Here is a 57317-nt window from a genome sequence, read left to right as displayed (position 1 = left end):
CGAACAGAACGCTTGTCAGCGCCAGGATGCTTCCGACGGACAGATCGATTTCGCGCGCAATGATCAAAAGTACCATTGGCAAGACGATAAGGGCGCGTTCGGAAATGCCGGCAATCGCTTGCGAAATATTGAATTCGGACGCGAAATTGTCGACACCTGCTACGGCATAGACAACGACGATCGCCGTCAGTACTGCGAGGAAATTATCCCAGTTTGCAAAGCGGCTGATGAAGTCAGGTCCCTGCGTGCGGTTCTCGCTCATTGCCCAACCCCCTGATGTTTCCCGGTTGCCCGGCGTGCCACATAGGCGTCGATGCCGATGGCAATCAGGATGACAAGACCGTAGACACCCTGAAGCCAAAGCGGGTCGACACGCACCAGCGTCAATCCATTGTTGATGACCAGAAGCATCAAGGCTCCTGCAGCCACGCCTAGGACCGTGCCCGAGCCGCCGCGAACGGCAACCCCGCCAACGACAACGGCGGCAATGACCGTCAGCTCAAATCCATATGCGACGCGCGCATCGACGGTGGCATAGCGTGATGCCCAGAGCGCGCCATCGAAACCGGCAAGCAGACCTGACATGCAAAAGGCAAGCAGCACACGGGATCGCGCCGGAATGCCGATCAGTTTCGCACCATCCGGATTGGATCCGATCGCGTAGAACTCACGCCCGATCGAGGTCGATCTCAGGAAATAGCCGACTGCGCCAAGGGTCAGGACTGCGATGATGAGAACAGCCGGAATGCCGAGGATTTCGGTTGCCGTCATGTCGAGCCATGACTGAGGCACCTGGTCTGCACTGACCTGCGTGCCGGCTGCCCATAGACTGTTAATACCCCTGAAGATGGACATCGTCCCAAGGGTGACGACGATTGCAGGAACCCGTCCGTAGGTGACGATCAGCCCGTTCAACAGCCCTGCCGCCAGGCCAATCGCGCATGCCAGCAAGACGCCGCCAAAAACACCGATCTCTGGATGGGCATGAAGCGTCGAGGCCGCGCCATAGGCAGCCAGACCGATGATCGCCGCAACCGAAAGGTCAATGCTGCGGGTCACGATCACAAGCATCTGCGCCAGTGCCACGATCATCAGCAGTCCGGCATCCATGGCAAGTGCGGACAGATTGGCTCCGCTCAGCATTCGCACGTTCAGGATCGACACCGGTATGACAACGGCTGCAATAGCCGCCAGAAGGCCAAGCTCGCGGCGCGCAAGCATACTCTTTGCGGACGCAGTCTCGCGATGGTCCGGCTGTGAGGTGCCGTCCTGAGACGCACGCGCTACGATGCCGCCATCGACCTTGCTGACGACAGCGTCGGTCGCGGCTGCGATAATTTTTTCCTGGCTCGCGTCCTGCCTGGAAAACTCGGCCGTGATGCTACCTTCCCTGAGGACCACGATCCTGTCCGACATTCCAAGAAGTTCGGGCAGTTCCGACGATATCAAAATGATCGCCATGCCCTGGCTGGCAAGATCTGCCATCATGGCATGGACGTCTGCCTTCGTCTGGACGTCGATACCCTGGGTCGGCTCGTCGAGAATGAGCAGGCGCGGCTTGGTCGCCAGCCATTTGGACAGAACCACCTTTTGCTGATTTCCGCCAGACAGGGCGCTGACCGGTTGATCGTAGGAGCTGAACCTGAGGCGCAGGCGCGAAAGAAATGGCTCGGCGATCCCGATCTCCTTGCGCCGGGATATCAGGCGTGTTGAGGTGGTTTCGTCCAGAACCGTCAGCGTCGCATTGGTCAGGATCGGGAAATCCATGACCAGGCTTTGACCGATCCGGTCCTCGGAGACATAGGCAATCCCGCTTTCCATCGCATCCTTAGGCGAGGAAAACTGCCTCGGACGTCCGTCGATTTCGATTGATCCTGCGCTCGGCTGGTCGATACCGAAGAGAACACGGGCGATTTCGGTCCGGCCGCTGCCGACAAGGCCGCCAAGACCCAGGATTTCGCCTGCCCGGACATCGAACGTCGCGCCACGAAATGCGCCATCCCTGGCAAGATCCTTGATGCTGAGGACCACGGCGCCCGGCGCCGTTTCGTGGTGAGGGTAAAGACCATCGAGCGACCGGCCGACCATCATCTGTACGGCCCGCTCGCGCGACAAGTCCGATGCCGGTTCTGTACCAACATGCTTGCCGTCGCGCAAAACGGCGATCCTGTCGGCGATCCGGTAGATCTCGTCCATGCGATGGCCAACAAACATCATGGCGACGCCGCGCGCTCGCAAGCTGTCGACCACGGAAAACAGCCGCTCGACTTCCCTTTGCGACAGCGCTGCCGTCGGCTCGTCCATGATCAGGACGGACGCGTCCAGAGATAGCGCTCTGGCAATTTCGACCAGTTGCTGTTCCGATGTCCTGAGGCCGGACAGCGGAGCCGTCACATCGACGGCGAGACCAACGATTGCCAGCAACCGGCGGGCGCCTGCCTCAATCTGCCGGCGATCGAGCCTCAAGCGAAGTCCGGTCTGCCCGATGAACAGGTTTTCAGCGATGCTGAGATCAGGAAACAATCCGGGATGCTGGTGCATCACCGCGATGCCGGCTTTCTGCGCCTCCAGCGGCGAAGAGAATGCCTGGGGCTCTCCCCGCATCAGAACGCGGCCATGGTCAGGATGATGGACGCCAGCCAGAAGTTTGACGCAAGTGCTTTTGCCTGCACCGTTCTCGCCCAGAAGCGCCAGCACTTCGCCGGCGCGCAGCTCGATCGAAACGTTGGAGACGGCTGCCGTTCCCCCGAAAACCTTGGTTACGTTTTCGAGCGATGCGACAACCGTCCCAGCGGCTTGGGAAGCAATCATGTTTGCCACGTCAAGCATCGCCGCCGGCCAGACCGTTTAGACCATGGAATGGATAGCGATCATGCATCTCGTGGCGTCTCCTCTCAGCCGTTAGAAGAAATCCCAACTCCCACTGGGATTAATTAAAGCAATTTACTATAATTGTAATTCGAACACGTCAAGGGGCAATCTGTCGGAGGTCACCCGTGCGGGCTAGCGGCCGAGACCTTGTGCAAATCAAGGGTGGCGGATAGGGCTTCTTAGATAAAGCAGACTGCATTTTTTGAAACATCGATACTGGTGGGGAACATGGCGGGCAAAGGCAGCAACTCGGTACAGTTACGGCACTACAACGAGCGTGTTGTTCTGGACGCGGTGCGCCGCTTCGGCCAGGCTTCCAAGGCAGAAATTGCCCGCTTTGCCCATCTGACACCCCCTGCTGTCGCGGGCATCGTCGATGCGCTGGTTCTTGGTGGCTATCTCGTGGAGAACGGGCGGCGCTACGGCGGCAAAGGGCAGCCATCTGCCATGTATGCTCTGGCAAGCGATGGTGCCTATTCAATCGGCTTTCACATCGGCAGGCGGTCGATGGATGCCATCCTGATCGATTTTGCCGGCACAAGCGTAGCCTACGAGACACATGATTACGACCACCCGGATCCGGACACGGTCAAGCGGCTGGCAGCCAATGCGGTCAACAGGTTCAGGAAGCAACTGGGGTCAGAGCTCGGCGCCAGGCTGACGGGTATCGGCGTCTCGGCGCCATATTTCATTGGCGGCTGGGATGAAGAACTTGGCTTTCCCGGCGATGTTCAGCTGGCCTGGCGCCAGTTCGACCTGAAGGCGTATTTCGTCGAGAACTACGCCCTCCCCGTGATGATCGAGAACGATGCGTCGGCGGGGGCGGTCGCCGAACTCGTCTTCGGGCTCGGAAAGCAGTTTACCGACTTCCTGCATATCTCGCTTAGCACCTTCGTCGGAGCCGGGCTCGTTCTTGACGGTACGCTGCAGACCGGGCCGAACGGCAACACTGCTGCTTTTGGGCCATTTCCGGTAACCCATTCAAACCTGAGCTCCATTCCAAAGCCCGCTGGCAGGTTTGAGGTGCTCCTCCACCGCGCTTCGATCTACACGCTGATCCATCACCTGAAGACCAATGGCATCGACATAAGCCGCGTCCGTGACCTGGACCCGATGCCGGCGCACGCCCGAAGGTTCGTCGAAGAATGGCAGGACGATTGTGCCGACGCGCTTGCCCAGGCCATCATCGGCAGTATCGCCGTCGTCGATGTTGAAGCCATTGTGATTGACGGACTGCTCCCCTCACCTCTCCTTCTCGACACGGTCAGCCGAGTGCGGGCCTGTTTCACCCAGATGCTTCCCCCCGGGCTTATTGCGCCGAAGATTACAGCCGGCAATCTCGGCGCACGTGGCTCGGCGCTCGGCGCCAGCATCATGCCAATCTATGCCCAATTCGGGCCGGATACCGGGGTGCTGATGAAGAAGGGGCTCGACAAGAAACCGCTGATGATCGGCTCGCCGTCATGATGGTCGAAACGGCTTGGCTTGAAGACTGCGCCGCGCAGGTGATCCGTCTTCGAGCCGAGAAGACCTGACGAGGTTTGGCGTCGGTGCCTGCGCCCAACGACCTCTTCCATGGCGCCGTCGCGAAGACGCCTGCTCCCAGCTTTTTCCTTTGCACCACATGTGAGACAGTCAGTTACTTCCTGCCGCCTTTCGGATAGCTGATGGGCACGTTCTCAAACCCATGGGACTTGAATGCGCAAGGCACTGACAGTCACGGTACTCGCCTCCGCCATCTTATACGCAGGCATGGTGATTGCCGTCGTTGCGTTTTCCGATCAGTTCTGGCTACTCGATCTGCTGACATTTGCGTGGCAATATGTCGTGGTGGCAGGACTGGTGCTTCTCGTTGCCGCGTCTTTAACGAAAGCAAAGCTCGCGGTTGCGATAGCTCTTTCGGCTCTGATGATATCGATCTACCCCTATGCTGCTGTCCCGGTCGCCCAAACGGCCGCTCGATGCAGTTTTCGCGTTTTGACGGCCAACCTCTTCATCGAAAACACAAACGGTCCGGATCAGTTCCTCGAGTTCATAAGAAACGAACAACCGGACCTTCTGGTGCTGCAGGAGACGCTGGACACTTGGCAGGACCCAATTCGCAATCTTGGCCTTTTTCCATATGAAACGACCCGGGACCTGATGACCTATGACCGGGTCAAGGTGTTTTCGAGGTTTCCGATCCTTCGTGAGAGCATGGTATCGGACCCCGCGATTGACGAGCAGTTCCACAAGCACCCCGTGCGCCTCGAGCTCGGCGGCTGGAACCGACCTCTCGTCCTTTATGCGATCCATCCGGACACACCGCGATCTCTTCAGCAATGGCGTGAGCGGAATCTCCATCTGAAAACATTGGCAAGCAGCGTTAGATCAGACTTTCCTGCTTCCGACGTCGTCGTCGCAGGCGACTGGAATACACCACGCGCCTCTGGTCTCTACAGGGATGTCCTGAAAAAGGCGGGCCTTGGCGGCGCGGGCGACGGTCATCCCTGGATAACAAGCCGCTTCAGTCTGAAACTTTATCCTTATTTGTACCTCGGTTCGACAATTGACCATGTCGCGGTTTCCGCCGCGTTAGCCGTTAGTGATCGACGGACGGGTCCGATGTATGGATCAAACCATCTTCCGGTCATTGTCGATATTGGACGTTCGGCGCCGGATGGCGCGCAGAATCCGCGTCCCGACGGGGCGACAGATCGATCATCGGCCTGCGCATCGGCGCATTAAGGAAAACGGCGCTAATAGAAGCCCGGGTGAGGATTTTCTGCAATTCAACTGCCCTGCCATCATCGCCAGCCGCGCAAGCCGGCACATGAACCAGGGAGCAACATCTCTGACGCATTTTTTCGCGCCGGCCATCGCACACCTTGCCCAGCTCAAGTATCCGCGTTTGATTTGCAGGATCAGCGGAGCGACTGCCGGGATTGTGCTCATAAAATAGCGCCAGTGGAGATGGCGCAAAGGTGATGCTCGGGGGTGAGCACTACGGAACTGAGCAACGAAGAGGTTGTTGCTCTGCTCAACCATAGAGATATGTTGCCTTGATCTAAGCCCAAGCCCGAAAGCGCATATTTCTGCAAGCCATGCGGCCCGCTTTCCACGCCGTCGGTCGCCATCAGCGTCTCCACCAGCGAAGGACTTGGCGCGAGGTCCTTCCACCAGCTGGTTTTGTCTTGGAAGCGGCGCTCAACGCGGCGTAGCCACGGTCGCAATCGTGCTGCAGGTCCGGAACTCATCTGGAGACCCGTCGTTATGATCGAAAGGAGATCTTTGATGACCGAGAAAACCAAGACATTAGCCGGAATGCCTGACAATGCGACAGCGAGCGAGCAGCCGAGGATTGAGCCGCTTGTCGGAACCATCGAAGTGTCCGAAACCAAAACGGATACTGAGGCACCACGCCCGCGCGGAGAAATCGACGCGCCTGTAGAGCACACTAACGAAACCTTCCCTGACGATCACCCGAGCCTTGAAGCACTGCGGGAGGCGTCACGCCAACATACCGACGCCTTTGTCGTCGCAACCGACCTTGAGGATGCTGATCAGCGCGAAGCTTCGCCGGGGACAAGCGAGCAACCCTAGTTGGCGGTCAGTTACCGGCCGCATAAAAGCCCGCAGCTGCGCTTCAATGAAAGGCAGTTGGGAAGGTCCGGTCTGACGAGGAGATCGGACCTCCGCCTGTCTTAGAATACAACGCTCCACCACCCCGTCCAGCTTCGCGTGTAGTTGAGGCTCAGGCGTTACCCACCCTTACGACGGATGCAGATCCTGCGTTTGGCGGTTTATGTAGGAGTTATTGTAGGTCACGCGTTCACCCGCTATCTCCCAGGATCTTTGTTGTGACGCTCCTCGCCGCCATGAACCCGCTCTGACGTGATATCCTGGATCCGCGGGTCCAGCTGCAAAATCGCCAGGCGGTAAGCGGTATGCCAATCGCGTTCCGGAAAAACTGTTATTCGGTCGCTCATGTCCTGCAATAACGGAAGAGGACAAGAAACGCGGAGATGCTCGCTTGAGCGGATTTCAGAAATCCCGCCGGTCCATTCGATCGTCACACCTGTTCGTTCAAGTCTTCAGCTTCCACATCATCGCTGTCCGTGTCTTCCGGCAGTCTAGATACGGCTGTTTGAGCCTTCTCGGGCGAAGCCGAGAAAAAAGCGAGCAGGCGATGCCCGCGTTTGGTCATCACGAAATCCGAAGACCTGGGCCGAAGTGGAACGTCGATCCGCGGAACTTTTTCGCCTTCACTTTCCAGAAAGTGGAGAATGGAGACACCGAACAGTGTAGCAATGTTTCAGTGTCGTGGCTGCGGTCCGTGGACCCCTTGTCGTACTTCTGGAACGTGTCGTTAAGATCTAAGAGTCTCACTTGGCTGCCTAAGTGACCTCTTAAGAAAGTCGAACGTTTCAGACTATATGTATAGCGCGACGTCGCTTGACCCAAAGGGTCATTGCACAGAAAGCAAGCCCGCCTATCCCCGCTCCCGCCTCAGGCCCGGGTACTGCCTGCACGCTCTTTGTGAGGTTGTAGGTGCCACTACCATTGAGACTGATCGTTCCATTCGCGAAAGAACCGGCCCATGAATCGGCGTGGAAAGTATAGTTGTACTGAGCGAGATAGTTCGTAGCGCCGTCGATCACCTGAGAGACTGTACCAGTCCAATTTAGCTCCAGCCACGCGTTAGCCCCGAAGTTGTTTGCGGTCAGCCCGTCAACGATAAAATCCGAGAGTGACCCCTTTGTAGTTGTGGTGCTGTTCGCAACATACCATGGCGACCTGCTGAAATTCAGGTTCGACGTGAACATAGACCTGTTGGAGAACGGGCCCCACTCATCAGCGACCTGACTATAGCCGAACATATGAGGGTCGTTCGCAGCTGCAAAGGCAATCGAAAAACTCGACATTGCCTTGGAAATGGCCGCTGGGAGATAAACCGATTGCGCCCAGGTCTTGTAATCATTGAGCGTGCCGGCGTTTGATGTGCAGGATAGGTCCGTCGAACCCACGCCTCCGCTGCAGCCGGCTTCGGCCGTACCGCCAAAGCTCAGAGCAACGATAATTCCAGCGATCGATAGACCAAGCTTACGCATGAACGGCTCCCCGGCAGGCTTTTGATTTCTGGTGGCAAAAACGCCGAACGTAACCTTTTGTCAATCATGAGCTGTTCCTAAAGTTAACGTCAGCCCTGCCATTTTTGGGAGGCTAGAGCACTATTAGAAGCGAAAACGCTCGGCTCAATGAAAACTTCACATTCGCGAGAAAGTCAGGGACGTCTTTTTTGTCGAAAGCGGCCAACGCTATCTCACAGGAATGGTTGTAATGAATCCGGATCGGGCAGCGGTTCCCAATTACTTCTCCCGACATCGCTGCACCACGCGCTATTGCAAACGGTTGAAGTTATAACGCCGGCAAATCGGGATGTTGGCGGACAAATGGCAGGGCGGCTCCGGAGCCGGTGCCGTCCGTATCCCCCGCATGAGCCTTGCCGCGAGGTAGCGAAATTCTTATGCGAGGCGTCGAGTGCAGCGTTGCAGTCGGGCGCTGGTGTTTGCCGCTGCCAAGCATATCGGGCAATTCAACGACGCTCCGGTGGGGTCGCCACCGGGATTGCGGCGAACGATCGAGAGGAATTTTTAACTGGCCCTTAGGCACGTCTCTTCAGCCATTGCTCAGGGTCGTCGTGTACACGGGATCTATCAAAGGAGGCCCGCCATGAAAAACCTACCCGTAGATTCCCGCATCATTCAGAACGTCTATTTCAGTAAGGAGGACGGGCAGCTTTGGATTAGGTTCAAGAACGGCGAGGAGCGCCGATTTACCGGTGTTCCGGAAGACGCAGCGCAAGCCATGTGCAGTGCCAATTCTCCCGGGCAGCACTATATCGAGTTCATTCGGACGCAGTTTAAGCGTGTTGCGGCCTGATTCTCGACCGCCACATAATGACAATCGATCCATAGTGTGCTTATCATTGTGCCGGTAGCACCGCACAGACTACCGGCTTCCCCATTTGAGGTAGTCAGACCCACCCAGACCAAATCTGGGTGGGTCTTCTTTTATCCAGACGGTGATCTTTACCTTGTCTCGCGTATGCGATTGACTCTTTGTTAAGACTAAAGCTAATGGGCCATGTGCGGTTATTACTCTCACTTATGGGGAATACAATGAAACTTAAGGCCTTCGCGCTTGCTGCGGCTTTCTCCGTTGCAGTGCTGAACGTTGCAAACGCTGCTCTCCCGGCAGCTGTTTCGCACAACGATACAAACGTCACGAAAAGCCAGGCGTCTTCGCTTCTGAGCGCCTGGGTGGCTCAGTGGACGACGGTGTTCCAGTCGAACTTCGGCGACGATTGGAGCTCAGATACCCAGAACTCGGCCATCAAGGGCACGACCATCCGCTTTATCAGCGGCCTGTTCCAGTCCGATAACACGCCGTATTCGCAGTCGTTCTCCTGGAACAGCTCTACCGGTATCGCGTCCTACAGCACGCCCGCTGCTGTTCCTGGTCCTGAAGCCGGCGCCGGCATCGGTGCACTGGCCCTTGGTGGTGCGGCAATCTACATGACCCGCCGTCGCAAGCAGGAAAATCTGGCTGCTTAAGTCCAGTCACATTGCAAGACTTAAAGGCTCCCTCTCGGGGGCCTTTTTCATGGCCGGCCATAGCCTCGCACCATCTATCCCAGATAGGGATGGAAGAATACATTCAGCTATTAATATTAATGTTTGAAACACAACACATTCATGTAAAAACCGAAATTTTTGATCTTTTTGGAGTAGTTGTATGGTTGACTATTTGTTAATCCTGCATCTAATTGCCATTGTGCGGTGCAATAAAGCAACTGCAACGACGGAGATTCGTATGAAGATCAAAACTCTGGCGCTCGCGGCGGCATTATCCGTTGCAGCGTTTAACATGGCCCAGGCGGCGGCTCCCACTAACGTCACGACCTACAGCACTCCTTCCACATGGACCCAGGCATTCCAGGCCTATTCGGCATGGACAAACCAGTGGACCAACTTTTTCACGGCAGCAGGCACGACTTTCGACTGGGAGCCGGAAGGTTTCTTCTCGAAGAGCCTCAATGTCATTTCGGCCCAGTTTAACGTTGCCGGATACGACTCGCTGCAGTTCACCTATCTCGGGACCAAGGCTTCCTACAGCCTCCCTACCCCGGTTCCGGGTCCTGAGGCTGGCGCCGGCGCTGCCGCAGCCGTCCTCGGTGGTGTAGCACTTTGGATGGCGGCTCGCCGCCGCGATAGCATCAAGGCTGCTTGATCACGCTCGTTGGGGGGATGAACATCCCCCCAACACCAGCACTCAGTCAGCGCGGCCGACTACCTTGCGTGTGGCCAGTTCGCATTCCAAGCATAACTCGTTACATTGATTGGGCGATCACGCGATAGCGAACACATGTCAGCCCGATGAACTCTTCAGATAGCACCCGCGAGCGACCAGGCCCAAAACCGAGATGGCCATTCTGGGTGATGCTTTGCGTTGCAGTCTCGGTTGTCGCCGGCACGACGTTGCTATCCAACGACATGAGACACTTGCGGTCATTGGCACCGTGGATGTTTCCGAAATCGATAGCCTTAGTCCAATCTGTGCCAGGCCGGATCTTGCCACAGCAGGGCAAGAAAAACGGCGATACAATTCTGAATATCCGCTTGATTGCCGCTGCAAATCTTGGCCCGGCCAATTTATTCCTGCGACAGCTGGCGCGCTCAGGTCCCGACCTGTGCAGCTCAATGAGTTCGCCGGATTTTCTGTTGAGCCCGTGGCAGAGGTCCGCAGTCAGCGAACTTGTTTATGAATGCTATAACGAGCCACGGTCCATTTCTCCGAGAGACGACTCGATATTTCTCCTGGTTCGCGGAGATCGGTTTGGAACACTGGACTCTGTTCGCCTAAAGTACGTCCCGGCCAATGCGGACTCGGCCGCGCCGATGAGCGTGCGCGCGCAGAATATTGTTGAGGCGGTCATAACCGCGTCAGGATGGACCGATTTCAAAGAAGAACTTCCGGCAGTTTTTGCCCTCAGGCCCGTCGAGCGCGAGGCTTTCGGAGGCGCTCTCAAATTCGGCAAGGAACTTAGCGGCGCTCGCTACAATCTTAGCCTAACGCTCGGCACCTCAAGTGAGCGATCCGTCACGAGGCAATTTTTCGACCGCCAGAACTGGCTGCCGCTGAACGATCAAGACGGCCGCCAAAAACAGGTGGATGCTTCAATGGAGCAACGCGGTAAACACTCCAACCCAAAAGATCGCTGAGACCTCTGTTGCGACGAAAAGACTAAATGCTCTGTCAGTCATTTCTTTCCTCCCAGCCGACCTCCATCGGCTGAAAGAAGTATATCGACATATTCGATAATGTAAAATCCTACCTCTGGTCACGGCCAGGCGATCCATTCCAAAATGATAAACATGAGACCGGCTCACAACCAGTCGTCGAAAATATCTGTGTGGAGCCTAATCATTGTGCAACTATTGCTGCGATGCAACAACGTTCCCAAAAATAGTCGACTGAAATTAACCTTGCATTAACTTAGCGAGTGACGGCAAGCGTAGTGTGAAGTAAGTAATCGCCAGCGGTAGGAAAAACGAGTTAGTTCAACATGCTGACAGCTGCGTCGACGAATAGTGTTAACAATATATTTGAAGATAACGCCATCAACGATAGGCATGATCAACTGTCCGTAATACATGCGCCTCTGTCCGGTGACAGCACATCTGGAAAATCGAAAGCGCCGCAACTTATGATGAAGCGCGGCCTCGATGTACTTGTCTCTGCGTGTGCTCTCCTCATTCTTGCGCCGGTCTTGATGCTGGTTGCAGCCCTGATCAGCATTGAGAGCCCTGGATCACCGTTTTTTTCTCAACTTAGATGGGGTAAAGACGGCAAAAAAATCCGGGTGTTCAAGTTCCGCTCGATGCGATCGGACGCGTGTGATCCAAGCGGCGTGCAGCAGACGGTCAAGAACGATCCGCGCATAACGCGATTCGGTTCGTTCTTGCGCAAGACTAATCTCGACGAGCTGCCCCAGCTGTTTAACGTGCTGCGCGGCGACATGTCTCTCGTCGGGCCTCGTTGCCACGCGATCGGTATGCTGGCCGGTGGTGTTCTATACGAAGAGCTAGTTCCCGAGTATCATGATCGCCATGTCATGCGACCAGGGTTAACTGGACTTGCACAGATGCGTGGCTTGCGCGGCCCGACCGACAGGCCGTCGAAAGCTCGGGCCCGGGTCTATTCCGATCTCTATTATGTAAATAACTTTTCGTTCATGTTCGACCTCAAGATCATCGCGGGAACGATCAGGTCAGAAATGACACGAGGTCAGGGCTTCTAACGCGCTGGCGTTTCGACGCTGGCAGTTGCCATCGGGTCGACATTTGGGAGTGCGGTGTTGAATAGCGTCATGCCGCCATAGATGATCGCACCCCACATCAGCAGTGATACGTTAATGGCGACTACAAGTGCCTTGAATTTTACGCTCATCACACGTCCCCTTCACGGAGACTATTAGAGCGAGCGACCTAATTGTCGGTGAAGATGGGTGGTTAACGGTTGCTACCATCAAGCGTGCACCTACCGAGCAAGAACGCCCAAAATGAGACCTGATGCTTCAACCGGGCTGTCGGCGTAGACGTCACCGAGCTTATCGCCGTCTGACAGATGTTCCGGCAGATTGAGTTCTTGGAGAAATATCGGTGTACCACTTTGAACGGCATAAAGTCTGATTTCACGCTTGCGGTCGGTCAGTCCGGGGGCCGTGTTGTCGCCATTGTCCAGGAATGGCTTGGTGTGCCTGTTGGCTCGAATCGTGATGACATTTCCGTTGGCTTCAGCATTCAGCACTGGAAAGGGCCGCGCCAGCGGCTCACCGACGAGTAGGCCCTCTGTCGGCATTTCAACACTCTTCCAGTAGGCTTCGAGTAGTGTATCGCCGTGGAGATAGTTGCCTAGCAGCGCCAAAGGGTTCGGAAACTTGGCTGCAAAATTGCAAGGTTCGCGAACCGTCCCATATGACGCCGTGGCGCCTTGGCGAATGAGTTCGGAGATGACTGTCTGCGATTTCTTTTCGTTGAGCGCTCCGCCAAATGACGTCAGGTGATCGGCGTAGGCACCGGGAAGAAACGTCAGGGCGGCAAGGTTTTCGAGTACAGGCAAGCCGATCTGAAACCCCATCAGTCCGTCGTGAGGTTCTATTCGATCGGCGCTGTCGACCCGAACATTGATCTCGTCGCGCCAGCTTGCCGCGGCCGCATCCATTGATGCTTCACGTGGTTGCGATCGGGCAGCGTCGGGGGTCTTTACGAGAAGGATCGTAGCATTAGGATCGGTGGCATCCGCCGCCTTGCCACGCCTTGCCAATGCAAGGTTGTCTGCAGGGGTAGTTCCTGCTGCCAGCATCATTGCCGGCTTGCTGGCAAGGACTGATCCAGGCCCCAAGCCGGCGTCGCTATTCATAGGCGTTGGGTTACACGCCGCTTTAGGTTCTTGGATGACAGTGCCTTGGGCGAGTGCCGACGTTATCGATTGATCTGAACCAACGCGGTAGGGGCGATCAAATGCCAGCGCAAAACCTGCGAGATCGCGGTAGGCGGGGTTTGATCTCAGCGCGCTGAATTCGCGCTCAAAAATGAAGCGCGTCACGTAGTCGGCACGTGGCAGCTTCAACTCGATGATGTTACGGGACGGTATGCCACGCAAGGCGGCGTAGCTTTTTGCAAGCTCCAGCGACTTCTCGTCATTGGCAATCGTCAGGACGCCGAGCGTTGCCGGCACGAAAACGGCTTGCTCTTCGCTCGAGAGTGGAACGACGTTGAGGCGCCCAGCCTTTGCCGCACAAGGAGTCGAGACGACGAGAGCCGCTACACCTAGCGAAAAGATAAACGCACGAGATTTCTGACCGTAGACACACTTGAAACCAACGATCATGTCCAGTCGCGCGATGGTCATCAATCTATCAATCCAGATCCAAATTGGCCGGTGCATAAAGGTCGAGTATTCCAACCTTCATGCACTCACGCAAGTGTGTCTGGAGGACGATCAAAACCGGGCGGAAACGCGGACCCAGTTGTTTGGATTGTCGTTCGACTGGACGCTAATCCAACGATAGTCGGTCCGATCCCAGGCAACGATCCCGTTGCGCAGATTGTCGAGGACGTAGTCGCCGTGATCAGTTCGCACGGTGAGGATCAGGTGCCCTTCGTTGCGGCGCGTCTTGACGACCGAAAGCGAAAGCGCCGAAGGCGAAATGCCGCGTTCGATGAGTTCATTGCGCTTCTGAACGGCATAGTCGTTGCAGTTGCCCGATGTCGTTGTCAGCGACCATTCGGCTGTGCCTTTCTGGGCGTCCGGGGCGATTCTGTCGTTGACCTTCCGGTTGACGTTGTCCAGGAGCGTCCAGGTATCCTGGTCGAGGTGAACGCGTCCGCCGCCGTCTGCGCGGTTGCATTGATTGGCATAGGTCATGCAAAAAATCACGTAGCCGATAGGCGTAGGTTGTGGCCGGGATTCGACAATTCGTGCCGCCTGCGGCAGCCGGTCGATAAACGACGGCGCGTTCGGATATGGTACAGCGTTCGCTGTCGTAGACGCCATCGCCGTTACCAAGCCAAGCGCCGCTGCAATGCGAGAGACCTTAAGCATTTCAATTCGCCCCTGTTTTTCTGTCCTGACGTCACCCTATTCGCGGCCCGTTGAGATCAGATAAAATAGATAGATCGAATTTTATCGATGTCGCTTTTTGAGAATCGCAGTTCAAATTCGTGACAACGTTACTTGCAAAACGGACCGGCCACCCACTTGGATCGCCTGCAATCCAGGTTTGATTTCGGTTGTACTCCTCACAAGTTTCATTGTTTTGTTATCTCATACTGGTTGAAGATTGCCCGTCGTTAAGGTAAACAGTAGGTAAAGACTGTACATTATTTCTTCTTACTTCATAAGTGTTTCGTCTCAAAACGTCGCAATGGCGCGACTAATCCCGATGGAGAAGATAATGAGGGTAATGATGCTCGGCCTTCGCGCGGCCTATGGGGCGCAAGGTGGCATTGAGACTCATGTCCGCGATATCGCTGCTGGATTGGCACAACACTATGGTGATTCCGGCGAGATTGAAGTGGTCGAGCGCGGCCGGTTCGTTCCGCGCGGGCGTGTACTGCCGGCCGAGCTCAAGCCGCTGCGGCTTCGCCAGATCTGGTGCCCTGATTCGAGCAAGCTGGAGGCGATTGTTCACACCTCGCTTGCAACCGGCTATGCGATCTTTCGCCGGCCTGACATCACGCATTACCATGGCATTGGCCCCTCCCTTCTTGCACCAGTTGCGAAGCTTTTCGGCTTGCGTGTCGTCGTCACCCATCACGGCGAAGATTACGCTCGCGACAAATGGGGTTCGTTTGCAAAAATGACGCTCAGGGTCGGAGAGTGGTGTGCTGCCCGTTTTTCCGACGCACGTATCGTTATTGCGCCAGGCCTGGACCGGAAGCTGCTTGGCAAATTCCAGAAGGACTTCCACTACATCCCCAATGCGACGCCAAAGCTTCTCAGTGTCGGTCCGGGTTCCAATCTCCTAAAACACGCACTTACGCCGCAAAAATACTTGATTCACATCGGCCGCATCGTGCCCGAGAAGTGCCAGATGGATATTCTGGAAGCGTTCTCGTCGATCGATACGGATTGCAAACTGGTATTTGTTGGCGACAGCGACCATGACAGCGCCTATGGCCGGGAATTTAAGGCGAAAGCAGCCAAGGACGGCCGCGTCGTGCTGACTGGAAGCGTTGATCGGGCCGCCGTTTCCGAGCTCCTTAGCAATGCCGCGGGGTTCCTGCTTCCTTCGACGCATGAAGGTTTGCCGATTGCCTTGCTGGAGGCAATGTCGCTGAACCTTCCGGTGGCGATATCGGACATTCCTTCGTTAAAAGCTCTTGGCCTGCCGGCGGAATGCTATGTTAGCCCACGAGATATCGGAGCGATCCGCGAAGGTATCGAGCGAATGGTCAGCGCGACCGAAAAGCCTCGCCCAGATTGGAGCCACTATCTGGAGTCCTATAAGATCGATACGGTGATCGAGCGTACGATTGGAGTGTATCATCAGGCGCTCAACGGCAGGCGCGCACGAAAGATCCGCAAGTGAAGGTTATTGTTTTTCCGCAGCTTTACGGCGTTCACGGCATTGCGCGCTACCTGCAGTCTTTTTTGAAGAATTCGACCTCGGATGAGATTCTCGTGCTCGCGGGAGACCAGGATCTGTTCGACTTGAAGGTTCCTGCCAATGTTACGATGGTCAATCTCCCGATGCCGTCGGGGCGGTTTGGGCTTGTTCGCTGGAGCCTGCATGCCCGTTCGTTCTTGAAGCGGCTTGCGAAGACCAAGCGGATCTCGTCCATCAATCTTCATATTCCGCCGCTGATCCCCGGGCTGCTGCTTCCGCGGGTCGCACCAATTGTTGTGACCGCGCATACCACCTATCTCGGCATGGCTGGAAAATTCTACAGTGAGACGCAGTACAAGAGCCAGTGGAGCTCATTGTCTGTATTTGTGAAGATGCTTTTCGAGCGCGTCATATTCGCCAAGTCATCATCGATCATAACGCTGACCGAACAAGGCCGGCAGGAACTTGCCCGCTACGGTTATAGCAAGCCGGTCCACATCTACCCGAACGGCGTGGCACTTTCGGAGTTCACGCCGGCGAACGTCGAAAAGGATATCGACGTCTTGTTCGTCGGAAGGGTCGAGCGCCGCAAAGGCAGCCGTTCGATGGTGGACGTTTGCAAGGCACTCATTCTCGCGAGGCCGGGTATCAAGATCGGCATTGTCGGCTACGGCGATGACTTCGACTATGTTTCGAGCGAACTCGGCCCTCTCTCGAACAACGTGCTTCTGGCCGGAAAACAGCCGTTCGAAAAGGTTTTGAACTACTACCGGCGATCGAAGATATATGCGTCAACCTCGCACTACGAGGGCCTTCCCGGAACCTGCCTGGAAGCGATGGCCGTGGGCGTGCCGGCGATAGTCTGGAAATATCTCTTCTACGAGAAGCTCGTCGAACCGGAAAAGAATGGGCTTGTCGTCGAAGTCAACCAGATCGACAAATTCCGGGACGCCGTTCTTTCGTTGCTGGAAGACAGGGAACGACTGTCCGCATTCGGTGAACGCGCTCGGGAGCACATCGCTGAAAAGTACAACTGGGCCGCCCTCGCCCCGGAAATAGAAACCGTACTTTAGCGTAGGTGGTAACGCGTAGTTTATTAAGCTCGTTTTACGATGGCTTGAGTTTGACGACGGCCAGCCTTAACAGCAAGTATCCGCAACGATTTCGTCTGGAGAGTATTGTGACAGCCAGAACTGCCCTCGGAAACCAAGAAGCTTTTCTTGGTGTTTCCATTAGCAAGACTTTGGTCTTGCGGCTATTCCTGTTTACGGTGTTTGCAAACGGCTTCTTTGCGGACGCGATGCTGTTCGTGCAGAGCAACGGTTTCTTCTTTTCGCTCCTATCGCTCTTCGGTATAAGCCTGATCAAGGTCTATGCATGCTGGATGGTGATGAGCAAGGTAGACCAGGCAAAATTGGAGCTTGAGGGCTGGCTGGACTATGCAGCGGTCGCCGGTCTTTGCGTATTGCTGGTCGCGCCGATTTCGGGACTGACATGGGCCGGGCTTTCGGCGGTCGTCGCATATTTCATAGTCCGCCCTGGCCGCTTGAACGACGAAGGCCGGGCCATCGGCCTCGTTCTCGTCGGGCTCTCCTTCTCCACATTCTGGGGGAAGTTTATCGCGCGAATTTTCATGGAGCAGATCCTGTTCTTCGACGCCAAGCTGGTCTCGTTGTTTTCGGGCACGGGGTCGGAAGGAAACCTTGTCAACTCCCTCGACGGAAGCGTCACTCTTGTGGTCACGGAGGGGTGCTCCTCCTTTTCTAACATCTCCCTTGCCTTTCTCGCTTGGCTGGTTGCGCGACTTGCCTGGGGAACGAAGGGCTTCGGGCGCTCCGTCATGTTCGTCTCGCTGAACATCGCGATCGTTCTTGTCGTCAACAGCGTTCGCATCGCGTGCATCGCATGGTGGCCGCAGCATTATACGCTCATTCACGGTCCGATCGGCGCCAACATTGTGAATGTCATCCTGACGGTGTCGATTCTTTCAGTCGTGAACTATGGCGCAAGGCGATAAAATTCGAATGAGACTGGTTATTTGCGTCGCTGCTCTGTTCGCCATTTCAATCCTAGTGAAACTCATTCTGCTAACTGGGGTGGACTACGTGTCCTACACTGGCGCTGCCCTCGCCCAGCAGAAAGAAGCTCTTCAAGCAAAAGGATTCGACTCTTACCTGATTGGACAAAACGACGTGCTGATTGCCCAAAACGCCGAGTGCAATCTCTATCTCTATATGTCGCGCCCAGAGGGCGGCGACGAGACGATCCGGGACAAGCAGTTCGGTGCGTTCGGCAAGCTTGTCTTCTGGTTTGACGGAGCGCTCTACCAAAGCCGGCCAACGGTAGAACCTCTATTCAAGCGTAACGTGTCGCGCCTTATGAGCGTCTTCGGCCGACCGTTCGAACTCCATCCGGTATTCGGGATCTTTGCGGGCGATCGTTGCACGCAGGCTCAGTTGGACGGTCTCGGTCTACGAGACCTCTGACGCGCTGGGGTTAGCGCATCCGATCAAATTCGATCGATCAATAGAGGTGGTGAATGGCAGGTGAAACTGTTCTGGTGGTCGGCGGCGCTGGCTATATCGGCTCGCATACGTGCCTGGATCTGGCCAACAAGGGCTACAAGCCCGTTGTCTTCGACAATTTCTCGAACGGGCATCGGGAATTCGTCAAATGGGGGCCGGCCGAGGAGGGCGATATTCGCGACCGGGCCCGGCTGGACGAGGTGCTTGCCAAGCACAAACCTTCCGCGATCCTGCATTTTGCGGCACTGATCGAGGTGGGTGAATCGGTCAAAGATCCAGTCGCCTTCTATGAAAATAATGTAATCGGTACGCTGACGCTGCTGTCGGCCGCGCAGGCGGCAGGCATCAATGCCTTCGTGTTTTCCTCGACCTGCGCGACCTATGGCCTGCCACAGAGCGTGCCGCTGGATGAGATGCACCGGCAGGCGCCAATCAATCCCTACGGGCGCACCAAATATATCGTCGAGCAGGCTCTGGCGGACTATGACCAGTACAAGAGCCTGCGCTCCGTCATTCTGCGCTATTTCAATGCTGCGGGTGCTGATTTCGACGGCCGGATCGGCGAATGGCACGATCCGGAAACCCATGCGATCCCGTTGGCGATCGATGCGGCACTCGGCCGCCGCCAGGGGTTCAAGGTGTTCGGCAGCGACTACGAGACCCGCGACGGGACCTGCGTGCGCGACTATATCCACGTTCTCGACCTTGCCGATGCCCATGTGCGGGCGGTCGAATATCTGCTGCGCGGCGGCGATTCCGTGGCGCTCAATCTCGGAACCGGGACCGGCACGACGGTGAAGGAGCTGCTTGGGGCGATCGAGGATGTCTCGAAACGGCCTTTCCCGGTTGAATATATCGGCCGCCGCGAGGGCGATTCGCACACGCTGGTCGCCAATAACGACAAGGCGCGGGATGTGCTCGGATGGGTGCCGCAATATGATCTGTCCGAGATCATCCAGTCAGCCTGGCGCTGGCATTCCCGAACCAATCAGCACTGAGGGCACAAGGCGAACGTCGGGTTCGAGGCAAACTGAACAAACCCGGGCTGCTCATGGAAATGAGCAGCCCGGGTTTTTGTCTATTCAGCAATTGGCCGCTACTCCGAGGCAGCCCTCGAGAATTTTTCAACGTTGGAGCCGGGCCCGCTAAAGTATTTTTCCTGGTATTTGGCGTACTGGGCACTCGGCTGGTGACCGCCGTATCTGTTGAGCTTCTTCACGTCGACGCAATTCAAGATGACGCCCAGCGTCTTGGCAGCCACTTGACGCTGGTTAGACACGAATTCTCGCAGTACGGACCTCGGCGTCTTGCCCCAATGCGTGACAAAGAGATAGCCGTCTACGATCGTGCTCGCAGACAATGCGTCTGTTAGAGCTCCAACCGGTGGGAAGTCGATAATCACGACGTCGAAATGGCGGCGGAGAACTTCGATCAGATCGTGAGCGCTCGAGCTGCCAAAGAAGTCATTGGTCGCGGCCATATGTTGCGCACTCGGAAGAAAAGCCAGGCCGCTCTCGTCCTCGAAGGAAATCGCCTCGGCCATCACTGAAGGATCCTTGGAAACTTCCAAAAGACCAACGCGGGGGTTGCCGGCCAAGTCCTTGGTGAGGCTTGGATTCCTGAAATCCCCGTCGAGTAGGATGGTCTTGGTTCCCTGCAATGCGAGCGAAGAGGCGAGGTTCTTGGCGATCGTCGATTTGCCCTCATCTGGGAAGACGGACGCCATGCCTATGACGATGCCCTTCCGATTGGGAAATTCGAACGCGATCCTGGAGCGTATTGCGCGAATAGCTTCAGCATATTGCGAGAAGGGATCATCGACCACCTTCCGCAGGATAGGATTGCCCTTGGCCACGCTCTTCCTGCCGCCCACGGCCCTGCCGTCGGGCATATGCCCCAAGCGAGCGCGTTGCGTCTGGCTTGCATCCAAAAGCGGAACGTTCGTAACGAATTCAAGACCGAGCTCGTCGCGGACCTGAGCACCTGTCCGGAAGCCGCGATCGCGCCATTCGCGCAAGAGGCCGATCGACCCGCCAATCGCGCCACCCAGCATCAACGATGCCACGAGGATCAGAAACTTCCGCGGGCTGCTTGGGGAAAGAGGCGTGGATGGGTCACTGATTATGCGCGCATCCGTGACTGGAAACGACTGCTGCTGCTGCAGTTCCTGGGACTTCTGGAGAAATGTCGAATAAAGTGTCTTGAGGGTCTCGGCTTCCTGCTCAAGCGAACGCAGCTTGACGCTTGCGCTGTCGTTCGTCGCACTGGTCTTTGTCAACTGGGCAATAGAATTCTGGATGCTATTGACCTGGGCTTGGGCGATGGAGACTTCGCTTTCATAGCCAGGGAGTACGTTCTGCCATTCCTCGAATATGAGCCGCTTGTATTCGGCCATGTCCTTGCGGGCCTTGACGGCTGCCTGGTGGTCGGCGCCGTATTTGGCGGAGAGGTCGCTATTGGTCTTCGACGCCTGCAGGTAAAGCGTCCGCAACTGGGCGACGTTAGGATTTTCCGAAGCCTCGGTAAGACGTCCGTTGACGTCTTGGGAGTCGATGATTTGCTTGAGCCGCTGGTATCGGGCACTGGCTGTGTCGAGGACGGACCTGGCCGCTGTCAGCTGTGTCGTTGCGTCGGTCAACGACTGTTCGTCAATGAGGCGCCCGGACGCAGCGATCAGGTTGTTGTCGGCGCGGTACTTCTGGACCGCCTCGTCTGCGGCAAGTGAACGAGCCTTCAGGTCTCGAATACGCTCTTCCATCCAATTCGTCGCGCGGCGCGTGGAATCGAACTTTGAATCGAGCTGGTCTTCCAGGTACGCGTTTGTAAATTGGCCAACGATCGACTGCGCGAGCATCGGATCGCGATCGGTGTAACTCAGCTCGAACACGTAGGTCCTGCCGACGCGCTGGACCTTGAGGTTATTCTGGAGGACCTGGCTTGCAATCAGCAGCCGGAAGTTTTCCGGCAGGTCCTTCAGTTCTGGCGACGCTGGCGAGCTGTCGAAGATCTGTGCAATTTTGCCGACACCAGATTTCACCGCTCCGATAGCCTCGAAAACGGGCGATCCCTCTGGGTCGAGGAATGCCATGTTATTCTGGAGGCCAAGGCGCGTCGCGACGGTCTCGGCGAGCTTGTCCGAGGTCAGGATCTGCAACTGACTGTCCACGGCTCCCGTTTCGAACGTCAGCGAACCCTCAAGCGGACTGGCCGCTGTCATCCCGACATTTTTCGCATCGATGAGGACGCTGGACGACGATGTATACGTGGGAATCGCCTGTGCAATGTAGGCCATTCCCACAATGCCCATCACAACGACCGAGGCGACGACGATCCAAAATTGGCGCCGTGCCGCGCCAATGAGATCGAATCCCGAAAGTGGGTTAGAGAACATGGACGCCGGCTGATCACCGTCGTCGAAGTCATTCCCAACCTGAAGCTTCGACTGATTAAGCATTGTACAAGTTTCACCTCAGTTGAGTCAGCGTCACTTCTGAAACCAATGGTATTGTGCGCGGCAAGACGCTAATATTGCACTGCACACAATAAACAGCAAATGCCCCGGTGTCTAACACCAAAGAAATAACTTTTAATTTCTTTGGTTTGCGCTTGCATCGAGTTTTAGGACGACAGGCAACGCGAGTGGGTTGTTCAGCGACGCTACGATATCGCGTATTGCAATTGCGTCGGGCGTCGTCGAAACCAGGTCCAGCGACTTAGGGTTATTGACGAACGACACTCCGGCGAACACAAACTTATTTCGGGTGCCAGCATCCGAAATCTGGCTCATGATGGCCGGCATGTTGGAAGCGATCGCCCGTCGCAGCTCGTCGGATGCCTTGCCATTGACCTTCGCGGCATGGTCGATCGCCCGGTCAAACAAGCCGGTATTTTCGAACGATAGCCGGAAATTTTGCAGGCCACCTGCGAGGAGTTCTGAAGGCAGGACTGATCCAGGATTGCTCATGCTCTTGTCGGAAACACCGGTCAGGGTTCCAGAAGCCGAAAGGGTACCCATGCCGACCCCGGTCAGCTTCAGCGTATCGACAGCAACCGCGGACGCCGCGTCTTGCCACGTGGCAGAGACGTCAAATGAAAGGTCGATCGCCTCGTACCCAAGGTCTTTTAGCGTCTGGCGCAAGCCCGGCTCTTCGATTTGGCTCGTCTGAAACTGCAGACTGCCAATCGTGCCCTTCACCCGTGTCGGCATCGCTCCAATGAAATATGACATTGCGACATCGACGCTTTTGACACCGTATGTCTTGCCGCCGGAGCTCGTGCTCAGATCGGCAATCTTGACCGCGCCGACCGTGGGGACTGTGCGTGCGCCTTCCGGCGCGCCACTGCCCTCTGTTGCTTTCAGAGTCGCAAGGTCAACCTGGGACAACTCAAGAGTGCGGGCGCTCAGGGTCTGATCCGGGCCGCCGGCAGTCAAATTCTCAAAACTGAGCTTGTCGAAATGGTTGGCTGTCAGGTTTGCAAGGGTTGCCGAACCTGCAGAGACTTTGTCAAAGGTTCCTGTATTCAGTCCGGCTGCTGCCGCACCAGAGAGGGACACACCTTCCAACGATATAGAGCCGCGCATTGCGTTCGCGATCGCCTCGGCGGAAGCCGGGTTTTCCGCGAGGTAGGTTTGGCTTGCCATTGCTGCGTCGAAGATCTGCGTGAGATCGCGTTCGAACTGCCGCACTTTGAGCGCACCGGTGGCACCCTGCTCAATGTTCACAGACAGCGCGCCGTTCGACAGCTTGAGGCCGTTAAATGAAGACTTGCCGATGAGACTGTAGTCAGGCCTTGATGATCCGGCTTCGAGGTATGCGCTCGGATCAAAAAGCCGCACATAGCTGCCAAGGTCGAGATCAGCCAGACTTGCCGACGACACGGCAAGACTTCCATCGGAAGGCTGCGCCCATGTTGCCTGGACAGAAGCCAGGTCGACGGCCTTGACCTTGCCGCCTTCAACGCCTGCCAGGCGTAATTGATGGACGGTCGCTGCTCCACCCCATTGGAGATCACTGGCCGTGATCGTTTCAATATCTGCCTTCGAAAGGCGCTTTAGAAACTCGACCTGCGTGGTGATCGGCCGTGCCGGATCGGAGATAAAACCTTGAAATGTCGGTATCGAGCCCGGCCCGAGTTCAAGCTTCGCAATTGTCATGGACGGTTGCTGGTTGGACTGCGCCGTAAGCTGCAGGCTATCGATCGTCGCGGAGCTGAAATTGATCGTAGTGCCGCTGGACGAGAACGCGACCAGCGACAATTTGGCTGCCGTCAGCTTGGAGCTGTCGCTACTCGAATTTCCCGCAAAACTCATAGCGAAGTTGTCGACATTCAAGGTGTCGCTCGCGCTATCGAGATCTGCCTTGTCAAAGGACACGTTGGTGCCCTCGCCCTGAAGCGAACTCACCCAGCTTTGAAACGCGACCTTGGCCTGTCCGCTAGGCGACGTTTGCACCAATGCTTGGCCAGTCACCGGAGACACAATCAGTGCCAGAGCGAATCCCACGGCATAAAATGCGCGCATCAAGTTTGTGCTCCCAAAAATACAGCGGGCTTGTTTGCAGGCCAGGACCTGCAGCTAATCCAAGCGGTCCCGCGATCGACCACCTGCGCACATCGTTCAAACTCGTTCGTGCATTTCACACGACCTCGTCGTCCCGCGCTAGCGGCGGTCCTTATAAACGAAGTATCTAAACAAGTTGAGTAACAACCATGTCACATCAACACCAAAGGGCGCGTCAGATAGCGGCCGGCGTCGCAACATCCTTGGACCGGCGCAGCCGCCGAGCTGCCAACATCGCGACTAGGCCGATGGTCGATATGAAGCCCGCTCCAGCCTCTGGCGATGGAACCTGTATCGTCGCCGTGATGACATCGCCGGTCGTCGTGAATGTCGATGGGCTTGCCGAACCGGCGAAGGACACGTGGCGCGCTGCCCCTCCTCCCCTTGCCTGGGGACCGTTCAAGCCGACAGTTGCGCCGCCTCCGGCATCCGAATTGACGGCGCCCCCAACGCCGGCATTCGAGCCGGCGGCCGCAGCGCTGACGGCAGTGGTCGCAACCACTTCACCGTTGACCGCCTTGCAGGTTACAGCCACCCCGCCGTTCGGCGTGACTGAAATCCCGAAACTGCCCGAGATGGCGGAATTCAGCTGGGCATTGGATGCCGACGCTGCCGCGACGCTGCTCAGGATCGAGCGGGCCAGCGTCCGAGCGGCCTGGCTTTGGGCGGGATTGGCCTGTGGGTTGTTGGCTGCTGTCATCAAGCTGGATGTCGCCGAGCACAGTCCGAGGCCAACGGCGGACACCTCCTCTGGGGCAGCAGATTGGGACGCATATGATACGACCTGTGGCAATGCCGATGGGCTGGCAAGTAGGAAGCTCTCGGTCATGCCAGGTAGCTGGGCCTTGTCCGAGATGTTTTGGATAAGTGCCTGGAAGTTACCGTTTGCGGCCTTCAGAGCGTCGTCGCTAAGCCGTTTGGCTGCAAGTTCCGGGGGAAGATCCCATCCCGGAGTAGCCAATGGTGCTGCGCCCGGCGCCGACTGCGCATAAGCTACCTGAGAAAGAGCCGCGCTAACGCAAGCGACCGCTACTATGGCTTTAAATAACCGCATGCCCATTCCCTAATACCTATGCATTACATGTAGTCATTTCTTCTTATGGGCACACGGCAAAAAAGTAAACAAGATCTTAACTGTGAGGTTAATGCCGGCACGATTGCGCGCTGCACACCCAGGAAGCTGCGATCTTAAGTTTAGCGCAATTGGTATGTTCTAGAGTAAGTGGGCAGGACCAGAGCGATCGAGGCAGGGCTTGATACGTCTTATCAACGAATTGAAAGGCAGGAGCCGAACAAGGCCCGCGCAGCGGCCTGCCCGATTGCGCGTTGACCTGGGTGAAGAGCCGCCCGAATACGCAATATATGCGATAGGTGACGTGCATGGGTGTCTCGACCTGCTGGAGCAAGCTGAAGCCGCAGTGGAAGCTGACGTCGGCCGCAGCGGTGTCGCGGGACTTGTTGTTCTGTTGGGCGATTACGTGGATCGGGGTGCCCAGTCGGCAAAGGTCCTGAACTACCTGAGCGGTCCGGCAAGACCAGGGACGCGGCGGTTAGCTCTTTGTGGAAATCATGACGATATGTTCCTGAAATTCCTACAGGATCCCCGCCGACATAAGATATGGCTGGAGATGGGCGGGCGAGAGACGCTAATGTCCTATGGAATCGCTTCCGTTCATTCGGAAGCGCGCATCACCGTCGAAGCTGAAGCCGAACTCCGGCTGCGTGTTCCTCAAGAGCACCGTGACTTTCTTGCGGCAATGCCGGTCTGTGCGCGGATAGGTCCCTACCTGTTTGCCCACGCCGGCGTCAGGCCTGGAGTGCCTCTCGAGGAGCAATCCGATGAGGACCTGATGTGGATCAGGGAGCCGTTTATAAGCCGTGGGCCGCAGTTGCCATACCTGCTGGTGCACGGCCATACGCCCTTCAAAAGCCCGTCTATCGGCCCCAGCCGGATCGGTATCGACACCGGCGCCTACGTCAGCGGCAGGCTAACCGTACTGAAAATACATAGTGGAAATGCTACAATTCTTCCACAGCCCAAGTAGTGAATTAGTTGACGCTGCGGCAAAATGACAGATTAGACTGTGTCGAAATTGCCACGCAAAATAATATTGAAATGTCATGGACTGGACGCAAGTGTTTTCCGATTTACAGCGCACCGCTCCATGTTATTGAAGTAACCCCGCGGGTTAGCCCAAAAGTCTAGCAGAGTCGTTCAAGCTAACGGTTTTGCAGGCCGCTGGATAACTTCGACATCGCCTTGGTTTCCGCTTGAAGCGGGAACGGATCTATACTAACGGGCTTGGGCACCTATGGGTGCAAGGCATGGTTATTCGAACGGATTTCAAGACGTTGGCTTTGGTTAAGCTCATGTTGTTAATACCGAAACGGTAAGTTGGTATCGCTGCCGGGCAAGGTTGGAGCCTGATAGCGCAGTATGCTGCTTCGGAATGTGTGGGTGAAGGGGACGTGAGTGTTTAGATTTCCGGCATATGCCGCGCGAGTTGGCATAGTTGTTCTCTCTGGGATTTCCGTAGCGGGCTGCCAGGGTCTCTCCAAAGAAGGCCCCACTGCACAAGAGATAAAGTCAAAGGCTGCGGTCACCGTGACTGGTGCGCGGACGAAGACTATTTTTGACTACGTGCTCATCGACGTTGATGGCGATGCCGTCAACCAGTTCGGAACCCTTCCCAAGGGTTCGCTCTTCGGGACGTTCGGAAACGCCAAGAGCAAAGCGGCGCAATTGAAACTCGGCGTTGGAGACGTCGTCCAGGTAACGATTTTCGAAGCCCAAACAGGTGGCTTGTTTATCCCGACCGATGCGGGCGCTCGCCCGGGCAATTATGTGACCTTTCCTGCGCAGCAGATCGACGGCGAGGGTAAGCTCACCGTCCCCTACGCTGGGCCGATCAACTTTGCAGGTCGGTCGATCATCGACGTCCAGAACGAAATCGCTGACAAGCTCTCAAACCGTGCAATTGAGCCCCAGGTTATGATCACGCTGGCCAACCAGCGATCGAGCCAGGTGTCTGTCGTCGGGGACGTCCGGTCCGCGTCGCGCATCGACATCAATCCTGCCGGCGACCGGATTATTGACGTCCTTGCGCGCGCTGGGGGGCCGGCTAGCCCTGGATATGAGACCTACGTTACGCTGGAACGCGGCCGCTCCAAATCGACGATGTATTTCGACGACATCCTCTCAGACGCGAATGAGAACATTTTTGTGCATCCCGATGACACCATCTATGTCTATCGCGAGGCCGAAAGCTTCTTAGCATTTGGCGCGACGAATTCAGGGAACACCGGCGCCTCGACGAAGATCGACTTTGGTTCATCTCACATTACGCTTGCTGAAGGCATCGCGAAAATGGGTGGCCTGGACGACACGCGTGCTGACGCCAAGAAGGTATTTATCTATCGCGTCATGGACCGTGACCAGCTGTCTCACGCCAAGGTCGATCTCAAGCGATTCGCAGCGAACCAGAAGTCGATCCCTGTCATCTTCCAGATCGATTTCCGGAATCCGAGCGCATACTTCGCAGCGCAGAACTTCAGCCTGGCCAACAAGGACATTGTCTACGTCGACAATTCCGGTTCTTACGAGCTGACCAAGTTCCTGTCGCTGGTGACGAATGTCACATCTACCGTCACGAACTCTGCGAACGCAGTCAGTGCCGTTCGCAGCGGACGCGAAGCGGTAAGAAACTTCAACGACTAAGGATATCAACGCCGTCGTCCTGGCGCGCTCGCAGCTGGCCAGGACTTCGATCGTCAACGCTCAAGCGGCCTGACCTGCGGCTTCACCGGAGGCTTACAAGCGGCCTCGGACACAATCACAAGCACCAAAGTCGCCGTGTCAGACCGTGGCTGCTCGATCCGGCAAAGCTCTTTGCGCCAACGGACAACTGGCTGACATGGATGTCGGCCGCCCGAGCAATCTCGGAGATGACCGCGTCTGGCGCACAGCAGTAAGCGACGAGCCGCTCTTTATCTTCGCGTGACCAGCGCCGACGGCGCTCTACGGACGTGATCACCTCAATTGGATGCTTCGCCATATGACTATTCCTAGTGTTACCACCAGGACTGGCAGTCAGCATGCCGTCATCGCAAGCTGGCCTTCACCGTGGACTTACTTTCGAGCGTCCGTAGCCACGCGTGCACACTTATCAAAGCTGTCTTGCCAATCCTGGACGGCGCCAAGCATTGGCAGCTCGTCTACTGGCGAACCAATTCGAAGTAGGGGGTTACATCGTCGCCAAGCTCCGCGAGCCGAACGGTCGCTTGGCTTGCGCCGTCAAGTGCTTGTACAAAATGGATCTCACGGGTCCTACGTCCAGAAAAGTCGAGCGCGAAAAATCGCCAGTCACCTGGCGGCGCGATAACCTTGACTGTGGCATCCTTGATCTGGACCGGAAAGCGCCCGATGCGATCGATGACCTTCTCATCTCGATCCTTGAACGTGGCGCCGGAATTGCGCGAATCCGTCGAGACTACCAGCAGGCTATGCTTTGATTTCGAGAGGTCTGCGTCCTGTCCAAGGTCGGAAACAAATACGGCGCCGGCGCCCTCGCTAAGCTCGATCTTCCATCCGCTTCCGCCGACGCTGGACGGGTGTTCGGACACAAGGCCGACACTGCCTTTCGTTACCACGGTCTCGACCTTGGCTTTGGTATCCAGTATGATTTCGCCTGTTGAACTGTGGTATATACCTCGCGAGGCATCGTCTGCCACGTGGGAGGTGATGAGTCCTTGCCTGACGAGTTTTGCGGTCAACGCGGAAATGCTGCCGAGCTTTTCGGCATAGGGCAAAGCGATGCGGTTGAAGCCCGTTGCCTGTTCGCCCGCACCTTCCCCGGCAACAGCAACGCCGACGAGATGCTGCAATTTTGCCGCCTCCCAATCTACGAAAACGTTCGACGGTGCAGAGGATACGCCAGGTGGCAGTTGAACTGTAACGCGGCTTTTTGAGGGACTCACGTCTCCTCTCCCATACAGGAATGCCGCGATCGTCTCCCCTGCCCGCAGTGTTGGATCTTGGCCAACATTGAAGGGAACAAGCATCTGTTGCCATTGCCCCCTTCCCGGCCGGTTGAGAGCGATAGGCGTGCCGTATTGGCAAACGAGATTCCAATTTTGGAAAGCCGCCTGTGCGGCGGTCATCGGAGCCACCGCGTAGCGATTGGGGTTAGGGTAGGACATGCCGTATTCTGTAACTGTGTATGGCTTTCCTTCGATACGCGACCAGCTGAGTTTGTCGAAAAAGCGGCTCTTGCCGTCGAGAAGGTCTCCGCCCCAGAACTCAGTGCCAGGCTCGATCATGCCATTTTTGGGACTGTCCGCGTACTGGTGCAGGTCAACAAACGACAGCGCGTTGCGTGAAGAATTCTCCCGATAATCGGCAATCGTGTCGAACGATGTGACTGGACCTCGATATCCGAGTTTCTCGAGTTCGCCCTTCATCCACTGCACTTGGCCTTTCTGCAATTCCGACGAAAAAGCTGCGAAGTCTGACGCAGCAGCCGTATTCGCACCAGAGCTGACTTCCTTCAATGAGAACTTGCTACCCCAAGCATGTTCGATGTCCGCGTCGGAGTGGTACCGAGCAAGTAGCCAGTTGTAAAACGGCTCGCGGAAGTCCTCCGAAATACCCTTCCGGGAAATGACCTGGACCTCGCCCTCGTTCACTAGGATAACGCCCAGCGTGGCGGGGTCTTGCAGTGGCGAAGCATGTGTCAGCGGGTTTTGTCTGGCCCAGAGCACGCGCGCGAGCTTGGCCCAGTGATCACGTTCGGCGCCAGGAAAATAGCTTCCTACCTTGGTGTCGTGCTTTCCCTCGATCCAGCGGTTGTCGCCAACATCCCCGTAGGCGCCGTTCCACGATCCCATGACGTCGAAGATGAAGCGGATACCGCGGCTCCTCAGTTCGGCGAGCAGGTGGTCGAAGCGATCAAGCTGCTCCGGATCAAAGCCGAAATCAGCGCGCCTGCCTTCCATGAGGAAAAGATCGGCCATGTGAATACGGACTGCATTATAGCCGGCACGGCTTATCGCATCTGCCCACCGGGGGATTTCCTTTACCGGAGGTAAGCCGCCAGTGTTTTTCCCAAAGGTAAGTGTGCTGCAGAAAAATCGCGCCGCCCGCGCCGGCTGCCGCGCGTTGATGTTGAAGTCCTCGGACGAGAACGCTACCCCGCCTCCAAGCTTAATCCCGGAGTCGATGCGCGGGACCACGGCCGATATGTCCAAAGCACTTCCCGCCACCACCTCAAGGGATGAGTTCGGGACCGTAATCCAATTGGCGACAGCAATGGAATCGGACGACGCCACAAGCGTAAGCGCAATAAGGAGCGCGCCGGTTGTCGTGACCCCGATATCGTAAAGTTGCTTTCGCAAATGTCTGCCTTTACCTGATTATTTTGGCCGGAACCCCAACTGCGATGGATCTTGCCGGAACATCCTTTGTAACGACTGCGTTCGCACCAATGCTTGCGAAATCTCCGATCAGGACATTCCCGATGATCTTCGCTCCAGCGCCAATATTCACGTTATTGCCTAGTCTGGGTGCTTCCATCGGTCGGTCGCTGGACTTGTTGCCCAACGTTACGCAGTGCCTGATAAGGCAATCATCGCCGATTACAGCTGCTCCATGAATGATTATTGACCCAAAGTGCTCTATTTGAAGCCTTCGACCGACGGTCGCAGCTTCTGGAAGTGAAATACCGCACGTGACCTCGATGAATTTTAGCATGAGCAAATTTGCGAGACCCCATAGCTGTCTCACAACAGGGATCCGGCACTTCATCCGAGGGTGGCTCAGCCTATAGACAAACAATGCCCAAAAGCCTTGTGACAATAAACCTTCTCGCTGCGTTTTGAAATCTTCTGAGATCAATTCGAGAAGGCCGATCTTTTTGCTAGCCATAGTGCTTCTTCCGGGCGTGGATTTGGGTTCTTAGTATCGCTGCGAGGCCGACGGCCATCACGGAATAGTTGCGGTTCGTCATGACCCACTCACGCCCCCTGTTGCCAAGTGCCTCGCGGTCGACGTTATCGCGCAACAGTGCAATTATAGCGTCAGCGTATGCTTGGGGTTTGAACAGCGTCACGATTCCAGCCTGACTGGTAGTAATGACATGACGTTGATCGGGGTGATCATTTGCAACTACGGGAAGACCCATAGCCAGGTACTCGACAAGCTTTGTGGGCGAAGTGGAGTCGAGTATTGGGTCTGGGGCCATCAACGCCAATGCCACATCGACTTGCGCAAGCAGGGGCCTCACGGAAGCTGCTGGAACCCATCCAGTGATCTCTGTATTGTCATCGAGGCCCAATCGGGCGACTTCGCCCCTCAGCCAAAGCTGGTCCTCTTTTTCGAGTGCATCGCCGACTATCAACAGTTTAATTGTCGGAAGAACCGCCTTTACATGCGCGAGCGCTTCCAGGATAAAATCGATCCGACGGATCCTGCTGCATTCGCCGAGATACGCGACGACTGGTTTCTCGTGGCGCGATCGCGACCTAGGCGGCATTGGCGGGAACCGGATTGGATCGACACACATTGGCACTGAGGAGATGTTTTCCGCGCGAAGCTTGCGATGCGTGAGATCCTCAACCATCTTGTCACTTTGGGCAAAAATATGATCAGCAAAAGGAAGGACTAGCCGGTAGAGCACGACGGCGCCCAAGTTGCCGCGTAACCGCAGGTAAAGCCACCGAACCGGTTGGGCTTTGACGGAAATTTGGCCGGCAAGCCTTGCGAGCGATTCCGCGATCGGAAACGACATCCAGTAAAAAAATGGAATCCCGAGTTTGCGAGCAAACAGCCTCGCCGGAATAGCGATGAACGTCTGGTCCCGAACTATGATCGCGTCGTATCGTCCCCTCGGCACTGACCAGAGAATCTTGAGGGCAAAGAAAAACCATCGAACCTGCTCAAGAATTTTGTTGGCCGCCCTTCGCGAGAGGTATAGATCTCCGCCGGCCCAGTGTTGTACGCCAGGTTCAAAATTCGCACTTTGGACTGTCAATAAGTCGCACTCAATTGCTTCGCGATTGAGGTAACCCCATAGCGACGTAACGTCGGGCCGAAAGGTTGGAAAGCCGTCCAAAGCTAGCAACAAAACGCGGACCTTGCTTCGCACTTCTTATACCCTTCTCAAGACAAGCTTCACGAAAGTCTTTGCGGTCTCCTTGAGGAGCCCCCTGAAACGTCTGTCCGCGACCCGTAGCGGAATGTTCACCAACACCCAAGGCGCAAATTTTGCGAACTGCATAGCGGCCTGTGGCAGGCGGCGCCTGTTCATTTCTCCCTGTACGGAAAGTAATCCAACATACCGGTCGAAAATCCGCTCAAAGTCTCGGTCGCCGATCGCTCTGTAGAAGTCTCCTCTAGTTGGCGTGTTGGCTGCTCTAGCAGGGTCGTCTTTGCCTAGATTGACTGCCATCGCTGACAAGACAGCATTAATCGCCCCGTCGAGTTGAGCAGTAACGTTTTTTGTCGATAGTGAGTTGCGGTGTATGCGATAATCAAGAAGAGGCTGCTGAATGATTTCAAGGCTGCCGTAGCGGGCGAATCTTAGGAAAAGGTCCCGATCCTCGGCGTGAGCGAACGGCTTTCGATAGCCGCCGACGAGCTCGAAAATCTCGCGACGGAACATGATCGATGGGTGCGGCGGCGACGCTACGACGGGAGGGAAGATGTCAAGGTTGGTTTGGCGAAACCTCTTAAACGGGGCTTGCTCCGCGAAAGCCACACCATCCTCATCGATCATTCGATACAGGCTCCCAACGCACACGCAGTCAGGTCGCTGATCCAGGAAGCGCACTTGCTCAAGAAACCGATCATGGCGAGCAATATCATCACCGTCGATGCGAGCGAAAAACTCTCCTTGTGCAGCTGCAGCTGCGATATTGAGGGTATCTACGATGCCAGAATTCTCTTTTTGAATGACCTTGCATCTTGGATCGGACGCTGCGAAACGCTCTAGTTCCTCCGCCGTGCCATCCGTGCTGCCATCATTGACGGCAATAATCTCAAAGTCCTCATAAGACTGTCCTGCGAGTGAATGGAGCGTCTCTGCTACATATGCCTGGCAATTGTACAGAGGCAAGAGGACGGAAACCCGTGGTTTCGACATTAAATTCCCCGTTGCACTTCGTTTCGCCGCAGCACACGTCTCACGGCTGACTTTAGCCTGTCCGAAAGAACCGCCCGGGCGGTTCTTCGGGCAACGTCGCCCAAGGACGCCCGTCCGGCAACAACGTTGCGGACCGCTCTGTTGAGAGCGCTAACCGGCGCTTCAACAATCTCCATCTCGTAAAGGTGCTTGTGGTAGAACGATGCGATATCTTTCTCGGATAAATATGCTTGCGCAGTTTTCATCCAGACCAGGGACGGATTAACATTCCGTCGCTTTGAAGTCCTCTCAACGGCGGGGTCAGCCGAATAAACAACCAAAGGCTCATCGCAGTAAACAAAAGACACACCAGCGTGAGCCGCGCGCAATACAAAATCGACGTCTTGGTGACGACGTAGGCCGTCGGCGAAACGTATCTCGCGAGCCACGCTTGACGGCATAAGCAGGGTCGATGTCTGGACCACTTGATCAAGGTCGATCATGTACTCTGCCGGCGACACGCGACCGTCGAAAGCTATCCTATTCCACTCACTTTTCGTACTGTGATCTCCGTAATCGATAATGAGGTTCGAGAAGCATATTAGGCGGTCGGTTTCCCGGCCCAAAATAATCTGTAACTGCTTCATTAATTTGTCGGGGAGCCAAAGATCATCTGAGTCGAGAAAGGCAATCATGGATCCGCTTGCGGCATCTATCCCCGCGTTGCGAGCAAATCCGCCTCCCCGGTTCTCGGGCAACTCAATGAGTTTAACTGGAATTGCCTGCCCAAACTGAGTTCGGACAACTGCGGCTGTATCGTCCGTTGACGCGTCGTCGATTACAAGGACTTCCTTCGGAGAAACTGTTTGCTGAAGGACGCTATTTATTGCACTTAGAATTGCTTCAGGGCGATTTCTAACGGGTATAACAACGGAAATATCGGCCTTCATATCGGTCCTTAGCTCAGAATAGGTTGCTCTTTAGATTCATTCGGCGAGCCCGAAGTGCTAATCCTGCCCGGTAGCGAACTCCCGTGTTTTCGTATCGCCTTCCTCCCCTCTCGCACCAGCGCTGCCTCGCGTATTCTCGCGTCATAAAGTGCCATTGCGAAAAAGAAAGACAGCCAGCCAAAGGATGGCAAGAACAGCTTCTCGGACGCGGTCAATCCACCAACAAGGCAGTACATGAACAAAACGGCTGCCAAGTAGAGGCCTGAGTCTCGTAGAGACCAGATAATATCTATCAGCCGTCGCGCGGCACGAAGCACGATATAGAAAAATGGCGCGGAACCGACCCAACCATATGTCAATATTGCTTCGAGGTAGGCGTTATGCGCTGAACTGAACAGCGTTCCTAGCTGATATTCGGCCAACAACCCCACGGAGATGTTGTCCGAGGTCATGAAGCCGGTGCCATACCCGCTGAACGGCATTGCCGAGATCAAATACAACGACAATGCCCAGATCCGGTCACGGCCTGTGAAGCTGGTATCTCGACCAAAAAAGGCAAAAACGTCTGCGACATCATCGGGAATAAAGACGAGCAGGAACAAGAAGACAGAAACAACGGCGACTAATATTACAAAGGCAAAACGACGTGTCTTCGTTGGCAACCTTAAGAACGGCAACATAGCTACGCCAAACATCGTCAGGACGATGCCTTGTGCGGATCTGGCGAGTGCGACCATCAAAATTGCAAGAACCACGTTTGCAACACGCTGCGTCTTCCGCACAGAACCAGCGAAAAGCGAAACAAGCAGATACACGGCGCTTACTTGTGACAAATCGTTTCGGTGAGCCGTGAGGCCTCTAAATGCGCCAGAGAATTCGCCAATCATAAAGGACCGGGCCGGGACAAGAAGAGAGACCGCATTGAGGCAGAGGAAAAGGAAGGCGGAATTGAGTACAATCCGGATTGCGACTTTCGATCCGTCAAAAAACAGGGAGAGAGATAGAGCCGTCAATATATCCAGGTAACCCAGGGCATAAAAAGTGGAACCGGGGTTAGATGCTGAGACTACTACGCTGCTGACGATGGCAATCAGACTGAAAGTGACCGATGGCCACTCAGCTCTCAAGATCGATTTTAAGGATGTCCCGTGCATAATAAGCATAATAAGAGCAAATAATGTGACCGACGCCTCAAGATAATATTGTACGCGGCTTGGCGAAAAAGCTTCTCCTGCGTAGACATGTGGCCAGATCCTTATGCCACTATATTTAAATAGCACCATATAAAGAAGCATCGAACGCGCAATAATCAAAATCTTATCTTGCTTGGATGAAATATCAGAAAATGCAGCTCGATAACTATTAGTGGATTTATTCACCTGCCTCGCGCTCCCACCAAGTCGTCATAAAGGCTTTCGAGCTTTCTCACATTCTCGTGCAGTGAGAAATTATCCTCGCATAGTTGGCGGCCCCGAGTCGCTAAGTCGTTAGCCAAACTCGGTGCGCTAAGAACCTTTCGCAGTTCGGTGGCCAGAGCCTCCGGGGAACCGGCGATTGCTGTTCGGCCGGCGGACCAGCGATTCAGCATTTCGGCCATCGGCTGATCGTCAAATATCACGACAGGCGTGCCCAATGCCAAGGCCTCCATCAGAACAATTGGCATACCTTCGGCGTCGCCATCCTTTGCGCGGATACTTGGAAGGCAGAACACAGCATTTGACGTCATCGCATCGAGCACTCGCTCTCTGGGTGCCGATCCGCCAAAGTTTACCGAAACTTTCAATTCAGAGGCTAGTGTTTCTAGTGGAAAGCGAAGTGGGCCGTCACCTATAATTGTCAGCGGGTTTTCGCGCCGCTCTTGCTCCGAAAGCAAAGAATACGCGCGAACCAACTTTTCCATCCCTTTTTTCTCTACCAATCTACCCACCGAAAGCACGCCCGATCGCGCTTTCGCGCTCGGCCTCACAAGATTTTCTAGATCGACGCCTAGGGGTATCGTCAGCAGCTTTTCAGGGGGAAAGCCTCGCTCCAGCAATTCGCCACGAATAAAGTCGGACACGCAAACAACTCTAGACACTCTTTTCTTTAGCCAGTCGGCGCGACGAAGGTAAAGCCGTCCATCTTCAAATTTAGAGAACGCTGCGTCATTTAAGGTCGCGTCATATCCATGTGCGGTGACGATAAGCGGAATGTCATTCTTCTCAAGGTAGGGCTTGAGGCGCGCCGCATCGATCAGAAAGTGAGCGTGAATGATAGCCGGTCGCGATTTTTCGACGACACCGCTCAACTTTGGCGACCATCCGAGCCGAGAAAACAGGAACCTGCTTACTCGGGATTTTCCTACATTCACAACAGGAACTGCCGCGCGGTGAGACGCGTCAATATCGGCCTCTGTCAGCACAGTTGGTTTATATCGCTTCAACGATTTGAGATGATCGGACACAAACGTTTCCGACGCTAGAGCATATCGCTGACGATAGACTAAAACAGACTTACTTTCCAATTTCCTCTCCGCGTATGTCACACTTTGGGTGACGGATTGACGCCACCGCCCGGTACCATATGCCAATGGTTTGCGCGATACTATTTAAGCAAATATTTGCGCCCCAACCCGTATAGACTTGCCACGCACACTGGTGATATCTGCGTCTACCGACAGAGTGCGTCTCGGGTGCACTAGTTACTTTCAATGTGGATTGCTAAATCCGACAGGCAGCACAATTTAATAGTCCAATGAATAAGTCATTAGCAAACAATATATCGTGGACGTTTTTTTCTCGTTTCGGCGCCCAGGCCACACAGCTGGCTTGCAGTGTATTCCTGGCACGAATGCTTACGCCTACTGAATACGGCATAATGGGAATGCTCGTGGTATTTTCGGGCTTTGCTCAGGCCATTGGCGACGCCGGCATCAACTCAGCTGTAATTTATAGCGAGAGAAATGATACAGCATTTATATCTACTGCGTTCTGGATACAGACTTCTATCAATATTGCTCTAGTTGCGTTGTTTTATTTTGGGGCTCATTATATTGCAGATTTCTATTCGGAGCCCGAACTCTATGACATTTCTAGGGTTATGTCTCTAAATTTCGTTTTACTCTCAATGGGGCAGATCCAGAGCAGCATACTTGCTCGCGAAATGAACTTTCGTGCAATTTCAATCGGGAATTACCTCGCAGCATTAATTTCAAGTATTGTTGCTCTGGCGATGGCGTATGCCGGCATGGGGATTTGGTCGCTTGCGGCAATGACACTTACCAGCAGCCTCGTGTTGCTCGTCTTTCTATCGTTTTCGTCGCGTTGGCTGCCTTCGTTTCAATTTGAGCGGAAAGCCGCGGCTGCAATAATCCGTTACGGGAGCTATTTGCTCTCGAACAATTCATTGAATTATTGGATGCGGAACGGCGATAATCTGGCCATCGGGAAGTTTCTCGGAGCTGTTGACTTGGGCGTGTACAACCGGGCGTATACGTTGATGCTTCTTCCGCTGCAAAACATCGGTGCCGTTCTTGGGCAGGTGATGTTTGCTGCCATGGCTCGACTTAAAGACGATATCCCTTCCCTGCGGGCACTGTATGAAAAAGCTATCAAACAGATAGCTCTAATAGCTTTTCCTGCGATGGCAGGTCTCTGCATACTTTCTAACGAAGTGATTGCCGTTCTCTACGGTGACCAGTGGTCAGCCTCAGCGCCACTTCTTCGGGTCTTGAGTCTTGTGGGGCTCCTTCAGTGCATCGTGTTTCCTGTCGGATGGATCTATTCATCACTAGGGCACACGCGGAGCCAATTCCGCATAACACTTGCATTATTCCCTATTTTTCTTGTCACCATCGGAGTGGGAATGTTGTGGGGCTTGATCGGGGTGACCGTCGGTTACGCCGTGTGGGCCGTAATTTCCGCAGTCTGGAATATCAGCGTTGCCGGTGGCTTGATTGGTGTCGGTCTTTGGCGATACCTGTTTGTACTTCGGAAAAAAGTCATATCGACTGTGGCAATGGCCGCAGTCGTAGTCGCAACCGTTCACTTCAATGAAGCACCGAATAGTTCACTGCCTCAACTTATGTTTCAAACCGCGATCGGCGCTGCAGTGTATTGCCTGAGTTGTCTGATACTGCGCGATGACGAGTTCTTAGAATTATTTGGAAAGTTGGCGCGCAAGGCGAGATTAATTTCTTAGGACGCGAGCTGTATATCTGATCGCTAAGAACGCAAAAGTTGAATACTTGGCCCGATCAAAACCTGAGATTTACAACTAAGTGATGGAGATGTGATGCGTATTGTTATGATCGGTTCTGGTTATGTCGGCCTGGTGTCCGGCGCCTGCCTCGCGGATTTCGGCCACCACATCACCTGCGTGGACAAGTCCGAAGCCAAGATCGATGCCCTGGAGCGCGGCGAAGTGCCGATCTTCGAGCCGGGCCTCGACGCGATCATCGAGCATAACCGGGCGGCCGGCCGCCTTGACTTCTCAAAGGATCTGGCGGCGCCCGTCGCTGCCGCCGACGTCGTCTTCATCGCTGTCGGCACCCCATCGCGCCGTGGCGACGGTCATGCCGACCTGAGCTACGTCTATGCCGCAGCCCGTGAGATCGCCGCTGCCGTCACCGGCTTCACCGTGATCGTCACCAAGTCCACCGTGCCCGTCGGCACCGGCGACGAGATCGAGCGCATCTTCCGCGACGAGTTCCCCGGCAAGGACATCGCCGTCGTCTCCAATCCGGAATTCCTGCGTGAGGGTGCTGCGATCACTGATTTCAAGCGCCCCGACCGCATCGTCATCGGCACCGAAGAGCCGCGCGCCGTCGAAGTCATGCGCGAAGTCTACCGCCCGCTCTATCTCAACGAAGCACCGCTCTATTTCTGCGAACGCCGCACCTCCGAGCTGATCAAATATGCCGCCAACGCCTTCCTGGCGATGAAGATCACCTTCATCAACGAGATCGCCGACCTCTGCGAGCAGATCGGCGCGGACGTGCAGAAGGTCGCCAAGGGCATCGGCATGGACAAACGCATCGGCGACAAGTTCCTGCATGCAGGCCCCGGCTATGGCGGCTCCTGCTTCCCGAAGGATACGCTGGCTCTCGTCAAGACCGCGCAGGACTATGACAGCCCGATGCGGCTGATCGAGACGACCGTCGCCATCAACGACAACCGCAAGCGCGCCATGGGCCGCAAGGTCATCGCCGCCTGTGACGGCACAGTGCGCGGCAAGAAGATCGCCGTCCTCGGCCTGACCTTCAAGCCGAATACCGACGACATGCGCGACGCCCCGTCGATCACCATCATCCAGGCGCTGCTCGATGGCGACGCCGAAGTCCATGCCTATGACCCGGAAGGTATGGAAGACGCCAAGGGCATGCTCGGACCTGTCACCTACGGCAAGGATCCCTACGAGATCGCCGAGGGTGCCGACGCGATCGTCATCGTCACCGAATGGGATGAGTTCCGCGCCCTCGATTTCAAGCGCCTGAAGACCACGGTCAAAACGCCGACGATCGTCGACCTGCGCAACATCTATCCCGCCGCCGAAGTCAGTAGACACGGTTTCAGCTACTTCGCCGTCGGCAAGAAGGCGCAAAACTTTCGCTAAGGGTGCGAAATTGCTTTGGTCAAGAAGCGGCGGCCCAGAAAGGGTGCGGTTGGGCGCTATGCTGGTCGTTTTTGCTCATGCTATTGAGCATCCATTAGCCTACGAGCCAAAATTCGTCACGATGCTTGGACGATATGGCGTCGAATTCTTTTTCGTGATCAGCGGCGTCATCATATCTTACATCACCTCTGCACCTGGGGGCTTTTCAGGGCGGAAATTCGCTATCAAGCGAATATTCAGGGTCGCGCCACCGTATTGGGCCGTGACGATGTTCATCTTTCTTACCGCCTTGTACGCACCGAGTTTATTTAAAACTAACGGCGCTGCTGTCGCTTTTTATCAAGTCGTTGCTTTTGTCCCGACAGCACAAGGTGGTGATGATTGGCGGCCGCTGTTCAAGATTGGCTGGACGCTTAACTACGAAATGTTCTGCTACGCCATCGTCTTGACGACATGCTGGGTGAAGGGCGCGTCTCTGAGGATTAAACCTATCGCAACTATCCTTGTTTGTTGCCTTGCTCTTCACTTCGTGGTTCCGGCAAACAGTCTAGTATCTCTCTATGCGTCCTATCGCGCACTAAAGCGGCGGCCATACACCCAGCGGAGTTAGCAACGGCTTGTTTACGACGGATTTCGCCTAAAGGGTCTGCGGAAGGCCGAGACGCGATTTGGGCGAACGAGTTTCGTGACGGGCGTCACGGTCTGATCGGTTTCGATGGATGCAAAACGCCTCTGCTTGTCGTCCGGTCGACGTCTAACGGCTTCGGGGTACGACTGGTCGGCGCGATGCGCCGGGGCACTGCTCGCTTCGACGCCGTGATTGGAAAACCTCTCGCAGAAAGCTTCTACCCTGGCGCGTGACCCCAATTGGGTGAGGCTTTCAAGCACCAGCCCAGTAAAAGCGCGGTCGATATTAACTTAAGCCGATTGTTATAGTTGACGAAAAGTTAAAGTTGAGGTTTCCCTAGCGTGCGGTTATTTAACTCGTTCCATGGGGGACATTATGAAACTACGATATTTGGCGCTTGCGGGGGCCGTGGCGTTCTCCGCGCCAGCGTTTGCAGCAACACCTGTGCTGCATGACAATCCGTCGGTCTCGACGCAGCCGGCGACCTCAGCCTTCACGGGTTTGGTCTACGTCGAGCCGAGCGAGGAATGGAACAACCAGACGCAGACCTCTACGTTTACCCTAGCAACCAGTGGAATTTGGTCCTTCTGGACAGTCGCAAAAGCCGATCCGACTGCAAACGGCCTCTTCAGCGCGAAGCTTCTCGACAGCGTTGGAAACCTCGTGAAGAGAATTTCGTTTGAAATCGACGGCTCGGAAGGCTCGTACGTCGGCAAGTACTGGGACAATCTCAGTCTGGCCGCTGGAAATTACTCGATCGTCATCAAGGGGTCGGCTTTCACCAACAGCGGCATCACCGGCGCTGCTGCGGGTATCACCCAGACCGCCCCAGTTCCTGGTCCTGAAGCGGGTGCAGGCCTTGGCGCTCTCGCGCTCGGCGGCTTGGCTCTTTACATGACGCGCCGGCGCAAGGGCGACGTTGCCGCTGTATAAGCAATTCGCTGTCTAGTGACGATGAGAGGCCCCGGATGCGGGGCCTCTTTTCGTTTCGGACCATAGGCGGAGGGAAACTGGCGCTTCCTTGCGGATCTGAGGATGCAAGTGAGATTGGGGGCAATCCTGTCCGGGCGCGTGAGATACCATCCGTATTGGGGCTGTACTGACCCCGCGCTGCGCCATCACAGAAAACAGGGAGAGGCCCGATCCAGGGCCTCTCGCGTTGCTATAAACTATAGATTTTAAGCGGCTGCAACGCCGTCCTTGCGACGGCGCTGGATGTAGAGAGCGATTCCGCCGAGGGCAAGAGCGCCAATACCTGCGCCCGCTTCAGGGCCTGGCACGGGAGTAGGCAATGCGGTGTATGTCGCGTATCCACCGAGGTAGATGAAGGAGGCTGCGAATGACGAACCTGGCTGGCCCGTCGAGTAGGAGCGCAGGACGGTTACTTCGGGGATGTCCAGGAACTTTTCACCCCAGCTGTCATAGACGGTCGTGGTCCAGTTCTGTCCGGCCACTTGATTGAAAATCGCGGACCAGCCCGAAACCCAAGAAGCATAGACGGCCGAAAGATTATTTTCGTCGGTGTCCACTACCTGTGTGGGATTGACCGGAAATGCAGCAGCAAATGACGATGTCACACTGCAGATCGCAATTGATGAAGCGAGCATCAAAGTCTTCAAGTTCATGTTGTGTACCCTGTTGAAGTTATTCCTAATGAATCGTAAATGACACGTTGAAAAAAACGAGTCCAGCTTCCGGAATAACCCTTTTTGGGTATGTAGTTAAAATGACGGCTGCCTGCCGGCTGGCATCGACGGCCAATACTAAGGCGTGTCTTCCTCTCTAACGCCGCCTGAGGTGACACGGCCTTGAGCCAGCGTTTGTGCAGCGGCTTTTTTGCGCCTTACACGCCGGCCGCGACGGCGTTTTCAGGAGCTGATCGAAAAAGTTTCGGCTCAATCGCGCTCGTAGCCTAAATCTTCCTCGATTCTTGACACGTTCTGAATCATGCGTTCGCTTCCGAACGCGAGACAGTGAAACAGCACCTCATTGAACATGATTTCGAGCGCGCGCGTCATCACTGCGTCCGCGCCGAACAGATTGATGTCGGGCCGCGTGATAGTCGGGATATCGGCGTTCTTTTGGAAACGCGCCCGCGCCCCCCCCCCAAGATTGCGGCAGTCGTCGCGCGGCGGGCTTTCGCGATCCGGGCCGCGTGCACCGCTGCCCTTGTTTTCCGGGAGGAGGAAATAGTAGTTGCCAGATCATCTGGTTAGACGAGGGAAGCTCTGACGATCAGGTTGCGATGGCCTTCCGGAAGACGCGATCCGGATACAAAGCCGCATCGGACGCTTGCGCGCCGAGGGCAACCAAGTCGGATGCGCCAACTCCGAAGGAGCCGAATGGACGTGGCTTCTCGGATCAGATGAATGACAGGCGGGATCGGCGGAAATGACAGGAGATCTGCAAACCGCATTGCGCGAATATACGGGCTGTGGAAGACCGATCGAGATTGGCTTTGATCTTATTGGCGTCAGCCTCCTGAGTACACGCAGTCAAACCCGTGACGACCGCCTTGAAGAATCTCATCCTGTCAGCCACATGACGGATCTATGAGGCTTTCCGCTGACGCATCGTGACCTGATTTTGGCCCCATCGCATTCGCCAATATGAAAAATCCCCGTTGGCCGTCGCGTTCGCCGCCGATCACCCCAATCGTGACGCCACCCATGAACCTTTTCGCCAGGAACACCTGGTCGGCAACGAGTTTGAACGGGTTGATGCCCGACAGATCGTCGGCAGGCACAAAAAGAGCCCAATAGGTCTGCCGTTCGAGCTTGATACCGAGCCGGCGAAATTCAATGGAGCTAACCTTTGTCTTCGCTAGCGCCGCGGTGACCTTCGGCGCAAGGCAACCCATGTGGATGTGAAGATGGTCCTGGGTACGGTTGACCGCAGCATTGATCGCAAGGGCAACACCGTCCCATTGATCCCTGCCCTCAGGCACGGCCAACGACCGCTCATTCCACGCCATGGAAAAAAAGTTTGGTGCACCGGGCCCCAACAGGCGCGGATCCTCGATGCCGGGTATCTCCGCAAGCGGCGAAAATATCGTCCGCTGGCTGGCCATCGGCTCGCGGAGTACGGCATATGACAAGAGCGGGTCTGCCCCCTCCGATACTTTCAGACAGGGGAATGCGCCTCCGGAGAGTTTGAAGCTGATCTCGCAGGTTTTCAGGACTGTCGTCAAAGCGGACCGGCTGTCAATTGCGAGTGCAGCAGACGCCGTAAGCACGAAACCGAGAAGGATCGAAAGGAAACGTTTCATTGCGTTGCACAATATGGAATCGCGATGAGCGGTCAATAGACTGCGCTCCACCTGCGGGTCAATGCAGCAAGGCGTGACGGGCAAACGTCGTCGCCAGAAGCGAGCGGATGGCTGACAGTTCGTCCCGACGTGTATGTCACGCCGCCGTCACGCGACACCGCGATTTATTTTGACCATGATGTAGCGACAAGAATGGAACGCCGGGGCGCCACATGAATCTTGCAAAAATGACCGAAATCTACCGACTTGGCGGACGCGAGAAGCTCATTGCCGCGGTCGAGGAATTTTCAGTCGCGACACGAGCCGAGATGCTGGAAGACATTGAACTCGCCTCGCGCAACAAGTCATCAGACAGATCGAGCCAAAGCGTTCTGGAGAAACATCAGCACCACGAGGACTGCAGCTACTAGGGATCTCGACGTGTAGCGTTCCTCGTACGCATGGCTGACCTGACGTCTGTTTTGAGCGCGTTCGCAAGGCTATCCGCGCGACTGAAGCCATCTCCTGTTCGCGAAACCAGCCGCGACCCAATCTTGATCCCAGTGCCTGCTCAATTGTCGAAGGATTGAGCGCAGACCGGGCCTTCGAGCCGGGCGGAGATGGCGCGCCCAATTTGCGGGTTCATGAGGAAGTGACCATAGCCGCTCCGTCGCCGCCATCGGGTGACGGATAAAGGGTCCTCAGGTCTCCATGTGAGATAAGTGATCGCAGATGCAGGCCGCTATAGGGACAGGCCCGCGCCACGTGACTGCCAAAACTCATAACCTCATTCTCGTTACCTTCCCGCCTGCCACCTCTCGTAGCGTTCCAAAAGGATGGACGATTGTAAACCGCTAAAGATATGATGTCTCAAGCTGATGACCGCGCCCTGAATGCAGGCAATCGTGCTGGGCGGAACGTGCTCGATCGTCAATTGGCTCGTGGCGAGCGGAAGGCACCGCTGGTAGACAAGCTCACGCACGCCCGCCAGCAGATACTCATGAGCGCCGGCAAGGGTCCCTCCAATCCTGATCGTTCGGGGATTGAGAATGCTGACCGTATCGGCAACGACCTCACCCAGCGCTCTCCCGGCTTCGCGCAGAAAAGCAATTGCTTCAGGCACCTGATCGGCGACCTGACGGATCACATCGTGAGCATCTTCTGCATCGATACCCTTTTCGCGCAGACTGCGCGCGATCGCCCATCCGGCTGCGTGCGCCTCGAGGCAGCCCACCTTGCCGCAACGGCAGAGCGGGGCTGTCTCTCTGTTCAGCTGGATATGGCCAATATCTCCGGACGCGCCATCGGCACCTCTGTAAAGGCGCCCATCGAGGATGAAACCTGAGCCGATACCGGTTCCCATCTTGATAAACATGAAGTGATCGTTCGAACCTGGCGCCCTCGTGGCTTCAAACAAGGTCATTAGGTTGACGTCATTTTCGACGACAACCGGCACGCCCAAGCGCTTTGCGAGCCATCCGACGATGTCGACTTCATCCCAGTTTCGAAGGATGGATGGCCCCACCACACGCCTCGCCTTCACATCGATCGGCGCCGGCAAGCTCACGCCCATTCCGATGCGAAACCGCTCGCCTCCCAATTCATTCAGAAGCCCGTCAAGGCCCGATGCCACCAGTTCAAGCGAAGTGAGCGGCGGGTCGTTGCGGGCGTATTCAATCTCGCTTTGCTTCAAGACGTCGCCTTCAAGATCTGTAACGGCCAGGCGTATAAGGCTTTCCCCGACGTCAACTGCCAGGATGACGCCAAACCCAGGATCGGCTCCCAGCATTTTTGTCGGACGTCCGCCGCTTGGAACGGTCTCTGCCAGTTCAACCACCAGACCGGCGTCAATGAGTGGGGCAAGTCTCTGGCCGAGAGTGACGCGCGATACGCCCAGTTTATCCGAAAGATCGGCACGCGAGATATGATGGTCAGCGATTGAGGCGAAGAGATCGCTGCAAGCGCTGAGCGGCAGGCGATCGCCCAAAATGGTGCCGGCACCGCTTGTTAAGCCGCGACGCTTTGCTTCCGCCAAAACCTACTCCTATTCAACCCGCTCATTGACGCCGACACTCTAATCCTAAGCCAACCAGAGAACAGCCATTGGCGGCATAATCCCAGATTTTTTGCTGCAGGACATCCATTAGAAGGCGATCTTTTGATAATTATTTATCAAAAGATCGTTGACATATGTTTCCTTACAGATTTAACTGGTCGAAGAAATTGTCGTGACCTGCGGCCAAAATCTGGAATATGGCGTGTTGGAAGCTTTCATCATCGGATTGGATTTCGGAACTGAAAGCGCTCGCGGCGTGCTGATCTCGCTCGCGTCTGGCAAACAGGTCGACTTCGCGGTCGCGCCCTATGTGCACGCAACCTTGACCGACCAGCTACCCGACGGCACGCCCATCAAGGGCAGGATGTTTCTCCAGGTGCCCAACGACTATCTTCTTGCTGCCGAGCAACTGCTAAATCGGCTGGGTAGAGATCGCCAGGTGGTTTCGATCGGTCTTGATTTCACCGCAAGCTCACCCTTGCCTGCCGATATCAGCGGAGCAGCAATTGCGGATCAGCTCCCCGCGGAGCCGCATGCCTATGTCAAGCTTTGGAAGCACTCGGCTCAATCGCACGCGACGGGTCTGCTTGATAGTAATCCGGTCGTAGCGGCACGCTTTGGCGGCCGTCTTTCTGGCGAATGGTTCCTTGCCAAGGCTCTTGAGCTGTCGATTGATGCGCCAGAAATCTTCGCCCGGACGGATCGCTTCATCGAGGCTGGCGACTGGCTCGTGTGGCAGCTCACCAGAAACGAGCTTCGCAGCCGCGACTTTGCTGCCTACAAGGCTCAGCACGATCCTGTCGCCGGCTATCCAGGCGAACTTGCAGAAGATTTCATGGCCAAGTTCGGCCCCGTCGCCGACGTCGGCACAAGCGCTGGCCAAATGACCGCTGATTGGCTGGCAAAGACCGGTATCCTGGGCTCACCTGCCGTTGCCGTCGCGGTCATCGATTCCCACGCCGTCCTGCCAGCCGTCGATGATGGTGCGCCCGGCACTCTGGTTGGAGCTCTCGGCACGTCTGCTGCCTACCTTTATCTCTCCGATGATTTCAGTGTCCTGCCGGCCGGTGTCGAAGGCGTGGCATTCGACGCCGCCCTGCCCGGTCTCTGGTGCTATGAGGCGGGCCAGGCCGCTTTCGGTGACATTCTCGCCTGGTTTGCCCGATCCTTTCCCAAAGGCGACGACCTGGAGGCAAGTTTTTCCGCCTATAACAACGAGGCAGCAGGTATCGAGCCTGGCACGTTTCCGCTATTGGCGCTCGATTGGTGGAATGGCAATCGTGTCCCCCATTCCGATTCCCTCCTGTCGGGGTTGCTCCTTGGCTTGACCCTGCAGTCTTCGGCCGCCTGCATCTATCGCAGTTTGATGGAAAGCCTGTGCTACGGGACGCGATCGGTCATTGCCCTCTTCGAGGATGAGGGGATGAAGGTCGAGCGCCTCGTGATCACAAGCGGTCTGGCGGACCGCAACCCGCTTCTCGTACAGATCCTTGCCGATGTTACGGGCCGGCCCCTTACAATACCGCAGATTGACAATGCAACATGCGTCGGCGCGGCCATCCACGGTGCGGTCGCTGGAGAGGTCGTCAAGGATTTTCGCGAAGGATTTGCACGCTTCGGTGCGCGCCAGGCGCGAACCATCACCCCTCGGCCTCAATATGCCGGCGTCTACGACGCCATCTACGACCAATATTGCGCATTGTCGGCGGATACCAGGATCCACGAAGCCATGCATGTTCTGCGCTCGGTTGCGAGCGCCCACAAAGGTCAGGCGTCATCGCCTCACATCAATCGCGAGGTCCTGCCAAGCCGGGCCAGCGATAGGCCGTCTCAACGAGATAAGGTCTTTTAACCGTCTGAAGGGAGGAACAGATATGATCAAGCACAGTGGAAAAGCGACGACATCGCTCATCGTATTCGCGGCCGCGGCAATCAGCCTTGCTGCATCTGCCACGGCTCAAGCGCAGGATGCGAAATACACGATCGGCATTGTTGAACAGCAGCTCGCCAACCCGTTTTTTTCCCGCCTGCAGCAGGCTGGAGTGGCCCGGGCGAAAGAACTCGGCCTTGAGGTCATGACCGCGGAATCGAAGGTTGCCGGCGACTCAGCAAGCCAGATCAACGCTATTGAAAACATGATCAATCGCGGCGTCAAAGGCATTGTCCTCGACCCAGCAAACGCATTTGCGCTCGCGCCTATCGTCAAGACCGCACGCGATGCAGGAATTATCGTCGTCACGACAAACACCTCGCTGGATCCAGCAGATGCTGCCAACGCATCCTACGAGACGGACAATCTTGCAGCAGGCGACCTGATCGGAAAATGGGCGCGTGCACAGCTTGCCGGCAAGGAAGCGCACGTGGCAATGCTCGACTACGACCTCTCCGACAAGACGGCCGGGGCCCGCCACAATGGCTTCATGCAAGGCTTCGGATTGAAGGATGGATCTGCCGAGCTATCGGGGACTGCTCTCACCAAGGCCAATGTGGAGACCGGCCAGTCCAGTATGGAGAACCTCCTGTCTGCACATGGCGACATCAACGTCCTCTACACAATCAATGAACCGGCAGCTCAAGGGGCAGCCCTTGCAATTCAGCAGGCCGGTGCCACAGTCATTGTTACCTCGATCGACGGAAGTTGCTCGGGCGTGCGCTCGGTTGCCAGCGGCGAGATCGGTGCGACCGTCATGCAGTTCCCGACCAAGATGGGTGAGCTTGCGGTCGATGCAATCAATGCCGCCGTCACCAACGGCAAAACGCCGAGCGGCGTCAACAACTCGGGTACAATACTGATCACCGACAAGCCGGTCGATGGTATCGAATCCCAGACAAGCGAATGGGGCTTGAAGAACTGCTGGGGCGAATAATTGAGCACTCCACAAAACATTCAAGACAACGAAGCGGCGGGCACCTCTGGTGCCCGTCAAGAGAAAAGCCTCCGGGCTTTGATTTTTGCGTTTTTCTCGCAACCCGTGGCTGGCCCACTCGTCGCGCTCGTGGCCATCGTCATTTTCTTCTCGATGGCCACATCGACGTTCTTTAATCCGCGCAATCTGTCACTGCTGTTCCAGCAGTCGGTGGTGGTTGGTACGCTCGCGCTTGGTCAGACGCTCATCATCCTGGTCGCAGGCATCGATCTAGCCTGTGGCGCAATCATGGTCTTCGGTACCGTCGCGATCGGCAGTTTCGCTGTCGCCGGCAATGTCGGACTTGGCATTCTCGCAGGCTTGCTGATTTGCGTCACGGCGGCATGCATCAACGGGGCCGTCATTGCGCGCTTGCGCTTGCCACCTTTCATCGTCACGCTCGGTATGTTCACCGTCTTGCAGGCGGTCGCTCGCCTCTATTCCAGCTCCGAAAGCTACCCCATCAGCTCCGGGTTGCTGCGCATTCTCGGCAAGCCTGCCCTGACGACGCCGATGGTTGTCAGCTACGGCACGATCCTGTGGGTGGCTCTGACCCTCCTGCTATGCTACGTCCTGAACCAGACCGCATGGGGCGTACGCGTCTACGCAGTCGGCAACAATCCAACTGGCGCGCGTCTCAATGGCATCAAGGTGAACCGGGTTATCTTCTCGGTCTATGGCCTGGCCGGTCTATTCTATTTCTTCGCAGCCTGGCAGGCGCTTGGACGAACCCCGATCGCAGACCCCAGCGCCTACCAGCTTGCCAATCTCGACGCCATTACCGCAGTTGTCATCGGCGGATCGAGCCTGTTTGGCGGACGTGGCGGGGTGATTGGTACATTTGTCGGCGCCCTGATCGTCATCGTCCTTCAAAACGGCCTGACCCAGGCCGGGATCGATTCACTCTATCAACAGGTGGCAACCGGTATTCTCGTCGTGCTCGCCGTCACTGCCGACCAGTATGTCAGCAGGAGGAAGCGGTCATGACGGCAGCACCCTCTTTGCCAAGACTGGTCATGGAAGCGCACGGCCTGCGCAAGAGCTATGGCCACGTGATCGCCATGGATGGCGCCGATTTCGAACTGGCCGATAACGAAATATTGGCAGTCGTCGGAGACAACGGCGCTGGCAAGTCCAGCCTTATTCGAGCACTGACCGGCGCAGTCGTACCCGACAGCGGCGAGATTACCCTCGATGGCCGGCAGGTCAGCTTTCGCACGCCGCTCGATGCCCGCCTCTCTGGCATCGAGACGGTCTATCAGGAGCTTGCCGTCGCCACCGAACTCGATATCACCCAGAACCTGTTTCTCGGCCGCGAGCTCAGAAAGCCGGGCTTCATGGGTATGGTCCTCAGGCAACTCGACAAAAAGAGGATGCGCAACGAAGCTTTGGAGCACATGCGCAATCTGGGTATCCGCGTTCAGTCGATCCGTCAGAAGGTCGATACCTTGTCTGGCGGTCAGCGGCAGGCAGTAGCTGTGGCCCGGGCAGCCGCCTGGGGGCGCCGGGTCGTCATTCTCGATGAGCCGACAGCTGCACTCGGTGTACGCGAGACAAAGCAGGTCCTGGAACTGATCCGGCGCGTGCGCGCGCAGGGCCTTTCCGTGGTGATTATTAGCCATTCCATGCCTGACGTTTTCGAGATTGCCGACCGTATTCACATTCATCGGCTCGGCCGCCGCGCAGCCGTCGTCGCCACGAAGACCGTAACGATGAACGACGTAGTCGCCGTCATGACCGGCGCGGCAGCGCCCGATAGCCTGCCAACCGCAATCATCCATCAAAAGAAAGCCTGACAAAGGAAGCTGTTCATGCCGATACTGGATCGTTTTTCGCTCAAGAACAAAGTCTCGATGGTCACTGGCGGCAATCGTGGCATCGGCCGTGCGATCGTCCAGGGCCTTGCGGAAGCCGGCTCTGCCATCGTCATTGTCGGGCGTGACGCTGAAAAGAGCGCTGTAGCCGTAGAAGAGATCCGCAAGCTTGGCGTAGACGCCATCGCGCTTGAGGCCGATATGGCAAAGCGTGACGAGATCGAATCGGCGACCCAGGCGGCCCTGAAGCATTTCGGTCAGATAGACGTGCTAGTCAACAATGCTGGTATCGGCTTCCACGCCAACGCCTTGACCCTTCCCGATGAAGAGTGGGAACGGCTGTTCAGCATCAATCTGGAGGGCGTTTGGAAAGCCTCGCAGATCGTCGGCCGTCATATGGTTGAGCGCAAGCAGGGATCGATCATCAATATCGGATCCATTTCGGGTGAGATCATCAACCGGCCACAGTGGCATTCACCCTACGGCATCTCGAAGGCTGCGGTTCATCATCTTACCCGTTCGCTGGCTGCTGAATGGGCCAGCAGCAACGTACGCGTCAATGCCATTGCACCCGGCTACGTCAGGACTGAGATCGCCAGTACCGAATATGAGGACTATCGGCACTACTGGAAGGATGAGGTTCCGATGGCGCGCTACGGAAAACCAGAGGAAATTGCGCCGATTGCACTGCTGCTTGCGAGCGAGGCGTCAAGCTTCGTCACCGGGTCGGTCATTGTTGTCGATGGTGGATATACGCTCTGGTAGGGAATGAAGGTCGGCGGCTACCCGTGTCCGCGATCCGCGATGGACGGATGCCAGGACATTCCTAGAGATCGGAGATCGCGATAGTGCACTAGGTGACGATGTGCACAGCGATTGGTCCTTGCCGGGCCAGAACTTTTGGAAGACCTTGTGTTTTACTCTTTGCCGCCTTGAGCCCTCTTCCGAGGGCTTTTTCTATTGCCTACCGGTTCTTGTCCGAACCGCGATTTCAAATCCCATTCCTTTTAAAGTGTCGCCGATGTCTCTCATTCTCATCATATTCAGCTGATTGAATTCGACTGAGTATACGATCGCTCCCTCTGCCAGCGATACGGTTGTGTATCGTTCAAACGATGACGACAGCAAACGCTCCGCTTGGCTCATTGCCTGCTGCTCGGTCAGCGCATTAATCGACAATGTGAGCTCAATCGTCTTGGAAGGCGGGACCATTAAGGCCCGCACGACATCTTCTGAAAATCTGTTCTTGAAATTGTGGGGTCTGACCTTCGGTGTTGAAGCCAGATCCTCAATGACTGCCAGCCTCGCGGACAATGTGGCCATCTGATCTTGCATAATCTTCTCGTTATCCGTGGCCGTCTGGTCGAACTGGACTTTACCGCGGGAGAAGGTCACAGGATTGTCGATCTCGTGATCGGCGTCTATCGCCTCCTTCACCATGAGCTGCAGGGACGCGCGCAGATCGAAGATCGGACGGCCTCCGGCGCGAGAACTTCACCGAGCGCACTGAAGCCACATCAAAGGGTATCCGCTGCCCTTCGAGGTGCATGTGGATGATGGGTTTCTGGATTGTATGCCTGATGCCTATTTCATAGAAGGCGTTTGGGTTAAGCGTCGTGAGGTCAGCAATGACCAGCTCAGAGTCTAAGAGTGCGGTTATAACCTGCGTCGTGATTTGCCCAGGATTAGGCATCCGGTCAGCCCGAGCCACATGGAAATCCGGGAAATGCTCCCTGAAGACAGGTTCGATAATCTCTTCCAGCAACCAGTCTGCGTGGATGCGGTCGTCGCTGTCATCGTCGCCAATCGGCCCAACGACAAAGCAGGTTTTCTTTTCAGCAGCCTTCTTGGCCATGGCGTGCCCCAACTTCTGATACGCCTATCTGTAACAACCATTTAGAGAGTTACAAGCACCCGCGCTTCGCGCCAACCCCTTCCACCCTCACGGGTATAACGGCCAGAGCCCATGGCGCCAGACCGGTCCACAACACCAAAGCTCTGCCCGCTTGCCTTGGCGAGTTGCAACATGCGAGCGCGCACCGAGGCGCCGACGTTTTTGATTTCCTTAGCCATTTGCGGTCAGCGCCTCGAGATACGGACGGATTACTGTCCCAACGCCACCGCGCTCCGCTTGGTCAGCAATTTTGCCAGGAGTAGCCCTTCGTTGCTGTAGCGTCTCCTGCAGCCCCTCTATCGCTACGGATAGGCCAATCTTGTTGCGATAGCGAAAGCAATCGGCAATCGTCTTGGCGATTCCAAAAATCTTTACCGGAACGCCTTCCACGACGTGAACCTCGACGCTTTCGTTGAGAAGGCTGTCTGTGAAACGCACTATTCGCATAGCAGGACCGCCCGGTTGCGGGGCCCAGTCTTTGCGGCCTATGGCAAGCCAGATCTGTCCCGGAAGTTGATCCGTCAAGCCGTGGAAATTGAGGGCCGAAACTAGGCAGACAACGGCCTTCGGCGCGCGTTTGGCAATCTCCGCCAGACTATGGTTGGCATCGAGTTCCGCATCGGGAAGTTGATAAAGGCCACGAGCAAGCCGCATCACCTCGCCATCCCGTTCCATTCGACTAATGGTGGCCGCCGTCACGCCTGCGTTCCGCAGCTCCACCAGACGTGCTATCCCACGTTCAGCGAGCACGGTTCGGGCGATTTGGCGTTGCGTGACAGAAGCGGTCATTGATACAGAAACTCGGAGTATATAATCTATTGTCCGAGGATTTGTATCACAATCCCTAGACCTGAGACAGCCATCGACTGGCGAAGTCGTGAGCCAGTAACGAACCGTTTACCTTGAAGGGATTCGAGTTCGCGCGCAATCGGGCAGCAATGGTCAGGAGCATTCTGGCTTCACGAAGAGCAACCCGATGGGATCATCCAGGATTGTCGCTTGAATGGCGAAACCAATATCGTCCTGTCCGGTCGCGCATTTGCAGAACTACGGGTAATAGCGAACAGACCACTCATGGATTTTCGATATGAAGTGGCGCAAATTTTGGATGACTTCGCGATGGCAACTGTCTGAATGTCTGCGCTTGGCAGCAGGGTCATCCTCAGCCTCCAGTATCGCGGAGTGTTTCGTAGAGATACGAATTAAAGACCGTGCGAGGTCGATATCGACTTTCATGGCCCGAATAGGCTTTCATTGAAACCAAATTATCTTCGGAAGCGCTTCGATGCTCGATGCTTCGGCAGTTACCCGGCGCAAACATCCCGGAAGCCGGCATTTTGCATTCATGCGAAAAAAGAGAATTCCATTTCCCAAACACCGGAATCGTCGCTGCTCATAAGTCTACTTTTTTAATTGATAACCCAAGGGCCCTGCGGGTTTCCGAACTGCGCGACGAGAGCTGGACTAGGCCGCTGGACTTGGAGAAGTTCCTGAACGCACGCCCGTACGGGCGCGGCAGTAAGGTCGTCTTCCAAGTTACCGATCCAATCCTTCCGGAAAACACCGGGGTATGGTCCGTGTCAGCTAACGGCGCCTTGCGAAGCGACGAGAACCCTGCTTTTGAGCTATCCATACAGACGATTGCCGAACTTGCCTTCGGTGCGCAGTCAGCGGCCGTCCTTGCTGCGGCGGGCCGCATCACAAGCGACGCGGGAGATATTGATGCACTGAATCAGGTTTCCGCCTCGTCCGGTCCCAAACCATATTCGGGCATTTCATTTTAGCCAGCAAACCTGATGTCACTCTGATTTCGGAGAACTGCGTGCTTCTGCCGAGCTTCAAGCGTGAACGCGTCTACCTGATGCTGAAGGGAAAATACTTCGCATTGATCGTATCGTAGACATCGCTCGCCTGGATTTTCGCAAGGGCGCCATTCAGCTTTCCGAGCAAATCCTTGTCATCGGGACGCACCGCTATCCCCGCACCGTCACCGAAATATTCAGCATTCTTGATGTCCTCGCCCTTGAACTCGCAGCAGCTTCCGGCCTTGGTGTTGGTCAGCCAGTCATAGACCGCAAGCTTGTCTTCAAAGATGATATCGACGTTTCCTTCAGCCAGTTCCTTGTAAAGGTCGGGAGATGCCTGAACCACGGCCGTCGATACATTGGGATAGTATTTTTTCGCGTATGCCTCCTGCGCGGTTGCTGCAGTGACGCCAAGTTTCTTGTCCTTGAGGTCATTGGGCGACGTGCCTGCAATGTCGGAACCTTTGCGCACGATGAACACGGATGGGCTGTCGTAATATTTTGCAGAGAACGCCACTTTCTCGCGTCTCTCGGCGCTCATCGACATCGACGAAACGATGGCATCATACTTTTTTGCGAGCAGGTTGGGGATCATGCCGGTCCACTCCTGGATCACGAATTCGCATTTGAGCGCTGCCGCCTCACACACCGCTTTGGCGACATCGACGTCAAATCCCTGGAGCTGGTTCTCGGAGTCTAGGTAGTTGAACGGTGGAAATCCCCCTTCCACCGCCACACGGACGGTATCATGTTCGGCTGCCAGCGACGGAAACGGCGCCCCGCCGGCCAAGGCCATCACCGAACCCAAAACCAGCATCCGGCGCGTAATGAACATCTTCATTCCTGGCATGTTGCGACCTCACCGTTCGTTGCGCCTATCAGGCTGTTTGATGATGCCAATCAAACCATCAAAAATTTAAGATGCTTACCCTTTCCAGGCACTAAATTTGCGCATCCTTGAAAAGCTTTTCGTAATGAATGCGCGCCAGAATTGAAGACCCTGGGAGAGAAGCTCTTTGTCTGCATATGATCTGCCCCAACGTCTTGCCCAGAAAGCCGCCCGCTCTTCTGGAGCCACACTCGTGCTGCTCGCGATCAGCGGTGTTGCCATTCTCGGCCTCGTGTTCGTCGCGGCGCTTTGGGCGGGGAAAGAAAGTGACGCTGCGGCGTTGGACCACCAGCGCAAGCTCGTGAACGGCCGCCTTCAGGACCAGGTAGACCGGGTTTCGAAAGACATGCGCTTGATGGCTGCAGGCTTCTCGTCACTACTGTCGGAAAATGCGGTGGTCGCGGATGGCGGAAACGACAATAGCACCGCCGAAGCTTTCGCGACGGTCGCCACGACCGCGTTCGGATACAATGGCACGTATCTGGTCACATCAACCGGCGAGCTTGCGCTGGAGGCCGACGCCGAAACCGCCCGCCGGTACAAATGGATCCGTCCGCTCCTTTTGCCGATGATAAGGCAGGCCGATCTCAAGGGCCCTGGGCAGAGCGAGACGAACCCGGAGCGGATCCATGTTGCGCTGATGAAACTTGAGGGGCGGCCGTCTATTGCGGGCGTCACGAAAGTGACGGCGTCAATCGAAGCCAATGGTGCTAGGACAAGACTGGCGCAGCCTTTGTATCTCGCTGCTTTCCGCTTTCTCGATGGGGCCACGCTTGATGCGCTCAGCCGTGAGCAGGGCCTCGCCGGCGCGCGGTACGCGCGAACCGCAGACGCTGAGGCAAACGAGGTCGCTTTCCAGATCGAGGCAACTGCAACGAACGAGCCCATCGGTTTTATCATATGGGCGCCGGATCTTCCCGGCTCACGCGTCGTTGCCCGTCTCGTGCCCCTCCTTTCGGTCGCAGGACTGTTGATCGGCGGTCTGTTCTTCGCACTCATGGCACGGCTGAGAAAAAGTTTGCAGGAACTGGGCCGCAGCGAGGACCATGCTCGTCATCTGTCCTATCATGACGTATTGACGGGATTGCCCAACAGAGCGCTCTTTGCGGAGCGCTTTCAGCATTGTCTCGACACCCTGGATGCTTCTTCCGGATATGCCATCGTGGCACTCATTGACCTTGATCGCTTTAAAGAGATCAACGACACCTACGGACACCCGGCAGGAGACGAGCTTCTGCGCAGCGTTGTGATCCGGCTGAGCCCTCTGTTCGGAGAACGGGATATGCTTGCCAGGGTGGGCGGCGACGAATTCGCCTTGCTCCTGCCCCCTGGGAGCGCCGCGGGGCGAGCACTCCCGGAATTATGGGAGGAGGTCGTCTCCGAGCTCGCCAAGCCATTCAACCTGCGCAACGGCGATATCGTTGTCAGGATTGGCGGCTCGATTGGTGCTGTTACTGTCAACGACCGAACCTTAGCCCGCAGCGAATACCTTCGCCGCGCTGACCTGGCGCTTTACGAGGCCAAAAGCCATGGAAGGGGTCGGTGTGTCGAGTATCACGAATATCTCGATACTCGAAATGTCGAAAAGGACAACCTGACTCAGGATCTTCGTCTTCTTCTGGGCTCCGCCAGCGATTCCGTCACACAGGAACCTAAGGGCGAACTGGAAGTATTCTTCCAATCAGTCCACCTGGCTTCCGATGAAATGCCGCTGTCGGGTGCGGAGGCTTTGGTACGGTGGAGGCATCCGCATCTAGGGTTGCTCACGCCCGACATGTTTATTCCGATTGCCGAGGAGGCCGGCCTTATCGACCAACTTGGGGAATGGGTGTTGAGAACTGCCGCAATCAGAGCCGCATCATGGCCTTTAGGCATCACGCTGGCTGTCAACGTTTCGCCCTCCCAAGTCCGGCGCCGCGGATTTGGTGACCGCGTTCTTTCTATTATCAAGGAGGCCGGCCTCAGCCCCTCGCGTCTCGAACTCGAACTCACAGAGGCTGCGCTTTTCAATCTGGACCACGGCGCTCAGGAGACTCTTGCGATCCTTCGGGCGCACGGAATTCGCATTGCCTTGGATGATTTCGGAACCGGCTTCTCTTCGCTTAGCCATCTAATCCAATTCAATATCGACAGGATCAAGATCGATCGCTCATTCGTCAGTTTGCTTGGAAGCCAGGCCGAGGGAGCTGCCATCGTTTCGTCAATCATCGGATTGAGCAGAACGCTCGGAAAGACCACTACAGCGGAGGGTATCGAAACCCAGGGGCAACGCGACTTCCTGATTGCGGCCGGTTGCACCGATCTGCAA

At 56.0% G+C, this 57317-nt stretch carries 53 protein-coding genes and 1 pseudogene (2 of these 54 only partly in view); 27 read left to right on the top strand and 27 right to left on the bottom strand.

Annotated features, from left to right (window positions below; translation table 11 throughout):
• Together J2X43_RS16990 and J2X43_RS16985 are read right to left on the bottom strand one after the other, a co-directional pair.
• Window positions 1-262 carry the 5' portion of an ABC transporter permease gene (locus J2X43_RS16990; RefSeq protein WP_310295573.1) on the bottom strand. It extends 749 nt beyond the left edge of the window, so 262 of the gene's 1011 nt are visible here — the first part of the coding sequence; it begins with the start codon at window positions 260-262; its stop codon lies beyond the left edge, outside the window.
• Window positions 259-2811: an ATP-binding cassette domain-containing protein gene (locus tag J2X43_RS16985; protein ID WP_310295572.1), complete on the bottom strand. Its 2553-nt coding sequence runs from the start codon at window positions 2809-2811 to the stop codon at window positions 259-261. The genes J2X43_RS16990 and J2X43_RS16985 overlap by 4 nt, the downstream gene beginning before the upstream one ends.
• Window positions 2812-3099: 288 nt before the next feature.
• Here J2X43_RS16985 and J2X43_RS16980 point away from each other — a divergent pair, with 288 nt between their 5' ends.
• Together J2X43_RS16980 and J2X43_RS16975 are read left to right on the top strand one after the other, a co-directional pair.
• The gene (locus J2X43_RS16980; protein ID WP_310295571.1) at window positions 3100-4338 is read left to right on the top strand and encodes an ROK family transcriptional regulator; all 1239 of its coding nucleotides are present in this window, start codon (window positions 3100-3102) and stop codon (window positions 4336-4338) included.
• A 231-nt stretch (window positions 4339-4569) separates the two neighbouring features.
• Window positions 4570-5598 carry an endonuclease/exonuclease/phosphatase family protein gene (locus J2X43_RS16975; protein ID WP_310295570.1) on the top strand — a complete coding sequence of 343 codons (1029 nt, stop codon included), beginning with the start codon at window positions 4570-4572 and terminating at the stop codon, window positions 5596-5598.
• A 203-nt stretch (window positions 5599-5801) separates the two neighbouring features.
• Here J2X43_RS16975 and J2X43_RS16970 read toward each other — a convergent pair whose 3' ends face one another.
• Window positions 5802-5987, bottom strand: a complete 186-nt coding sequence (locus J2X43_RS16970; protein WP_310295568.1) for a hypothetical protein — start codon at window positions 5985-5987, stop codon at window positions 5802-5804.
• 157 nt (window positions 5988-6144) lie between these two features.
• Here J2X43_RS16970 and J2X43_RS16965 point away from each other — a divergent pair, with 157 nt between their 5' ends.
• The gene (locus J2X43_RS16965) at window positions 6145-6453 is read left to right on the top strand and encodes a hypothetical protein (RefSeq protein WP_310295567.1); all 309 of its coding nucleotides are present in this window, start codon (window positions 6145-6147) and stop codon (window positions 6451-6453) included.
• A gap of 469 nt (window positions 6454-6922) precedes the next feature.
• Here J2X43_RS16965 and J2X43_RS16960 read toward each other — a convergent pair whose 3' ends face one another.
• Window positions 6923-7057, bottom strand: a complete 135-nt coding sequence (locus J2X43_RS16960; RefSeq protein ID WP_310295565.1) for a hypothetical protein — start codon at window positions 7055-7057, stop codon at window positions 6923-6925.
• Window positions 7058-7277: 220 nt separating this feature from the next.
• Window positions 7278-7961, bottom strand: a complete 684-nt coding sequence (locus J2X43_RS16955) for a hypothetical protein (RefSeq protein WP_310295563.1) — start codon at window positions 7959-7961, stop codon at window positions 7278-7280.
• Between the two features lie 622 nt (window positions 7962-8583).
• Between J2X43_RS16955 and J2X43_RS16950 the strand changes: the two genes are divergently transcribed.
• The 5 genes from J2X43_RS16950 to J2X43_RS16930 all read left to right on the top strand — a co-directional run bounded on the left by J2X43_RS16950 (window position 8584) and on the right by J2X43_RS16930 (window position 12214).
• Window positions 8584-8793 carry a KTSC domain-containing protein gene (locus J2X43_RS16950; RefSeq protein ID WP_310295560.1) on the top strand — a complete coding sequence of 70 codons (210 nt, stop codon included), beginning with the start codon at window positions 8584-8586 and terminating at the stop codon, window positions 8791-8793.
• A 239-nt stretch (window positions 8794-9032) separates the two neighbouring features.
• Entirely contained in the window at window positions 9033-9467 is a 435-nt protein-coding gene (locus tag J2X43_RS16945; RefSeq protein WP_310295558.1) for a hypothetical protein, read from the top strand.
• Between the two features lie 259 nt (window positions 9468-9726).
• Window positions 9727-10143, top strand: a complete 417-nt coding sequence (locus tag J2X43_RS16940; protein ID WP_310295556.1) for a hypothetical protein — start codon at window positions 9727-9729, stop codon at window positions 10141-10143.
• Between the two features lie 146 nt (window positions 10144-10289).
• Entirely contained in the window at window positions 10290-11135 is an 846-nt protein-coding gene (locus J2X43_RS16935; protein WP_310295554.1) for a DUF6030 family protein, read from the top strand.
• Between the two features lie 344 nt (window positions 11136-11479).
• The gene (locus tag J2X43_RS16930; protein ID WP_310295552.1) at window positions 11480-12214 is read left to right on the top strand and encodes a sugar transferase; all 735 of its coding nucleotides are present in this window, start codon (window positions 11480-11482) and stop codon (window positions 12212-12214) included.
• On the opposite strand, the gene J2X43_RS16925 is transcribed toward J2X43_RS16930, so the two are convergent.
• From J2X43_RS16925 to J2X43_RS16915, 3 genes are all read right to left on the bottom strand, one after another.
• Window positions 12211-12363: a hypothetical protein gene (locus J2X43_RS16925; protein WP_310295550.1), complete on the bottom strand. Its 153-nt coding sequence runs from the start codon at window positions 12361-12363 to the stop codon at window positions 12211-12213. The two genes, J2X43_RS16930 and J2X43_RS16925, sit on opposite strands and share 4 nt — an antisense overlap.
• 90 nt (window positions 12364-12453) lie before the next feature.
• A complete protein-coding gene (locus J2X43_RS16920) occupies window positions 12454-13827 on the bottom strand; it encodes a TIGR03790 family protein (RefSeq protein WP_310295548.1) in 1374 nt (457 codons plus the stop codon).
• A gap of 90 nt (window positions 13828-13917) precedes the next feature.
• On the bottom strand, window positions 13918-14472 hold the full coding sequence (locus J2X43_RS16915) for a transglutaminase-like cysteine peptidase (RefSeq protein ID WP_310296017.1): 555 nt from the start codon (window positions 14470-14472) through the stop codon (window positions 13918-13920).
• A gap of 400 nt (window positions 14473-14872) precedes the next feature.
• Here J2X43_RS16915 and J2X43_RS16910 point away from each other — a divergent pair, with 400 nt between their 5' ends.
• The 5 genes from J2X43_RS16910 to galE are packed head-to-tail and all read left to right on the top strand — an operon-like array spanning window position 14873 to window position 19550.
• Window positions 14873-16009 carry a glycosyltransferase gene (locus J2X43_RS16910; RefSeq protein WP_310295546.1) on the top strand — a complete coding sequence of 379 codons (1137 nt, stop codon included), beginning with the start codon at window positions 14873-14875 and terminating at the stop codon, window positions 16007-16009.
• A complete protein-coding gene (locus tag J2X43_RS16905; RefSeq protein ID WP_310295544.1) occupies window positions 16006-17100 on the top strand; it encodes a glycosyltransferase family 4 protein in 1095 nt (364 codons plus the stop codon). Before J2X43_RS16910 ends, J2X43_RS16905 begins: the two co-directional genes overlap by 4 nt.
• Before the next feature lie 50 nt (window positions 17101-17150).
• Window positions 17151-18044 carry a hypothetical protein gene (locus tag J2X43_RS16900; protein WP_310295542.1) on the top strand — a complete coding sequence of 298 codons (894 nt, stop codon included), beginning with the start codon at window positions 17151-17153 and terminating at the stop codon, window positions 18042-18044.
• A gap of 7 nt (window positions 18045-18051) precedes the next feature.
• Window positions 18052-18513 carry a hypothetical protein gene (locus J2X43_RS16895; protein WP_310295540.1) on the top strand — a complete coding sequence of 154 codons (462 nt, stop codon included), beginning with the start codon at window positions 18052-18054 and terminating at the stop codon, window positions 18511-18513.
• Window positions 18514-18566: 53 nt separating this feature from the next.
• The gene (gene galE, locus J2X43_RS16890; RefSeq protein WP_310295538.1) at window positions 18567-19550 is read left to right on the top strand and encodes a UDP-glucose 4-epimerase GalE; all 984 of its coding nucleotides are present in this window, start codon (window positions 18567-18569) and stop codon (window positions 19548-19550) included.
• A 98-nt stretch (window positions 19551-19648) separates the two neighbouring features.
• Here galE and J2X43_RS16885 read toward each other — a convergent pair whose 3' ends face one another.
• The 3 genes from J2X43_RS16885 to J2X43_RS16875 form a co-directional block, all read right to left on the bottom strand.
• Complete coding sequence (locus J2X43_RS16885; protein ID WP_310295536.1) at window positions 19649-22006, bottom strand: polysaccharide biosynthesis tyrosine autokinase; 2358 nt, start codon at window positions 22004-22006, stop codon at window positions 19649-19651.
• 132 nt (window positions 22007-22138) lie between these two features.
• Window positions 22139-24073: a hypothetical protein gene (locus J2X43_RS16880; protein ID WP_310295534.1), complete on the bottom strand. Its 1935-nt coding sequence runs from the start codon at window positions 24071-24073 to the stop codon at window positions 22139-22141.
• Between the two features lie 214 nt (window positions 24074-24287).
• Window positions 24288-24812, bottom strand: a complete 525-nt coding sequence (locus tag J2X43_RS16875) for a hypothetical protein (protein WP_310295532.1) — start codon at window positions 24810-24812, stop codon at window positions 24288-24290.
• Window positions 24813-25365: 553 nt separating this feature from the next.
• On the opposite strand from J2X43_RS16875, the gene J2X43_RS16870 reads away from it, so the two are divergent.
• Both J2X43_RS16870 and J2X43_RS16865 read left to right on the top strand, forming a co-directional pair.
• Complete coding sequence (locus J2X43_RS16870; protein WP_310295530.1) at window positions 25366-26157, top strand: metallophosphoesterase family protein; 792 nt, start codon at window positions 25366-25368, stop codon at window positions 26155-26157.
• 428 nt (window positions 26158-26585) lie between these two features.
• Window positions 26586-27830: a polysaccharide biosynthesis/export family protein gene (locus J2X43_RS16865; protein ID WP_310295528.1), complete on the top strand. Its 1245-nt coding sequence runs from the start codon at window positions 26586-26588 to the stop codon at window positions 27828-27830.
• Window positions 27831-27945: 115 nt separating this feature from the next.
• On the opposite strand, the gene J2X43_RS16860 is transcribed toward J2X43_RS16865, so the two are convergent.
• The 8 genes from J2X43_RS16860 to J2X43_RS16825 all read right to left on the bottom strand — a co-directional run bounded on the left by J2X43_RS16860 (window position 27946) and on the right by J2X43_RS16825 (window position 36621).
• A complete protein-coding gene (locus J2X43_RS16860; RefSeq protein WP_310295527.1) occupies window positions 27946-28167 on the bottom strand; it encodes a transposase in 222 nt (73 codons plus the stop codon).
• 160 nt (window positions 28168-28327) lie between these two features.
• Window positions 28328-30505 (bottom strand): hypothetical protein, encoded by a 2178-nt coding sequence (locus J2X43_RS16855; protein ID WP_310295525.1) that lies wholly within the window; start codon window positions 30503-30505, stop codon window positions 28328-28330.
• A 10-nt stretch (window positions 30506-30515) separates the two neighbouring features.
• On the bottom strand, window positions 30516-31034 hold the full coding sequence (locus J2X43_RS16850; protein WP_310295523.1) for a serine O-acetyltransferase: 519 nt from the start codon (window positions 31032-31034) through the stop codon (window positions 30516-30518).
• On the bottom strand, window positions 31027-32253 hold the full coding sequence (locus J2X43_RS16845; RefSeq protein WP_310295521.1) for a glycosyltransferase family 4 protein: 1227 nt from the start codon (window positions 32251-32253) through the stop codon (window positions 31027-31029). Before J2X43_RS16845 ends, J2X43_RS16850 begins: the two co-directional genes overlap by 8 nt.
• A 3-nt stretch (window positions 32254-32256) precedes the next feature.
• Window positions 32257-33249, bottom strand: a complete 993-nt coding sequence (locus J2X43_RS16840) for a glycosyltransferase (protein WP_310295519.1) — start codon at window positions 33247-33249, stop codon at window positions 32257-32259.
• Window positions 33249-34178 (bottom strand): glycosyltransferase family 2 protein, encoded by a 930-nt coding sequence (locus J2X43_RS16835; RefSeq protein ID WP_310295517.1) that lies wholly within the window; start codon window positions 34176-34178, stop codon window positions 33249-33251. The genes J2X43_RS16840 and J2X43_RS16835 overlap by 1 nt, the downstream gene beginning before the upstream one ends.
• Window positions 34179-34186: 8 nt before the next feature.
• Window positions 34187-35557 (bottom strand): O-antigen ligase family protein, encoded by a 1371-nt coding sequence (locus tag J2X43_RS16830; RefSeq protein ID WP_310295515.1) that lies wholly within the window; start codon window positions 35555-35557, stop codon window positions 34187-34189.
• Complete coding sequence (locus J2X43_RS16825) at window positions 35554-36621, bottom strand: glycosyltransferase (protein ID WP_310295513.1); 1068 nt, start codon at window positions 36619-36621, stop codon at window positions 35554-35556. Before J2X43_RS16825 ends, J2X43_RS16830 begins: the two co-directional genes overlap by 4 nt.
• A gap of 290 nt (window positions 36622-36911) precedes the next feature.
• Here J2X43_RS16825 and J2X43_RS16820 point away from each other — a divergent pair, with 290 nt between their 5' ends.
• From J2X43_RS16820 to J2X43_RS16805, 4 genes are all read left to right on the top strand, one after another.
• Entirely contained in the window at window positions 36912-38357 is a 1446-nt protein-coding gene (locus J2X43_RS16820) for a lipopolysaccharide biosynthesis protein (protein WP_310295511.1), read from the top strand.
• Window positions 38358-38450: 93 nt separating this feature from the next.
• Window positions 38451-39770 (top strand): UDP-glucose/GDP-mannose dehydrogenase family protein, encoded by a 1320-nt coding sequence (locus J2X43_RS16815; protein WP_310295509.1) that lies wholly within the window; start codon window positions 38451-38453, stop codon window positions 39768-39770.
• Window positions 39771-39828: 58 nt separating this feature from the next.
• The gene (locus J2X43_RS16810; RefSeq protein ID WP_310295507.1) at window positions 39829-40380 is read left to right on the top strand and encodes an acyltransferase family protein; all 552 of its coding nucleotides are present in this window, start codon (window positions 39829-39831) and stop codon (window positions 40378-40380) included.
• Window positions 40381-40773: 393 nt separating this feature from the next.
• Window positions 40774-41331, top strand: coding sequence for a hypothetical protein (locus J2X43_RS16805; RefSeq protein ID WP_310295505.1), 558 nt, complete (start codon window positions 40774-40776; stop codon window positions 41329-41331).
• Between the two features lie 245 nt (window positions 41332-41576).
• Here J2X43_RS16805 and J2X43_RS16800 read toward each other — a convergent pair whose 3' ends face one another.
• Together J2X43_RS16800 and J2X43_RS16795 are read right to left on the bottom strand one after the other, a co-directional pair.
• A complete protein-coding gene (locus tag J2X43_RS16800; RefSeq protein WP_310295503.1) occupies window positions 41577-42023 on the bottom strand; it encodes a hypothetical protein in 447 nt (148 codons plus the stop codon).
• A gap of 908 nt (window positions 42024-42931) precedes the next feature.
• Window positions 42932-43666: a CDP-diacylglycerol diphosphatase gene (locus tag J2X43_RS16795; protein WP_310295501.1), complete on the bottom strand. Its 735-nt coding sequence runs from the start codon at window positions 43664-43666 to the stop codon at window positions 42932-42934.
• A 212-nt stretch (window positions 43667-43878) separates the two neighbouring features.
• Here J2X43_RS16795 and J2X43_RS16790 point away from each other — a divergent pair, with 212 nt between their 5' ends.
• Window positions 43879-44076, top strand: coding sequence for a hypothetical protein (locus J2X43_RS16790; protein WP_310295499.1), 198 nt, complete (start codon window positions 43879-43881; stop codon window positions 44074-44076).
• 365 nt (window positions 44077-44441) lie between these two features.
• Here the strand turns inward: J2X43_RS16790 and J2X43_RS16785 are convergent, their stop codons facing one another.
• Window positions 44442-45680, bottom strand: coding sequence for an ROK family protein (locus J2X43_RS16785; RefSeq protein WP_310295497.1), 1239 nt, complete (start codon window positions 45678-45680; stop codon window positions 44442-44444).
• A gap of 223 nt (window positions 45681-45903) precedes the next feature.
• Between J2X43_RS16785 and J2X43_RS16780 the strand changes: the two genes are divergently transcribed.
• From J2X43_RS16780 to J2X43_RS16760, 5 genes are read left to right on the top strand one after another with little or no spacing between them, the layout of a single operon-like run.
• Window positions 45904-47553: an FGGY-family carbohydrate kinase gene (locus J2X43_RS16780; RefSeq protein ID WP_310295495.1), complete on the top strand. Its 1650-nt coding sequence runs from the start codon at window positions 45904-45906 to the stop codon at window positions 47551-47553.
• A gap of 22 nt (window positions 47554-47575) precedes the next feature.
• Window positions 47576-48568 (top strand): substrate-binding domain-containing protein, encoded by a 993-nt coding sequence (locus J2X43_RS16775; protein ID WP_310295493.1) that lies wholly within the window; start codon window positions 47576-47578, stop codon window positions 48566-48568.
• Window positions 48569-49594: an ABC transporter permease gene (locus tag J2X43_RS16770; RefSeq protein ID WP_310295491.1), complete on the top strand. Its 1026-nt coding sequence runs from the start codon at window positions 48569-48571 to the stop codon at window positions 49592-49594.
• A complete protein-coding gene (locus J2X43_RS16765) occupies window positions 49591-50403 on the top strand; it encodes an ATP-binding cassette domain-containing protein (protein WP_310295488.1) in 813 nt (270 codons plus the stop codon). Before J2X43_RS16770 ends, J2X43_RS16765 begins: the two co-directional genes overlap by 4 nt.
• Window positions 50404-50418: 15 nt before the next feature.
• Window positions 50419-51186 carry a glucose 1-dehydrogenase gene (locus tag J2X43_RS16760; protein ID WP_310295486.1) on the top strand — a complete coding sequence of 256 codons (768 nt, stop codon included), beginning with the start codon at window positions 50419-50421 and terminating at the stop codon, window positions 51184-51186.
• A 192-nt stretch (window positions 51187-51378) separates the two neighbouring features.
• Here the strand turns inward: J2X43_RS16760 and J2X43_RS16755 are convergent, their stop codons facing one another.
• The 4 genes and pseudogenes from J2X43_RS16755 to J2X43_RS16740 form a co-directional block, all read right to left on the bottom strand.
• Complete coding sequence (locus J2X43_RS16755) at window positions 51379-51861, bottom strand: hypothetical protein (RefSeq protein ID WP_310295484.1); 483 nt, start codon at window positions 51859-51861, stop codon at window positions 51379-51381.
• Complete coding sequence (locus J2X43_RS16750; RefSeq protein WP_310295482.1) at window positions 51797-52276, bottom strand: hypothetical protein; 480 nt, start codon at window positions 52274-52276, stop codon at window positions 51797-51799. The genes J2X43_RS16755 and J2X43_RS16750 overlap by 65 nt, the downstream gene beginning before the upstream one ends.
• Before the next feature lie 128 nt (window positions 52277-52404).
• Window positions 52405-52494: pseudogene (locus J2X43_RS16745) on the bottom strand (nucleotidyl transferase AbiEii/AbiGii toxin family protein); the annotation flags it as partial.
• Window positions 52487-53104, bottom strand: a complete 618-nt coding sequence (locus J2X43_RS16740; protein WP_310295479.1) for a type IV toxin-antitoxin system AbiEi family antitoxin domain-containing protein — start codon at window positions 53102-53104, stop codon at window positions 52487-52489. The gene J2X43_RS16740 and the pseudogene J2X43_RS16745, both read right to left, overlap by 8 nt.
• 503 nt (window positions 53105-53607) lie before the next feature.
• Between J2X43_RS16740 and J2X43_RS16735 the strand changes: the two genes are divergently transcribed.
• Window positions 53608-54099 carry a sterol carrier protein domain-containing protein gene (locus J2X43_RS16735; RefSeq protein ID WP_310295477.1) on the top strand — a complete coding sequence of 164 codons (492 nt, stop codon included), beginning with the start codon at window positions 53608-53610 and terminating at the stop codon, window positions 54097-54099.
• 70 nt (window positions 54100-54169) lie between these two features.
• On the opposite strand, the gene J2X43_RS16730 is transcribed toward J2X43_RS16735, so the two are convergent.
• A complete protein-coding gene (locus J2X43_RS16730) occupies window positions 54170-54955 on the bottom strand; it encodes a transporter substrate-binding domain-containing protein (protein WP_405049602.1) in 786 nt (261 codons plus the stop codon).
• 247 nt (window positions 54956-55202) lie between these two features.
• On the opposite strand from J2X43_RS16730, the gene J2X43_RS16725 reads away from it, so the two are divergent.
• Window positions 55203-57317, top strand: the 5' portion of a protein-coding gene (locus J2X43_RS16725; protein ID WP_310295475.1) for an EAL domain-containing protein. 96 nt of this gene lie beyond the right edge of the window; the window shows 2115 of its 2211 coding nt (coding positions 1-2115); the start codon lies at window positions 55203-55205; the stop codon falls past the right edge of the window.

The organism is Rhizobium sp. BE258 (genome assembly GCF_031457345.1).
Taxonomy (GTDB): Bacteria; Pseudomonadota; Alphaproteobacteria; order Rhizobiales; family Rhizobiaceae; genus Rhizobium.
Note: the sequence above shows the minus strand (reverse complement) of the source record. Positions and strands in the feature narration are given on the sequence as shown.

Excerpts from the sequence above, each read along its gene's own strand:
- J2X43_RS16975 (WP_310295570.1), top strand. The coding sequence starts at position 4,570 with ATGCGCAAGGCACTGACAGTCACGGTACTCGCCTCCGCCATCTTATAC.
- J2X43_RS16730 (WP_405049602.1), bottom strand. The coding sequence starts at position 54,955 with ATGTTCATTACGCGCCGGATGCTGGTTTTGGGTTCGGTGATGGCCTTG.
- J2X43_RS16980 (WP_310295571.1), top strand. The coding sequence starts at position 3,100 with ATGGCGGGCAAAGGCAGCAACTCGGTACAGTTACGGCACTACAACGAG.
- J2X43_RS16850 (WP_310295523.1), bottom strand. The coding sequence starts at position 31,034 with ATGGCTAGCAAAAAGATCGGCCTTCTCGAATTGATCTCAGAAGATTTC.
- J2X43_RS16840 (WP_310295519.1), bottom strand. The coding sequence starts at position 33,249 with ATGTCGAAACCACGGGTTTCCGTCCTCTTGCCTCTGTACAATTGCCAG.
- J2X43_RS16940 (WP_310295556.1), top strand. The coding sequence starts at position 9,727 with ATGAAGATCAAAACTCTGGCGCTCGCGGCGGCATTATCCGTTGCAGCG.
- J2X43_RS16985 (WP_310295572.1), bottom strand. The coding sequence starts at position 2,811 with ATGATTGCTTCCCAAGCCGCTGGGACGGTTGTCGCATCGCTCGAAAAC.
- J2X43_RS16765 (WP_310295488.1), top strand. The coding sequence starts at position 49,591 with ATGACGGCAGCACCCTCTTTGCCAAGACTGGTCATGGAAGCGCACGGC.
- J2X43_RS16790 (WP_310295499.1), top strand. The coding sequence starts at position 43,879 with ATGAATCTTGCAAAAATGACCGAAATCTACCGACTTGGCGGACGCGAG.
- J2X43_RS16775 (WP_310295493.1), top strand. The coding sequence starts at position 47,576 with ATGATCAAGCACAGTGGAAAAGCGACGACATCGCTCATCGTATTCGCG.
- J2X43_RS16750 (WP_310295482.1), bottom strand. The coding sequence starts at position 52,276 with ATGGCCAAGAAGGCTGCTGAAAAGAAAACCTGCTTTGTCGTTGGGCCG.
- J2X43_RS16955 (WP_310295563.1), bottom strand. The coding sequence starts at position 7,961 with ATGCGTAAGCTTGGTCTATCGATCGCTGGAATTATCGTTGCTCTGAGC.
- J2X43_RS16925 (WP_310295550.1), bottom strand. The coding sequence starts at position 12,363 with ATGAGCGTAAAATTCAAGGCACTTGTAGTCGCCATTAACGTATCACTG.
- J2X43_RS16970 (WP_310295568.1), bottom strand. The coding sequence starts at position 5,987 with ATGGCGACCGACGGCGTGGAAAGCGGGCCGCATGGCTTGCAGAAATAT.
- J2X43_RS16945 (WP_310295558.1), top strand. The coding sequence starts at position 9,033 with ATGAAACTTAAGGCCTTCGCGCTTGCTGCGGCTTTCTCCGTTGCAGTG.
- J2X43_RS16895 (WP_310295540.1), top strand. The coding sequence starts at position 18,052 with ATGAGACTGGTTATTTGCGTCGCTGCTCTGTTCGCCATTTCAATCCTA.
- J2X43_RS16815 (WP_310295509.1), top strand. The coding sequence starts at position 38,451 with ATGCGTATTGTTATGATCGGTTCTGGTTATGTCGGCCTGGTGTCCGGC.
- J2X43_RS16885 (WP_310295536.1), bottom strand. The coding sequence starts at position 22,006 with ATGCTTAATCAGTCGAAGCTTCAGGTTGGGAATGACTTCGACGACGGT.
- J2X43_RS16875 (WP_310295532.1), bottom strand. The coding sequence starts at position 24,812 with ATGACAGCAGCCAACAACCCACAGGCCAATCCCGCCCAAAGCCAGGCC.
- J2X43_RS16965 (WP_310295567.1), top strand. The coding sequence starts at position 6,145 with ATGACCGAGAAAACCAAGACATTAGCCGGAATGCCTGACAATGCGACA.
- J2X43_RS16740 (WP_310295479.1), bottom strand. The coding sequence starts at position 53,104 with ATGACCGCTTCTGTCACGCAACGCCAAATCGCCCGAACCGTGCTCGCT.
- J2X43_RS16835 (WP_310295517.1), bottom strand. The coding sequence starts at position 34,178 with ATGAAGGCCGATATTTCCGTTGTTATACCCGTTAGAAATCGCCCTGAA.
- J2X43_RS16950 (WP_310295560.1), top strand. The coding sequence starts at position 8,584 with ATGAAAAACCTACCCGTAGATTCCCGCATCATTCAGAACGTCTATTTC.
- J2X43_RS16880 (WP_310295534.1), bottom strand. The coding sequence starts at position 24,073 with ATGCGCGCATTTTATGCCGTGGGATTCGCTCTGGCACTGATTGTGTCT.
- J2X43_RS16735 (WP_310295477.1), top strand. The coding sequence starts at position 53,608 with ATGCTTCGGCAGTTACCCGGCGCAAACATCCCGGAAGCCGGCATTTTG.
- J2X43_RS16930 (WP_310295552.1), top strand. The coding sequence starts at position 11,480 with ATGCTGACAGCTGCGTCGACGAATAGTGTTAACAATATATTTGAAGAT.
- J2X43_RS16960 (WP_310295565.1), bottom strand. The coding sequence starts at position 7,057 with ATGACCAAACGCGGGCATCGCCTGCTCGCTTTTTTCTCGGCTTCGCCC.
- J2X43_RS16910 (WP_310295546.1), top strand. The coding sequence starts at position 14,873 with ATGAGGGTAATGATGCTCGGCCTTCGCGCGGCCTATGGGGCGCAAGGT.
- J2X43_RS16935 (WP_310295554.1), top strand. The coding sequence starts at position 10,290 with ATGAACTCTTCAGATAGCACCCGCGAGCGACCAGGCCCAAAACCGAGA.
- J2X43_RS16920 (WP_310295548.1), bottom strand. The coding sequence starts at position 13,827 with ATGACCATCGCGCGACTGGACATGATCGTTGGTTTCAAGTGTGTCTAC.
- J2X43_RS16915 (WP_310296017.1), bottom strand. The coding sequence starts at position 14,472 with ATGGCGTCTACGACAGCGAACGCTGTACCATATCCGAACGCGCCGTCG.
- J2X43_RS16795 (WP_310295501.1), bottom strand. The coding sequence starts at position 43,666 with ATGAAACGTTTCCTTTCGATCCTTCTCGGTTTCGTGCTTACGGCGTCT.
- J2X43_RS16760 (WP_310295486.1), top strand. The coding sequence starts at position 50,419 with ATGCCGATACTGGATCGTTTTTCGCTCAAGAACAAAGTCTCGATGGTC.
- J2X43_RS16755 (WP_310295484.1), bottom strand. The coding sequence starts at position 51,861 with ATGGTGAAGGAGGCGATAGACGCCGATCACGAGATCGACAATCCTGTG.
- galE (WP_310295538.1), top strand. The coding sequence starts at position 18,567 with ATGGCAGGTGAAACTGTTCTGGTGGTCGGCGGCGCTGGCTATATCGGC.
- J2X43_RS16860 (WP_310295527.1), bottom strand. The coding sequence starts at position 28,167 with ATGGCGAAGCATCCAATTGAGGTGATCACGTCCGTAGAGCGCCGTCGG.
- J2X43_RS16820 (WP_310295511.1), top strand. The coding sequence starts at position 36,912 with ATGAATAAGTCATTAGCAAACAATATATCGTGGACGTTTTTTTCTCGT.
- J2X43_RS16805 (WP_310295505.1), top strand. The coding sequence starts at position 40,774 with ATGAAACTACGATATTTGGCGCTTGCGGGGGCCGTGGCGTTCTCCGCG.
- J2X43_RS16800 (WP_310295503.1), bottom strand. The coding sequence starts at position 42,023 with ATGAACTTGAAGACTTTGATGCTCGCTTCATCAATTGCGATCTGCAGT.
- J2X43_RS16810 (WP_310295507.1), top strand. The coding sequence starts at position 39,829 with ATGCTGGTCGTTTTTGCTCATGCTATTGAGCATCCATTAGCCTACGAG.